A 57,671-nucleotide genomic window follows, 5' to 3' on the forward strand; every position below is an offset into this window, starting at 1 on the left:
TTGGGATACCGCAACGAGCCTGTTGTGCTGGTTGCGCTACGGTCAGCTGCCATGCTAACGGGATTGGGAATTTTATCCTCCAGCCCTATTCATGCTGTTCGTCTGGGGCCGGGCTCGGAGGCAGCCTTTAGAGGCCCGTGGCAACCGCCACGGTTTTTCCTCCCTTACTGGTCGCTTCTTGCTCTGGTAGTCATGGCAGCATCCATAGTCATTGACGGACACCGCTCTTCAGTGGTGTACGGATTCTCGGCCTTCGCTGGTGCAACTGCGCTTGTGGTAGTGCGCCAGCTGCTAACAATAAGAGAGAACTACAAACTGTTTACCAGACTCGCTGAAGCCGACGAGAGACGACAAACGTTCTTGCGCGAACTCCTCAAGGGAGTTGAAGAAGAGCGAATCAGGGTTGCTAACTCGATAGATAGCGGTCCTGTCCAACAGCTCACAGCACTCATGCTGCGAGCGCAGCGCGCCGCTACAAGGGAAACTACTCATCCCAAGCTCCTTATTGAAGCCTTGACAAAACAGCTTTCCGTCGCCTTGGAAGAGCTAAGAGAACTTACACGCTCGCTCAGACCAAGTTTGACAGAAGCCAGAGACTTAGCCGAAGCAATCGCTCTCGAAGTAAAAGAGGCCTTTTCAGGAGCTCCCGTGACAGTCGAACTCGATGTCGAAGAACCCCCAGGACTAGCACCTGAGCAACAGTTGCATTTATTCAGGATAGCTGAAGAAGCAATCGATAACGTCCGGATGCATGCTGGGGCATCCAAGGTGCAGGTTACGCTCAAATCGGAGAGAGGGCTGGAATCTAGCCAGAGAAGGGTCGTCCTCGAGGTAAAAGACGATGGTAAGGGTTTCGTCGAAAGGGTGCTCTACACACGGACCAGCATTGTGCGCACAGGTATATCCTCCATGCGGGAGCGGGCTGACATCTTGGGAGCTGACTTACAGCTAATCTCGACACCGGGGGCAGGCACAATCGTAAGGGTATTGCTGGATTTGCCACAACAAATCCACTCGGCACAGCGTCACACAAAGGAGCCAACGTGATCGACTACGAAACTCTAGACGGTGCTATTGGAGTCAACTGGTACGAGGTCGACCCAAACTTACAGCAACTCGTCGACAGAGTCGTTGCACCTGGAGACAGAGAATGGGCCCATGCGAAGCTGAGGGAGTTTGGAGCACTGTGTGGCGGGCCAATAGCGCAGAGAGCCGAGGTCACCGACCGGAACCCCCCACGCCTCGTCAAGTACGACCGCTGGGGGGAACGGATCGACCATATCATCCACCACCCTGGGGCGATAGAAACCAAACGCGACCTCCATGCAAAGTACTTGTCGCTTAGCTTTTCCGAAGCCGCGAGAGAACGTGAAGCTCCCGTGACATCAACAGTGGGAACTGCGTTCTCCTACTTGTTATCTCAAGCTGAGACTGGAATGCTGTGCGCTGTGGGAATGACTGGCGGCGCGGCAGCTCTCGTGGAGGCCTGGGGAGGGCCCCAGGCAAAAGCCGAGATTCTACCCCACATGACCTCCGAGGAGTTTGAACACTACTGGGACGGGGCCATGTTCATGACTGAACGCGCTGGAGGATCCGATGTGGGGGCCACCGAAACCGTTGCCCGACACCTCGAGGGAGAGAAGTGGATTTTGAACGGCTTCAAGTGGTTCTGCTCGAACGTAGATGCAAAGGTCATCGTAACCTTAGCCCGCCCCGAAGGGGCACCTCCAGGGGTGCGAGGGCTGGCCCTTTTTGCTGTTCCCAAAACAAAGAGCGACGGAACTCCGAACGGAATCGACATTCATCGACTAAAAGACAAGCTTGGCACTAAAGCCGTCCCGACTGGCGAGGTCGAGTTCGTGAATGCAGAGGCCTATTTACTAGCTGGCGGGAATCGGGTCTCTGAAGATCCCGAAGCCGCCGCAAGAGACGGCCAGGGATTGGTGCGCATGATGTCTATGGTGAATGGGTCTCGTCACGGGGTCGCACTGATGGGCCTGGGGATAGCGCGTCGTTGCTTTCTCGAGTCCGCCGTGTACGCCTCCAAACGCCGGGCATTCGGAACCAGAATCGACAACTTTCCCTTGGTACGGGAGACACTGATGCGAATGCTCATGGAGATCGAAAGCTGTGCAGCGATGGTATTCGAGGCAGCCCGTGCTCTGGAGCAGGGCAACAGAGGATTGTGGCGGATCCTCGTACCACTTGGGAAGTACCGCGCCACGCGGCGGGGTCTCCAAATAGCTACTGCCTCCCTCGAGCTGCTCGGAGGCAACGGTTACATAGAAGACTGGCCGACTGCTCGCCAACTGCGAGACGCACAGTGTCACACGATCTGGGAGGGCACCGAGAACATAATATGTCTTGATGTGAGGCGAGCTGCGAGCAGAGAAGGTTCACACCAAGAACTCTTCAAGCGCCTAGAAGAGGCAGTCTCTATAGACGCATCGAAACATGACATCTTGCGCGAGCCCCGTGATGCAATAGTCACAGCTCTCGAGGAAGCAAAGCAGGCTGTAGATATCGTACTCGGGGCTCCCAAGGACATTGCTCAGTTGCACACACGGAGACTGGCTCGGGCCCTAGCAGATGTCGCCCAAGCATCACTCCTTTTAGAAGAGGCGGCATGGGAACTCGAACATCGTTCTTCAGCCAGGAAGGCTGCCCTCACGCGGCTGTTCGTAAATACCCGGCTCGTGCGCCGGAAGCTCTGGGGGATAGGATCGCATGATCGCACCTGCATCGATTTATTCGAGCCGGTCATTAGGTACGAACCTATTGAGGATAAAGCCGTACTAGAGGCAGCGAGCGGTTAGATCTGGGGAAACGTCGAATCAGGGATTTCTAGGAATAGCTAGGTTTTCTAATGGATCAGGACGGTTGAGGAAGGGTCAGGGAGGAAACTTTGAGACTACAAGTCCCGTTCATCGTCGCCCTAGTTTTGATGGGGCTAATAATGATGGTCTTTTTGGCATGGACAATAGGTCCCGCCGGACGATCGCACCGGTGGCAAAACAGGGGTAAGCAAGGACTTCGATAACAAATGGTGGGTCAAGACCGGGAGAAATCAGAGAGGGAGGTCAAGGGAGTAGATCCTCTTGAATTTCGCAAAGTCATGAGTCGATTTGCCACCGGCGTGACAGTGGTGACAACTCGCACCCCCGACGGCAAGCCCCATGGCCTCACCGCCAATGCCTTCATGTCCGTGTCACTGCATCCACCACTCGTGCTCGTATCCATCGACAAAAAGACCGACACCCACGGATACCTTGACAAAGCTAGAGCGTTTTGCGTCAACGTCCTAAAAGAAGGGCATAGAGAGATATCAGATCGGTTTGCGTCCAAGCACCCCAACAAATTCGAGGGAGTGTCCCATAGCACCAAACATACCGGAGCGCCTGTGCTGGAGGATGCCCTCGCATGGATCGACTGCCGTGTCGTGGATCGATTCGAAGGTGGAGACCATACCTTGTTTCTCGGTGAAGTAGTGGGTCTTGAATACCGCGGCGGCAGGCCTCTGTTGTTTTACGGCGGTAAATACGGCAAACTCTCCCACGAGAACGGGTCGGAGAGTGGCGAAAGCGGTGCCTCCTAGGTCGGCGAAAAGCAGTGCCATGCAGCGACGCAGGAGCCGCTGATGAAAAAAGGCAACCTGTCGCCCCTGGAAAACTCCTTGTAAAGTCCGTATCAAGTATCTGGCCGAGACAACTTGACTTTATTTGCAGCGCAGTCTTGTCCGGGATACCCTTGAGCAGCACCCAGATGCTTAGCTGATAAGAGCCACACGAAGCAAGGCGGCGGTGCAGTGGTGAAGAAACGTCGGCTAGCGAAACATGTTCAGTGTTTGTAGATGAACAAGTGCATCGGCAGCAATTGGTCGGCAGTTCGTACTGAGGAGTGTAGATGAAGGGCGCAATTCTTCCCGCAATAGGCAAGGATTTAGAAGTAGTGGACGACCTAGAGGTTTCATCGCCAAGAGAGCGAGAGGTCAAAGTCAAGATTCACGCCACTGGTGTCTGCCACTCGGACCTATCAGTGCAGAACGGCACAATAATGGTTCCACTCCCAGCTGTACTTGGACACGAAGCTGCGGGAGTGATCGAAGAGGTTGGATCGGCGGTAACGAGTGTCCAACCAGGAGACCATGTCGTGCTTTCTTTCGTACCCGAGTGCGGAAAGTGCTGGTTTTGCGTTCGCGGAATGCCCAACTTGTGCGAGGTTGCAACTACTGGAATCGTACGCGGCGGCCTTTACGACGGCCAAAGCCCCTTTTCGAGAAAGGGAGAGCGAATCAACCAAATGACTGAGTGCGGTACCTTCGCCGAGTACACCGTCGTTCCTGAGGGAGGGGTCATCAAAATTCCCGAGGACGTTGCTCTTGAAGACGCTGCACTTTTGGGATGTGGCGTTACGACTGGGGTCGGTGCAGTTCTGAACACAGCTCAAGTCGAAGAGGGCTCCTCGGTAGCCGTCATCGGGACTGGTGGGGTCGGACTCAATGTCATCCAGGGCGCAGTAATCGCTGGGGCTGCCAAGATTATCGCAGTCGATCTTTTGGACAACAAGTTGGAGATGGCTAAAGCGTTTGGAGCTACTGATCTAATCAATTCCTCCTCTCAGGATCCCGTATCGGTTGTCAAACAGCTCACTGAGGGCCGCGGTGCAGACTATACATTCGAGGTAATTGGATTACCTTCCACTCAGGAACAGGCCTACAGGATGGCAAGGCGCGGTGGCACAGCGGTCTTTGTGGGAGTGCCCAAAATGACCGACATGCTCCAAATCCAGGCATTCTTGCCTGTATTCGAAGAAAAAACGATCAAGGGATGCTGGTACGGTTCGGCGCGTCCTCATATTGACATCCCAAGGTTGATAGATCTTTACAAGGCAGGGCGCCTCAAGCTTCAAGAGCTGATTTCCCGAAAGTTCAAGATCGATCAAGTGAACGAGGCTTTCGCGGCCCTGGCTAAAGGAGAGGTCGCCCGGGGTGTAATCACGATGGCAGCGTCGTAGCTACTTCTTTCGTATTCGACTCACCCTCGCCGTCGAAGCCAGAAAGCCACAGTGCCTCGACGCGGGACAACTCCTCATCAGTAAGAGGCTTCGATGCCGCCTGGACGAACTCCTCGAGGTCAGCATTGTTCGTAACCGTCAGCAGCACCGAGGAAAAGGCGGGTTGGGCGATGATGAAGGCCACGGCTGCCTGGCCCATTGTTCGTCCTGATTCTTTCAAGAACTCCAGTTTTCTCTTGTTCTCCACGAGTTTTGCCAGCTCGTCTCTTTTCCTATGACTCCTGTGGTCATTAGGAGAAAAAACGGTGTTCTCATCGACTTTTTCTGTTAGGACATCGGATGCGTGAGGCACTCTGGCAAGTAACGTAGTTGCGTATCCTTCTTGGCGAGCTGCCTCGGCAAATGTTCTCCCCGGCTGCTGCTCCAGAACATTGAAGACGGTCTGGACTGTGTCTACCCTTCGATGGCGAATCGACGCAAGCCCCTCTTCTTCCCACCCGATGGCAGGTCCTAAAGCGACTCCAATAGCCCGTATTTTCCCGGAATCCCGAAGGGCTTCGAGCTCAGCGAAGAGATCGTCTCGGTCGATGGCTATGAGCCGGGGGTTGTGCAGCTGGTATAGGTCGATGTAGTCCGTGCCAAGTCGTCTCAGAGAGCTATCTACAGCCCTGCGGCAAAAGCTAGGCTCCCAACACTGAGGCCGCTCGCCCTGAGAATGCTCCCGTTCTCCGTCAAGCACATAGCCAAATTTCGTTCCTATGACAACTTGATCTCTTATTCCCTTGAGAGCCTGTCCAAGTAGATGCTCCGACTTTCCCAATCCATAAACGTCCCCTGTATCGAAGAAAGTAACTCCCAAGTCGACAGCCGTTCTTACAAGACGCTGCCCCTCCGAATCGTCGATACTTCCCCACCAGTCGAGGCCCAGAGTCCAGGCTCCAAAGCCTATTACCGAAACTTCGATCTCCGAATCGCCCAAACGCTTCTTTTGCACGTGATTCCTCCTTGAAGCAACGCCAACGTCGAACGGCGCGCCGCTATAGAGTTATGGTTCGAACCAATGAGAGGTCGTCGGCAAGTATCACCGAAACAGTAGATCCCCTTCCACTTGACTCTCCACCTCCCAATCCCGAAACGAACGAAGACGGCAATGGGTAGTTGCCCTCGGAGCTAGACCATCCCGCAATCCATTGTGACCAAGCGTTAGACAACTCTGCAGCTTCTAGGGAGCCGGTAGCTTGAATCACGGCACGAAATAATTTTTTTCCTCCGCACTCCTCGAATCGGTACCTGTCGGCCGCCCAACCATCCGCTGCTCGCTCAGCCACAGAAACCTCCACAAACTCTTGGAGCATAAGGGAGAGGTCAAGCTCGCCAATAACGCCTTCTTCGATCGTCTTACAGCCGGGAGTGGGCGGTGGTGGAGCCACTCCCGCCCTTGTATCGTTGCCCCTAGCAGAATTGCTTACCCTGTCTATATAGACCTCGGGATGCATTATCTCCTTAGTAGAGATCGGTAGCCTCGAGTAAGCAGCGTCTAGACCCTTCCAGCCTTGCGCTTCTTGCAGCGCACGCGCGAACTCAACGCCTTGGGTATAGGGGAACTCGAGCCAGGCACGCACTATTCTGGGAGCAGAATCAATAGCGTCCGTGGCCATCTTCTGGGATTCATCTACAAAGCGCCTAACATCATCGGAACTCAAAAAACGGCTCGCCCAGTGAATCATGACCAGTGACGCATCTCCTTCTACAAAAGCGTGAAAGGCGGCTGACCTCTCCGAGTCGCCAGCCCGCTCCACTTCTTGCTGCAACTTTTTCAGGTCGAAGTGCTGGTTTACTAGAGCATGTGCTAACTCGTGTGCAAGAGCTACTCTGTCTAAAAGAGACAAGCCTTTAGGTGAGGTACGAACGAAAAGCTCGTCGGTGTCGGGGTCGAAAAACCCCACCGTCCCTTCCTCTACGAGACTCATATAAAGCTCTGCGATATCAGTTTGAGGTGGGAACAGGCGGAGGTACTTCAATAGCTCACCTAGTGCTGCTAGATCTGCGCGCTCCTCGTCGGTGATGTTTTCGGCCTTCTCTCGAAGCAGCGATTTCATCTCTTCTGGAGAAACAGCTCTCCAGGTCACCTTTGCCTTCCAGGGGAGCTGTCTTACAGCCGAAACCTGGTCGGCCACGGTGTCCACCAGGGTCTGATCGATGGGCTGAGACTGGCCTGAGCGAAGGGCCGCACGGGCTGCAAAAATCAGCCCTCCCAAAAGCGAAATCGTCAAAAAAATAGCGAGTCCTACTAGCCACGCATTGGCACGAGGCGGACGAGGCTCCGGCTCTCCAGACCAAGGTCGCGTCTGGTATGGGGCTGAATATGGTGGCCAATACGTCGGGGATTGGGGATGTAGAAAGACGTCCGCTCGCGGGTAAGGAGGGATCCAAGACTGCGTCACTCCGGGTGGATAACCGTACGGCAAGCCGCCTCCCGGGTTAGCCTGGCCAATCCAACTAGTTGGGTATGGAAAATCCGCTCGATAGCTCATTCATCCAGCCATTCGACGCCTGGCTCGCTAGTACTTTTAGGACTATGGGCTGGGATCCCCGAAGGCGGATATTCACCGCAGGCCCGATCACAGCTCGCATGGGCAACGGGTAGTCATGTTTTACCAAAGTACTAAAGCTGAAAACATTTTCGGCCTTCCCTACTCGATTGTAGAGAGGGCATGCGACATTTGGCTTCGACATGCCTACAGCAGGGCCGTCTTGGCGCGTTCGCTCCCACTGGATTAGATTTACCCTCATGAAATCAGTCCTGATAGCTGACGATCATCCCGAAGTTCGGGCTGCCCTTGTCCAGCTTGTGTCGAACGTAGCTAAGGTCGTAGGCGAAGCTGAAAACGGGGAAATCGCAGTCGAGCTCGTCTCAAAACTCAAGCCCGACCTCGTGATTATGGATCTATCCATGCCAGTAATGGACGGCATTGCAGCTACGTTGCTGATAAAAGAGCAAGTGCCGGATGTCACTGTGATCGCCCATGGAGGTCCGCAGGACAAGGAGCTAATCAGCCAAGCTCTAGCTGCCGGGGCAGTGACCTTTGTGCCCAAGGGAGGCGACATCTTAGGGGTAATCGTCAGCCTGCTTGGCTCAACCCAAGGGGGGAGCCCTTCGTAAAAAGATCTGCGACGAATCTCACACCGCATAGCCCCGGAGCGGTAGCATTTTAGTAGCTGTGTTGAACCGTCTGCCGCCTGTGAGTAATGTGAGACAAGATGGAAGAGCACGCGCGGATTTTAGTCGTCGATGACAGTGCCGAGGTTCGGCGGCTTCTCCGAAAAATTCTCGAAATGGAGGGGTACTCTGTGTCAGAGGCGGCGGACGGCAGGGAGGCTCTCCAGCACCTATACGACGAAGAGGTGCACCTCGTTCTACTCGACGCGATGATGCCTAATGTCAACGGTTGGCAGGTGCTAAAAGCAATTAGAGAGGACGAAAGAATCGCCAATATTCCAGTCATTATTTGTACTGCTCGGGAAATCGTTCCAGGAGAAAGCCCTGGATGGGAAAAAGCGGACGGAGCTATTCACAAGCCCTTTCGAAGGTCCGAGGTTATAGGAGTAGTTCAGGAAGCTTTATCAGCTGGCAAGGCTAGATCAACGAGCACGTAAGTTTTGTCTCACTTTGGCTTTGACATAACCGCTCATCTCTGAAGCTGAATGCGAGAAGCGCAAAAGCCGTTTCGCCTCTCGTGAACCTCAATGCCTTGGCTCCATTGCGATAATCAACCTGGAGTCGAGGGAAGTTCGTAAATTTCTCCTCCTCCCGCTGGCCCAGGTGCGTTCTGAAGCGCCTTCCATGTAACCACAAAGCCGATGACGAACAGGAGAGCCAAAGATGCAGCAAAGATAAGCAGTGGCCTTTTACCAGTGAGAAACGATTCTCCCTCACCGCTTGCCGACCGTCTTGCATCCAGGGCCGAGCCAGCCCATACGGCGGCTCCCATGAGAGCAAAGGCGACCTTGAAAAACAATAGACCGCCCGGAGACAAGACCATTAGGACGACCATAAGAAGTAGCAGCCATGTCACAAGAGCCGCATGCCCAAAGAATCTTGCCTTTTTTCCTAGCGCCAGAAATCCTCCACCGGGAATCAAGCCCCAAATCATGGCGTTGGCTGGTGAAATTTCTTTGGTCTTTTCGGCTGGACGGAGGCCTGCCAAAAAGTCTGTCCCGCAAACAGAACAGAGATTCGCTTCTATAGGATTTGCGGTATCGCACAAGGAACAACGCTGTACGAGCCGGCCAAGTGGATCACGCTCAATCTTTGCCAAAAAACCTGCTCCGGCAGGTACTCTGCGTTCTGGGCCAGCTAGCGGGGCCGGATGCTGCATAGCCGAAGGCACCGCACCAGAAAGACCACTGGGCCGAGCCAGCGGGGTAGGCGTGCCGGCACCACTTGCAAACTCTAGCGATTGGATTGAACCCTGTACGCGGACTGGAAGTGTCCCAGCGGACCACTGACTCTTATCGAGCACTGGAGGGACTGATAATGCCTGTGTTCCCGAAGACCCACTCTCCTTAGGATCGCCCAACTTCGTCGTAACCTCGCCGGTACTCTCAAACCCGCTCTGGTGACCCGGGGTTGGAATAGCGATGCCCGACGCCCTAGCTTCGGCCGTCACTTCTGAGGCGCTCGGCGCTTCTGGGCGGATAACAGGCTGAGCGTCCAATACAGTTCCCGGTTGTGAACTGTCAAGCCCTTGCGACATCGGTTGCGGTGCGGTCGTCTCAACGAAACGCTGCAGGCAGAGGCTACACCACTTCGCCGTCTCAGCGTTTGAAGCACCACAGGAGGGGCATCGCTTCACAAGTTCACCCCTCTTTTATGTAACAGGACCCAGAAGATACCGGGCCTTGTGAAGACTGTGCGACGCTAATGGCGGCTGCAACCCGCTCGTAAGGGATCGCTACACCCACATTTCTGCGCTCCTGACTGATCGCAGTAGCCACTCCTATCACATATCCAGTCTGATCCACAACCGGACTGCCACTGTTGCCAGGCTCCAGAGTGGAGTCCATCAAGAAGAAACGTCGAGCAGAAAGCGGTTTTCCATAAATTGATTCGGTCGTGAAATTAGCCGTGCCAATGAATGTGGCTCTCTTGATTCGAAACTCACCTCCTCCAGGGAAACCTGGCGCGTACAACGGTTCACCGGGCCGTGGGTCTGAGTTGGTGAAAAAAAGAGGCGATCCTGCCACACCAGTCCTCAACACAGCCAGGTCGTTGTCCGGGTCGAAATGAACGACTGTAGTGTTTATCGTCACTTGGCGACCTCCAAATCCATATGAGATATGGGGAGTGTGGACCCCTGCCACCACATGAGCATTCGTGACTATCAATCCGGAGGACGCAAAGAACCCGGTGCCAAACTTTTGGAAGTTACACGCTTCGCCTGAAACTTTCACTACAGCATGCTCCAGGGTATTGGTAGAAACGACCGTAGATGGGTTATCTACCAGACCTGTGCCATAACTCTGGGAAAGCACAGAGCCTGTTACAGCGATTGCCGCTATCGTCAAGAGACTAATAGCGACGATCAAAACGATCGCTGTACGGGCCCCTGGAACATAACCTGCCCCAGGTGCGGGAGGAACTTTCCAAGAGTTCGGCTGGTAACCTTGCGGCCACTGAGCACTCCACCCCGGATAGTGTCCCCAAGCCCGAGTCGTCGATTCGCCATGTGCTGTAGGTCCGAGATCGTATGGCGGTGCTTGGCTCGGAGTTGGGTAGGATCGCTCACCCGAGGATGGCGAGGAAGAGTGTTGCTCGTGCCAGCTCACAACTCCACCTCTAATTCCGAACTTTCGTCAGACAGAACAGGTTCGGAATTCATACCTGGGGTACCTGACCTCTCGATCGGAAGAATTACGGTAAAAGTCGAACCTTCTCCCGGGCGCGACATGACTTCTATCTCGCCACCATGAAGTGCGACAAGTCGCTTAGCTATGTACAGACCCAGGCCTGTGCCGGGCAACTGTCTCACCCGCTCGTCCGAGGAACGCGTAAACATGGTGAAAAGCTTCGACAACGTATCTGGGTCTATCCCATAACCGCTATCCTTGACCTCAAGGTGAACCCATCCATCTTGCAGTCGTGATCTCACCTCCACAGGAGACCCAGGATCGGAGTACTTGAGCGCGTTTCCTATAAGGTTGGCCAAGACCTGGGTTATGCGGTCTGGATCTACGTATACATAGGCCTCTCGGATTCGTTTTACGACACGATCACGGGCTTCCGGGAGAAAGGAAGCGAGAGACTGCTCTACCAGAGAAGACAGCGCCACTGTTCTTCTGTTGAGGTCTAATGTTCCCCTCTCCAGCGCTGCTGTGGATAGCAACTCATCTACTAGTCCCGAAAGGCGGTTTGCGGCATCGAGAATTTCTGACGCGCACTCCTTGTACTGCCGCTCCTCGAACTCTCCTTCCAAGAGCAACTCAGAAAAGCCGACGATCATAGTGAGGGGCGTCCGCAGTTCGTGGCTGACCATCGAGACCAAAGAGTCTCGCATCTGCGATAGCTCCCTTTCGCGACTCACATCGACAACTAGAGCAACCAAGCCAGCAGGCTTGTCGCGCCTTATGAGGGGAGCAGCGGCAATCGTAACTGGCGTGCTTCGACCGTCTCTGGAGAGCAAACGCATTTCCCCTGGAGAACCTCCTAGTACACTTCCCCGAAAAACTGGACCGCCCAAAGCTTTCTTGCAGGGATGCTCGTCATCTAGAATGTGGCCCTCAGCTCCCTCCAACTGAAGTACTTCCCAGACAAACCGCCCAGCCGCTTCGAACTCAGGGATGCCGGTAAGCGTTTCTAGCTTTCTGTTCCACAACTCGACCCTTCCCTCTCCATCGCAGCTCACCAAGCCCTCGGTCATCGACTGGATCACTGCGGTAAGCGTCAGGTTAAACAGCTCCAGCTGAGAAACCTGCTGTCTCAAGCGGCGTCGTGCCTCCAATACAATTACGTCCCTGAAAAGAGAGGATGTAGGCGAGCAAAGAGCAGTCACAGCGGATCCCAAAATCAGAGTCCCAATATAGTTCCGCTCGAACTGGGAGTGAACAGCTGCAATGCCAACCAGCACAACCCCGCCGAATAACCCGTTGGCAACGGAGAGCCTCATGGGCAAAAGAATGCCTCCCACGCTCGATAAGACCACGAGACTGAGCCACAGTCCGCCTTCGATCCCCTTGGAATTCCACGCATTTATTCCGACCAACAAGTGGAGGGTAAGCAACACCGAGAGAATTAGCCACGACGGGGCCGTCCGACCAATTTTGGACAGCGAAACCCTTATAGCCTCCGCAGCAAAAATAACCGCGGCGCCAGAAACGACTGTCACTGGCCCCAGCCACGAGAGCCGAGAGTCACGCCACAGAACTGCCGTAGCTACCGAGACAGCGATCAAGTACGGAAGGGCTACATAGCGCGTTGCGACCTGGAGGACCTCAGTGGTGTCAAAATCCTCCGATGCAGGGAAGATACGCAGCCTGCCCGAGAAACGCCGCGCTCGCTTGACAGTAAGTGTTGCTTGCGCCACCATCTCCACACCCAGAATTCAATTCTTCGATAAATAGCTTCGCGCACGGAGCCTGGAGGGGGTCCCACTTACTTCCGCTCGTCCCTCACCATCGTTTCACTCGGATGGGGACTCTGGTAGATCTGTCGGTGATTTCCCCATATATGCGCAACTGCCCCCTCACGGAAAGACGGGAGGCGCCTTCATAACAAAACTCGAATAGTAGCCATGATGGACCAGTAAATGGATCGAGTAGTCAAGTGGCAATTCTGCGACTGCTGGCTGCTATAGGTATCCCATAGGATCGACAGGAGAACCGTTTACCCGTACTTCAAAATGGAGATGCGGTCCCGTTGAGAAGCCGGTTGAACCTACGGCGCCTATATTTTCACCCCTATCGACAAACTGACCCACTGTTACGCCGATAGCGGATAGATGCGCGTAAGCCGTCACGATGCCCCCTCCGTGTGCGATAAGCACAAGGTTCCCGTACCCACCCTGGGTACCAGCAAATATCACTTGACCAGATTGGGCGGCTCGGACTGGGGTTCCTATTGGTGCAGCGATGTCGATTCCGGCATGGAGCCGCCCCCAACGCATTCCAAACCCAGATGTGACGACCCCGTTTACTGGCCACACAAAACCGCTAACGGATGGTTTCGCGGCCGGTGGCGTTGGAGCGCCGGACTGGGCAACAGGATCCGAACGCCGCTTAGCTAAAGCAGCTTCGGCCGCCGCTTGTCTCGCTCTAATCACGGCTTGGATTCGCGCCTCTTCCCGAGCGAGCGCTTCTATTTCCTTTGCGAGTTCGTCGATCCGATCGTTTAGAGCAGCTTGAGTCGCTTCAGTCTGGGCCCGCACCTCAGCCAGGCGCGCTGCCTGCTCTTCGGCTTCTCTGCGGGCAGCTTCGGCTCTGGCCTTCTCTTCTTCGAAAGCACGCCTGTCTTCATCTAGATCCTTGCGCAAATTAGCGAGCCTATAAATCACTTCATTGTTGTGCTCTGCGACCTTGGTTAAGCCGTAAAGCCTGAGGCCAGCTTCAGATATGGACGTAGACCCCACTAAAGCATCAATGATCCCGGTGTCCGAAGATTTGTAGACCGCACGCACTCTTGCCGCATACATGTTCTTTTGGGAGTCCAGCTCCGACGATGTTCTTTCGATCCTCTCCTGGGCCAGTTTCATTGCCACTTCAGCCTGAGAAGCAGCTTGTTTTGCCTCGTCCGCTCTGTGGGACTGCGTAGCAATCTCTGCTTTTAGCGCATCAAGGCGCGCTGCCAGTTGTTCATCAGTGGCTTTCGCTGCATCCAGTTCGGCTTGCTTACGAGCTCTCTCTGCACGCGCTTGGACAAGCCCCGCTTCTTCACTAGCGCCCGCTTTCGCCCCACCCAGGAAAGCGAGGACCATCAGTACCGCCGTCGACACTATCGCCGACCGGCGAGCTCTCTGCGGCCTCGTATTCAAGTGAAACATGTAAAATTACAGGTTATGCGGAATAGACTCGAGATTCAAGAATTCTCACCCGTAACGCCTCAAGCCGGAGTAGCTCAGTAGGTAGAGCGGTTCACTCGTAATGAACAGGTCCGGGGTTCGATTCCCCGCTCCGGCTCCGAACAGTCCGCCACACCACCACAGCTCAACGCCAAACACGCTAGAATGAAGGCCGCTTTATTCAAGTGTGAGTAGTCGGACACAGTTCTTAGTAGGTGCCCATATGGGGCGACGGAGGACAATCCTGCGATGGCCGGACCTCGACAGTTGAAATCCAAGATGCTCTGCACTTTCGTAATGGCGGTTGTACTGTTACCCACCGCAGCGTTCGTGCTTGCTAGAGCACAGACTGCTCAGGGCCTGGCCACCCTTGCTTCGGTCAATGTAGGGGAGTCGCCCGTCGCCGTAACAGTCGATGAAGCTCGAAACAAGATATACGTAGCAAATGCTCAATCAGGTACTGTCTCGGAGATAGACGGTAGCACTTTGTCACGCAGAGATATCCAGGTTGGGATTTGGCCAAGGGCAGTGGCTGCTATTGACTCCCCAGCGCGGATATTAGTAGCGAACTACATCTCGAACTCAATAACGATAATCACACCGAACCCGACTCCGCTTACTACAGAGATTCCTGTAGCCGAGGGTCCGGTGGATATTGCTGTAAACAAAACGACCAAGAAAGCCTACGTGGCAAGCATTCAGACTGGAGCCGTGACCGTAATCGACATTCCGACGGCTTTGGTTGATGCGGTAATTGATTTCCCGTTTCAGGGGCCTTGGGACATCGAGGTTAACGAAGTCACGAACAAGGTTTTGGTTACGCTACAGCAAGCGTCCGCCTTCGCTGTCATAGATGGAGCGACCAACGGGGTCGACAATGTCTTGACCTCTGGTGGACAGTGGCCATACAAGATCGCCGTCAACAAAACCACCAACACCGCCTACGTAGTCAACCACAACTTTGGTCCACAACCCTCGTTGCCTGACAACATTATGGCCACAGACTTGAACACCTCCACGCAAACGCTAATCGAGCTCGATCCCTCTGGCACCCAGTCGATGCTTCTTCGAGACGTCGCGGTCGACGAGGTAGCAAACAAGGCCTACGTGATCGGATACCTAAAGATCGAGCTGGTAGTGATAGACGGGACAACGATGTCGGTGTCATTGATCCCCTTCGGGCTCACCCACGCCAGCGTCTTAATACACCAGGGAGCCAGAAGGCTGTACTCGACCAATGTAGGCGTGGGAACGCTTGACGAGATGAGCCTCGTCGACGGCCACAGAGAAAGCTCGCTCGTAGGCGATCAGCCGTGGTACGCAGCATTGGACGAGACGCGAAATGCAATTTACGTAGCAAACCGCACATCGAACAACGTGTCTGTTGTCGTAGGAGAATGCGGTCCAACCCTACCTGGATCTGTTCATAGCTCGTACTTGGCCGAGGGGTCGACCATAAACTTCGATGAATGGATCGTTCTAGCCAACCCAGCATCGACTGAGACTCGCGCATGCGTAAGCTACTTCACCGACAACGGTTATAAGACTGGGGTCTGGCTCACTCTCGCTCCGAATACCAGGATGTCACTGAGGGCGAACGACAGCGTCTTGTCTTATCAGGTCTCTGCCAGAGTCGACTCTGGACCAAATCCAGTTTTCGTCGAAAGAGCTATGTACTCGACTATGCCGGGTCTCTACGGTGCTCATCTAGGAAAGGAAGCGGAAATTACTTCTACCTCATGGCTGCTTCCAGAAGGAGTCAGCGCTGGAGGGACGGAGACGTGGGTCTTGGTCAGCAATCCCAACACGGCTCTCACGCCCACCGTAACAGTACAATTCCTTACAGCCTTTGGCCCGGTAACCGTTCCGGCCTTCTCTCTTCCTCCACTCACGCGCCGCTCATTGAAGATCAGCAGTTATGTCTCGACGTTTGAGGTATCGACCAAAGTAGAGTCAACGGGAGGTGGTGTAGTAGCCGAACGGGCCACTTACCTGGCGCACAGTGGCTACGCGGGTTCAACAGAGTCTCCCGGTATCTCTTCGTACTCAACAACTTGGTACGCCGCCGAGGGATCAACTGCAGGAGGATTCGATACCTGGATCCTGCTGGCTAACCCCAGCCCCTCAAGCACCGCTAATGCCAACATTACCTTTTTCACGTCCACTGGACCAGTTAGCGGTCCTAGCATCGTTATACCGCCGTTAAGCAGAAGGACCGTGAAGGCAAACTATTACGTGACGGATTTCAACGTCGCCACCCGCGTAGTCGCGAACATTCCGATAGCCGCCGAGCGAGCAATGTATGCAAATCACCCCGTCCACGGAAAGGGGTCCTCGACTGGCGAGGCAGTACCGTCCCCATCTAACTCGGTCCTCTTAGTGGAGGGAGCCACCGCAGGAGGCTTCGAAACCTGGACACTCGTGGCAAATCCCGACACGAACGCTTCTCAAACCGTCAACGTGAAGTACCTTACGTCCTCGGGCCTCGTCGCGCCTAGCGCACTTCAGGGGATTGTGATCGCGCCAGGACAGCGCATTTCAATCAGAGCCAACGATTTCGTCCCCAACAACTTCACTGTGTCAGCAAAGGTCGAGGTGACCTCCGGCAGTGGAATAGTAGCCGAGCACACGATATTCGCTCCAGCTTCCCTAGCTCGAGACATGACCAGTGGACCAGGGCTCTAGCCCTTGGGGCAAAGGTACGGGGAGAGAGGCCGGGAACGAATCGGCTAGGGAACAAAGCGCCGCCTCAGACTATCTTTCAAGACTTTACCCGCTGCAGAACGCGGCAAGGAATCCACAAACTCTATGCTTTTGGGCGTCTTGTAGCTGGCTATGCGACTCCTGCAGTAAGCCTGCAGTTGAGCCACGTCTAGCCTTCCTCCTGGCTTCGGAACTACAACCGCGTGTACTCTCTCTCCCCACAACTCATCCGGAACGCCGATGACAGCTACCTCAGCCACCTCGGGATGGCTGCATAACACGTTTTCTACCTCAAGCGAGTAGACATTCTCTCCGCCTGTTATGATCATGTCCTTGAGTCGGTCCACTACGTATAGGTGCCCCTCCTCATCTAGGTATCCTAAGTCTCCTGTATGTAACCATCCGTCTTCGAGTACTTGCCCTGTAAGATCTGGCCGTTTCCAGTAGCCTTTCATGACAACAGTACCCGACACTACGATCTCGCCAATCTCTTTGGGGCCAGCGATACCACCGTCGTCACGCATTATTTTTACTTCGAGACCAGGTACTTCCTTTCCTGCGGAGGCGAGAAGGTGTCGCCTAGGGTCGTATCCCTCGATCACTGCCCTGTAAATCTCAGGAGGCATCACTGTGATCCGGGACGAAGCCTCGGTCATCCCATAACCCTGGCCGATGCCACACGGAAATACATCGAATATCTCCCGAAGCATCGCCTCCGGCATGGGAGCAGCGCTGTAGAAGATCCTTCTCAAGCTCGACATAGAAGGGATATCCAAAGACGCCGAGTCGAGAAGCATGCGATACATAGTGGGGACCATCGTGACAGTCGTAACACCAAAGCGGTTTACCGCATCTATAAATCCTTCTGGATTGAAATTCGGCAAGAAGACATGAGTAGCACCTAAAAGGGTGCAACTGAGCGAACCAGCAGCATCGGCCAGATGGAACATAGGACCGGCGTGAAGGTAGATATCATTCTCGTTATACCCCATGGCAAGGCAGATCTGGAGCGTGGCGTCATACAGATTGCGATGGGTGAGCATCACACCTTTGGCCCTTCCGCTTGCCCCGCCCGTATAAAAGATCCCCACCAATTCGTCCTCGGAGAAAGAAAAGCCGAAGCCGCCTTTGTCTCCTAAAAGATCTAGTTCGTTGTGCGAGTTCATCCGTATCGCGCAATCTACCTCTCTAGTGGAAACTTCTTTCTCCCACTCCTCCGACTCCGTAGAAAGCACCCGACCGATGGATGGGACCTTTTCTTGCAAGGAACGCGCCCGCTCAAAGAAACGCTGATCGGAGACCAAAATGGACAGCTCTGCCTCGGCGACCTGTACTTTCAACTCCTCGTCCCCTAGCCTATAGTTGAGCGGGACGATCCGTGCTCCTGCTGTGGGGACAGCGAAAAACAGTTCGAAGTAATGGTGAGAGTTGTATGCAAGAACTCCGACCGTATCGGATCGGTCAAGGCCTTGCTTCAACAGAAAACGGGCGGTAGCCGTTACCCGTTGCGACACTTCGGACCACGAATAGGAATGGGGCTTCTTACAATAAGGATGATCCGAGACATCGATCAACGCGACCTTGGAGGGCACAAGCCGAGCAGGTCGCATCAAAATACTCATTAGGCTGCGTTGCGGCCTCATAGCCGCAGGCCCTTTCGATGCAAAGCAGACCTAGTCTCGTCGAATCGAGTAACTCCCTCGGGCGGTAGAACCTTTCTCTCCTGCTCCAGCCTTACCTTCCTTAGGGTTATACCCCACCGTCAGACAGGCGAGATCGTTGCCCAAACCTCGGTCACGAGTCTGTCGAGCCACACTTCCAAGCGAGGGTTGGACGCCAGAGAAACTCTAGCCAGGCGAGCAATTTTTACTAGGCAATCGGTAGAGTTCGACCCGGCAGAAGCAGCCAACGGAGCGCTCTTTAGCCGTTCCAGCTGGCGAGTCGCGTCTTGGCCCAAGGTCTCGAGGCGGAATCGAGCTTGGTCTTCCAAACCAGCTTTTAGCAGCGCGCACACCAGTGTTACATATTCGAGCACCGTCACGATTTGAAGGCAGAGTGTTTGCTCTATGCGGCGCAGTCTTCTGTGTTTGGAAGCTCTAGCCGTCCCATGGGAAGACGCCGGTGATGCAAGGCCCAACTCTGTCTCCAACTTCATCTCGGCAGCCATTTCGTCGTCGATTGCAGACCCAACTTCTCCTCGAAGAGCTTCTATGCGCTCTCGAAGCATGCCGGACACTTCTAGGGGATTGGTTGATAGATCGTAAAAAAGGGGAAGCAGAAGAGAGGCAACGTACGCTGTGAACTCCCCATAAGAGCCTGTTTGAACGGCTTGCGCAGCCCACTGGAGACTCCCCTCGGACGCTCCGGCGGCAGCCATTGCCGTTTGCTGGTCGACACCAGCATCGACCAAGAGTTTTTCGATCCGAGCTGCAGGTATGGGATAGAAAGCGACTTCCCTGCACCTGGATGCCAATGTATCGAGAACTGCTTGCCTGTCCGGAGCAGCTCCGAACACAAAGGTCAGGCGAGCATTTGGCTCTTCGACGGTGCGTAGCAATGCGTTCGAAGCAGCTCTTGAAAGGCGTTCAGCTTCTCTCAGTAAAACGAAGCGATGACCTCCTCGAAGTGCTGAGAACTTCGCCTCCGCCACTACTCTGTCCCTCACGAACTCCACGAGGTATGTATTGCCCTCGGGCTCGAAGACAAGCACGTCTGGATGTGATCCATGTAGCACCATGCGACATTCGCTGCACATCCAGCAAGGATGAGAAACTCCGTGTTGCAACCTCGGCTGGATGCAACGATTCGAGGCCGCGAGAAGCAAAAATGCCTCTTCTTGTCCACACCCCGCGGGCCCTGTAAAAAGGTAGGCGTTCGGCAGCGAACTTTCGCCCATGCCGAAAGAGTCCGCAGCCTTTTTCAGATCCGAGGAGAGGATAGTAGCGGCTCGCGGCTGAAAATCGAGCGCATCCCACCCTCTGCGCACGAGCAGCTCGATAATTGGCGACAGATACGATCCAACCGAACCGAAAGCGATTCGCGGTTCGGTTCCAGTTCGCGATTTCATCTCACTGCCACCGGCCTGTATCTCCTCTAAGATTGCATCTCGTTTCTATTGTCGAGACTCGGGCGAAAAGGACTGCCACCCTTTCAAAAACAAGAGCCTCTTTTCTACAGCCTCCAGGATGGCTCTCTCCACCTTGTCTACCGAGAGAAGCCCATCGACGACCACGAAACGCCCGGGTTCACGGGAGGCCTGGCGCAGGTACTCATTTCTCACTCGGGAGTGAAACTCGAGGGGCTCCCGCTCCATCCTGTCGACACTCGTCCCTTTTCTGCGCAGACCCGCTTGTGGGGGCACATCCACAACCACTACTAAGTCCGGCTCGATGCCTCCCGAAGCTTGTGCACACAACCTCTCCACAAGATCCAAATCTAGACCTCTACCCGCACTCTGGTAGGCGACAGTTGAAGGCGTGTATCTGTCACACACGACAACGGCTCCCCGCTCCAGAGCAGGCTTGATGACCTCTGCTACGTGCTGCGCTCGGTCAGCTAGATACAAAAAAAGCTCGGCCAAGGCCGCGGCAGAAACCTCCGAGTCTAAAAGTACTGCCCGAATGCGAGATCCAAGCGGTGTCCCTCCTGGCTCGTGCGTGAGCACTACCTCCAATCCGAGAGAAGCGATATTTTGGGCGAGCCTCTGAGCCTGCGTTGACTTGCCAGATCCTTCCACGCCTTCGATAACGACGAAGGCGCTTCCTTTGGTGCTCATCGCCTTCGGTCTGGAGGGTGAAAGCTTTGGGCGGACCCCTCTAGATCCTGCTGGCCAGCACCCTCGATTGCCTCGGAGTTTTCGTAATCCAACCGAGCATCGACATGAAACGGATCAACGTCAGAGACTGACACCTTGGGACGATCAAGCTCCGGCCTAACCCTCTCTTCTTCCACTTGTATTTGGGTGGATGCGGCGGAAACTACTGACTCTTCTCTTTGGGCTGGACCCCCATGGAAAACTCCTGCTGTGACAATTCCAGAAAGAACTATAACTACTCCTCCTAGAAGGAGCGTAAGACGGGTCCCCGAAAGAACCAGGCTAAAAGCACCGAATCCTATCCTTTGCCCTGGGAATAAAGAAGCAGTGACCGATCCCAGCCCTCCTGCAACCACAGGTGCCGCGCCCAGTGCGATCATCATCGCCAAGCGAGTCAGAGACAATAGAGCTGCGAAGCTTCGGCCTCTATAGATCGCGTCGGTCTCCTGATGAACTACGGTAAGTCCGGCGATGTAAGCGGGCGCAGCAGCTACACCAGTGACAAAAAGTAGAGCGGCTGCTGCAGGAACCGTGGTCACTGCTGCCCCTAGGACTAATGCAGCACCAGCACACACCAAAGAAAAGGGGTATACCGCCGCCCTCGAGAGTTTCCCTCCAACTGTCTCCATGGTGAGCACTCCGACAGCTGCCCCCATGCCCAAAGCCGTCACTAGCACTCCGAACCCAGAGGCTCCTCCCGCCAGATCCTGTTTCACGTGTAGAGGCCCCAACGATATGACTGAACCGGCTCCGAAGATAGCTGCCGACATTCCTGCGATCACCGTTCGTACCCGCACGTTGCGTGCTATAGCCCGATACCCGTCTCTGGTCTCTCTAAGAGCTAGGGTGAGATCTAGTGGGCGTTTAGGTTTGTAGTGGCGTTTCAGTTGCAGGCTGCCTAACAAATAGGCCGACACAAAGAACGTCACCGAGTCCAAGAACAGGGCCAGTGACTCTTGGTTTAACTCGAAGATCCTGAAGAAGGGCAGCCCTCCAAGGAGCTGAGCGAGGTGAGCGAGTCCAGAGAAAGCCAGTGCCCCAACTGGGAACATCCCGTATGCGGCTATCTGTGACACCGAATTCATGCGCGAAATGCCATCTTTCGGCACCACGTCCGGTACCGACGCCTCTTTTGCGGGCTGCCACAGCATCGTTACTATTTCGAAGACTAACTGGTTGATGATGAGAAGCCCTAGGTTTGGCACGAATGGGAGACTCGCTATAAGCAGCCCTCTGGTTATGTCACAGGCAGCTAGTAGATTCCTTCGGTTCCACCGATCTACCAGAGGGCCTGCTAGCTGCCCGAACAGAAAACCTGGAACTGTCCTGGTGAGGAGCACCATTCCAGGCCCATACACTTCCAGCCTGGTGCCGCTGGTGAGACGAAACGAGAGTGCGAGAATAGCTATGAGCCCGATCCAGTCACCGAGACTGGAAATGACTTGAGCGGCAGCGAACTTGCGCGCCTGAGGCGTCCAAAAAGGAGCTCCTTCTGGGGGACGCTGATCTAAAGAGTTCACGGCTCACACTCGCGCAGTGCTAGAAGCTGCCTCTACCTCCCCCGCAATCTCCCCGTTCCTACCAGAATCCGATTCATTGTCGGACGCTTCGGTCAGCTCGAACTCTGCCGAGCACGATGAACATCTCGCTCTATTGCGCTCCACAAACTGCGTCCCTCCGCACTTTGGGCACAAATCCGCCAGAGGTCTTTTCCAGCTTGCGAATTCGCAGTCAGGATATCTGCTGCAGCTAAAGAAAAGCTTGCCTCTCCGCGTGCGACGCTCGACTAGCTCTCCGTCCTTGCACTTGGGACACCGAGCTCCGGTCGGCTTATCCTCCCTTTTTATATACCTGCACTCTGGGTAGCCGGAACAACCGACGAAGTCTCCATAACGGCCGTGTCGCTTCACCAAAGGTTTTTTGCACTCGGGACACGTTTCCCCGGTTGGCTGAGGCTGCTCTGGCTTGTTCAGCGGCTTTGAGAATTTACACTCTGGATACCTAGAGCAGGACAAGAAACGTCCATAGCGTCCTAACCGAACGACCATCTTTGAGCCGCAAACTTGGCACGTCTCGTCGGCTTCTTCAAGATGAGGCTGTACCTCGTGGTCCTTTTTTTCGAGATGCCGCGCGAACTCCTCGTAGAAGTCACGAATAACAGGTACCCACTGTCGCTTGCGCGAGGCAATTTCGTCAAGGTCCTCCTCCATTCGGGCCGTGAACCCAACATCCACTATGTCGGGAAAGTGCTCGACCAGAAAGTCAACAACAACAAACCCGGTCTCTTCGGGCACCAGTTTCTTGTTTTCTCTCCTTACATACCCTCGCTCTAAGAGAGTGGAGATGGTAGGAGCGTAGGTTGAGGGTCTACCTATGCCGTTCTCCTCCAACGCCTTGATGAGCGAAGCGTCGGTATAGCGGGGAGGAGGCTGTGTAAAGTGCTGCTCGGGAACGACCTCAACAAGCAAGAGATTCTCTCCCTCTTGTAGGTCGGGGAGCGCTCCGGTCCCCTCTTCTCCTTCTCCCTCGTCTGTCCCCTCCGTGTACACCCGCATGAAGCCATCGAAGACCCGGACCTGTCCTGTCGCCCGAAGCAGGTATCCCCCAGTCGCAGAGATGTCAACCGATGTCTGATCGAAAAGTGCCTCTTTCATTTGGGAGGCAATCGTCCGCTGCCAAATTAGGCGGTACAGTTTGAACTGGTCGTCGGTTAAGTATGCCCTTACGGAGTCTGGGTATTTATCAGCGTATGTCGGGCGGATTGCCTCGTGCGCCTCTTGAGCTCCCCTTGATTTGGTCTTGTATGTGTGAGGCTTTTGAGGGAGATACTCCTTTCCGAATCTGGACTCGACCGTCGAAACGATGCTATCGACCGCCTCTTTGGAGAGCTGCACAGAGTCCGTACGCATGTAGGTGATTAGGCCTACCTGGCCTTCTGAGCCCAGTTCTACTCCCTCGTAGAGTTGCTGGGCCACCAACATTGTCTTAGAACCGGTGAAACCTAATTTTCTGGAAGCTTCTTGTTGCAGTGTCGAAGTAGTAAACGGTGGCGGTGGATTGCGCCTAACCTGCTTCTTGCGAACTTCTTCCACACGGTAGGAGGCATTTCGCAAAGCTTCAGCGTGTTTGGTAGCCTGCTCCTCGGTTTCGAGTGCTGGCTTCTTTCCTCTAACCTTATGGAGCTGGGCCGAGAACACCCCACCCTGGGGATCATCTACTCGGCTCAGCCTTGCCTCGACCGTCCAATACTCACGGGGCTGAAAATTCTGGATCTCCCGCTCTCGGTCCACTATCAGACGTAATGCCACCGATTGGACTCGGCCAGCAGAGAGATTTCTTCTGATCTTTGTCCACAAGAACGGAGAAAGCTTGTAGCCGACGAGCCGGTCAAGAACTCTTCGCGCTTGCTGCGCGTCGACGAGAGCAGAGTCGATATCACGAGGGTGTTTGAATGCTTCTTCGATTGCCGAGCGAGTGATCTCCGTGAACGTGACTCGTTTTGCTTTGGCGGGTTCGATGTTCGCGGCCTGGAGGACGTGCCACGCAATTGCCTCGCCCTCGCGGTCGTAGTCAGTCGCTAGATACACAGCCTCTGCCGTAGATGCAGCCTTTTTCAGCTGCCCTACCACCTTTTTAGATTTGGGGATCACCTCGTATTTGGGCTCGAAATTTTTGTCGACGTCTACTCCGAGATCTTTTTTGGGTAGATCCCTTACGTGCCCCAGTGATGCGATCACCTTGAATCCGGTACCCAAATACCTTTCTATCGTTTTTGCTTTGGTGGGAGACTCGACGACGACGAGGTTGTAGCCCGACCGCGAAGATGACTTTAGGGTACCCTCGCTAACATCGCTCATTGAGCGTGAACTCTGCGAGCTGCTGGTCCTGCCGCCACCTCTTTTCCCTGATCGCTTCGACGCAGCAGAGCCAGCAGTTGGTACAACTCCACACTTTTTTGCTGAAACTCGATTACTACTCATGCGGACTGCCAGTCTAGCTTTTGAGATCGAAACCCAATGATTCCGTCATTGTTTACTTTGAGCTATAAAACGCAAAGGTTTGCAGTGTCAGTGATTTCAAGCTCGCTCGCTCCTAACCCGTACCGGATTTCGCAGCATAGGCCGTCGCTCCGGTCGAACTGGTCGAACTCTAGCGTGCACCCTACATTGCGCTACCGGGGTGTCAATGTAGCGTAATGCTGATCGGTCGGTAGCACAGCTCTCCAAAAAGTCTTTACCTTCCAAGCCATGCTAGACGTCACGTTGAACTCCAAGAATAGTTGCTCGCTTGCCAGCCCTGTGTGCTTTAGATCGCACGAAAACCGGCTATTTCCGTGATAAAAAACTGATATTCGCCGACTCCGAGTCGGTGTCGGCTACGATTATTCGCCGGATTCGCAAAAAGATGACGATCGATAAGACCAGCAGGCCCTTGGCGAAAATAACAGATACCTTCCAAACTGGATCAGAATCGCATAAACAAAGACCTTATTCCAAGCTAGCCCTGGGTCTGTTCGCTGCACTGCTGATCCTCTCCGCCTGCTCCAAGCGAGCCCCAACCGCACCTACACCCCTTGGCCTAGAGCTACATGCGACAAAGACAGAAGTAGTGGGTGCCGGCGCGTCATCTATTGCGAAAGCAGACGAAATCGCTGTGCAGGTGCTTGAGCCTGTACATCGCTACTACAACGGAACACTATTTGGCGTAGTGTTTCCCACCGAAAACTTCGAAGGCGCTGTTTCCGAGTTTACTCCCACGATCGCAGCGAAGGCGCTCGGCGAGCATGCAGCTTTGATGACGCCGGCAGAAGCTGCGTCGCGTATTTCCGGAGTGCTCGAGCCTCACGACGTTACAGCCACAGTCACTTTGTTTTCCCCAGCGAAAGCGAGCGTATCACACGCCGGCGTCTCAGTAGCACTGGGGGCTCGTGGCTACCTGGAGGACGGCACACCTTTAGACATCTCCCGACAGGATTTCTTCGTCGTCGAACAGTCCTCGTCGGGATGGAAAGTCATATCTTACGAGTGCCGCCAAAAGATAGACGCCCCCGCAAGCATGCAAGAAGTCGTTGATGGAGGCTCGAGTGGTCGTTAGGGTGCGAATTTGCCGATGGCTGGTAGCGAGCTTTTTAGTGTACACGCTCGTCTATCCCGCCCCAGCCTCCGGCCAGAAGAATGCTGCGGTCACAGTTCACAAAGTCGAGTACAACAAAGCCATCGACCTACAGGGGGGGATCGTAAGGATCCTTCTCATCGGATCGGATCGGCGGCGGGACGGCTCGGTAGAAGGGCAAAGGGCAGACGCGCTTCACCTGGTGAGTTACAACACCAAACTCAACAAAGCGTCCGTCATAAACATACCTAGGGACACTTATGTGGAAATTCCGTCTCGCAGAGCCAGAGATCGGATCAACGCAGCTCTGGAATATGGAGGGCCAGAAGAACAGGTCAGGACCGTAGAAAAGTTTGTCGGTTTCGACATTGATTACTACGCCATGGTCGACTTCGACAGCTTTGTTGCACTCATAAACCGTATCGGCGGCGTAACGGTGGTGGTGCCTGAGTCAATGAACGATTCTCACTCCGGAGCTCACTTTGCGCCGGGCCCCGTACATATGGACGGTGACGAGGCTTTAGCGTTCGTTCGCAATCGGGCGTTCGTGCGGGGCGACTTCGAGCGAACCGAAAACCAGGCGAGGCTTCTGTTGTATGCGTTTAGGCAGATCCGCTCAGAAGTGCCGAGCGATCCATCGAAGATAGTCAAATACATAGGTTTAGCGAGTGAGTTTGTCGAGTTGGACATACCCTACTCTGAAGCTTTCCGCCTCGCGATGAGCGCAATTTCGTTAGATCCTGCGACGGTGCAGAGCTACACCGTCGCGGGTTCTATAGCCGACGTCGGGGGCGCCTCCGTAGTAATGCCCTCCGGTAACGAAGATGCCTTCAAGGACATACGCGATGATGGGCTTCTGTCCAAACCGGGCCCGCCGTTGATTCAGTAGTGACAGAGCGGCGAAGAAGTGCGCCGTTTCCTTGCTCAACTTTGTGGAACCTTGACCTCGAGTATCTCTGCCCGCATCCTGCCCGATGGCGTCTCGTACTCGACCGTATCGCCGGCCTTGCGACCCAAACACGCGCTTCCCAGAGGTGCGTTGGGAGACACGAGGGATACTCGAGTATCTCGAGACAGAACGGATTTTTCTTCCCGTGCAGCGATAAGAAACTCTCTCGTACCCCCGGAATCTAGCCGAAGCACCACTATCTTTCCCTCGCTCACAATTCCATCGTCGACGATCTCGGCGGGCGCTGCAGATTTGAGCCTCTGCTCTAGTTCTCGGATGCGGCCTTCGATTTTTGCCAGCTCTTCCCTCGCGGCGTGGTAGTCAGCGTTCTCGGAAAGGTCTCCGTGGGCACGAGCCTGGCCCACACGCTCGATAAGCACAGGCTTGATCTCGTGCACCAGCCGATCGAGCTCAGCGCGCAAGCTTTCTATTGCAGCCTGGGAAAGACGGATTTTCTGTTCCATTCGGGTACGCTACCTGCCAAATGGAAAATGCCTAGAGAACGCCTATCGTACCGTCGGCATACCATCTCTCTCACTCCCTATTAATCATTGAGCGATCCGTTTGCCCCGGGCCATTGCGATCTCAGCCTCATAGACTCGGTCTCATAGGTCTCATGGCCTAATAGGTCGCATAGATATAGATAAAGATACGAATAGGAGGGGAACTCGCGACCTTTCTTTGGTGCGGGTTATTATCCGGCCTGGTAGCGAAAGTCGGGGTATCAATGCGTTCCAATGCGGAGATGCGACCAGTGATAGCGGTCTGCGGGGCTCAGAGCCCGCCGCCGCCCGTATACGAGCTGGCTTATTTCGTAGGGCAACATCTCGCAGACGCCGGCGCCCTCTTGGTATGCGGAGGCCTGGAGGGCGTGATGGAGGCTGCATGTAAAGGAGCTATGGAGAAGGGAGGTCTCACGATTGGTATCCTCCCTGGCTTGGATCCCAAGGAGGCAAACCCCTGGGTACAAATCCCAGTGGCTACCGGCATTGGCCACGCCCGGAACCTTGCAGTCGTAGCGTCGGCTCATGCCGTGATTGCGGTGGATGGAGAGTTCGGAACTTTGAGCGAGATCGCCTATGCGCTGCGAATCGGACGCCCGGTAGTAGGGCTCGCCACCTGGGATCTCCAGCCAGGAGAACACAACTACGAACTGAAATCAAAACGCCTTGTACACGCCGCATCGACGCCAAAGGAGGCGGTCGAAGTAGCCGTCGCTCTCTCACTCAGCCACCTCCGCAGGTAACATGAGCCTGGCTGTTATCTCTTCTTCGTCACCGAGCACCCACCCGAAGCCTCTACGGAGAGGGCGTTTGTACCGGACAACGACACCTAAGAGAGATCCGGGCTTTCGTTCGCCTACTACTTCGAAGGTGAGCCTTTCCGGAGCTAGCTGAGGCGCAGCGCTTCGCCCGGCAGCCTCGATTAAAGATCTATCGTCGGTTGACGCGGCAACGCGCGCCGCTGCCCTGGCGGCATGGGTTACAAGTATCCTGTCCCTCACCTCTAAAAGTGCTAGAAGCGAAGCAAGGACAACAACCACCGCTAAGGGAAAAACAAGAGCAAACTCTACCGTAGACTGCCCCCCATCGGGCCCTCGATAATTCACTTGTCCGCTGCTTCTTTGACTTTCCCGATGACAAACTCGAAAAGCTCTGCAATAGCTCCGCTCTTTTTCGCCCACACAATAAGCGTCGCAGCAAGAGCAACAGCAGCAAGGATCACCAGAGCGTACTCGGGAGTAGCCTGTCCTTCATCGCCTTGTTGGCTATGCTGCGAGGCAGTAGCTCGCCACCTGACAAAAGCAAGATCCGCCAGAATCACAACGTACTGGACAGCGTCGTATAGCATTTCCCCCTCCTTTTAGCTAAATTGACGGCTTTATAAACAGATGGCTCGGTTCTGATGCGAAGCGGTGCTACCTCTTCCCAATTCAAAAGCTGCGAAAAATGCCTTCAACTTTGCTTTCTGCTTCATGCACGAATAACCGCAAATGTGTCTGCTAAGACAGGAACCACTGTCAATAAGACAAACGCGGGCAAGATACAAAAGACCAGCGGAAAAAGAACCTTTATAGGCGCCTTTCGAGCAGAAGCCTGAGCCGCTCGAATCTCACGCTCCCGGAGGTCGCGGGCTAGGCGCATTAGAGCGGGTCCCAGGGGATGCCCCAATCGCTCCGACCCTGCAATGGCCCTTGACAACGCTGCAAGCTCAGCCCACCCTCGTTGCCTAGCGGTGAAGGCGAGTACTTCAGAAGTCGTCCGACCCGTAGTCAACTCCGCTGCTAGGTACTCGAATACGCTCTCGCACCCTTTCGGCCTAACGGCAGCGACTGCCTGAAATGCTCTGTAGGGATTCATTCCAGCCATGCAGGCAATCGCCAGAAGATCTAGGGCGTCAGGAAAGCTTCTTCGAAACCGGCTTCGCTCAGCTGACACGGCTCGTCTCAGGGAAGCCTCAAATGTCCAGGTGACACAGACAACCCCCAAGAGCGCCCCTGCGATGCCGGAGAGCGCAAACCCGAGCAGGAGCGCAGCGGGTATGCCGGAAATCGTGGCACCTCTCAATATGCGCAGACTGTTTTCGGAAACTCCTGCGGCTCGTGCCTCTTCCAGGCGATCATTCAACAAATCACCAACTCTGCGTGTCAAGCTCCGCCACCAGAAGAGTAGCTGCCAGTACCACTCACGGCGCCCCAATTCAGACTCCTCGGCTGTAGTAGGTCGCTGGTTTCCGCACACTACCAGGGCTTGCGCCGCCACTCTTGTAGAGGACTGATTGGCCATATTCTTATGCGAACTACCACTTAGTCGCACAAACCCTCCTTACCCACCAATATCCGAGTAGCTCTAGGGCCAAGCCGCCTGCGAGTACCACATTTCCTGCGGAAGAAGAGATTAGAAAGCGCCCGCCTAGGCCCAGCGCGTAGGAGAGTAACGCAAATCCTGCGGGAGCAGTGGCCAAGACCAGGCTCGATAGGCGCGCCTGAGCTGTGAGGGCCTCAAGCTCACGACGCACCGAAATCCGCTGACGCAACGAGCCTGCGAGGATCTCGAGTGCAGCCGATAGGTTCCCACCTGCCCTTATGTGGGTTCGCAGCGCCATTTCCAGAGCCGTAGCCCCGGGCAGGTCTTGTAAAGAGAACAATCCTGCCAGGGCTCGATCGAGCGAGAATCCATGCGCCAACAAATACGATGCTCGCTCAAATGCCGGGGCAATAGACCGCGGCCCAGTGCGCGCAACTTCTTCGATTCCGAGCCGCAAGGAACCCTTGGCCCTGACAGCTTCAGCCAGTTCCTCGAGCGCTTCGGCAAACTCCTCCTCTGCTATTATCTTTGCCCTTCTAAGAGCTGCACGTGTTCGTACCTCGAAAACAACGAGGCCTGCCGCGGCTCCTAGGACGACGCTCAGTGGTCCAAATCCGAACACCGTGATCGCTGCGGCTATGGCGCAAATCAAGTGCAGTGCTACACCGGCAGGGTTGGATTTTCTGAGGCCCAAAATCATCGAAGCGTTACCGACCCGGTATTGACATCTCCGTTTGCAAAGGCAATGTTTTACCTGTGCTAGCAGGGTCTGAGACAACACCTGCGCGTCTTTGCTTGGAAGCTCTGCGCTCCAACCTTCGAAAGAACACTTCGATGTCGTCGACTTTTACCAGGCCCGGCTTTGTTTCGGACGTCACATTTACTTGGGAAGGCACACAAAAAAGCGGAAGCAAATGCGGCCAGGGTTTAGACCGATCTACGCACGAGATCTCCGTAACAAGACGGGTTCCTCCTTCCCCACGAGACATCTGCACCACTAAGTCGATAGCCGATCCAATCTGTAAGCGCACCGCCTCTACCGACAATCCGACATTGGCCATGAGCGTCATGGTTTCTATGCGAAAAAAGGCGTCGTCAGGAGTGTTGGCGTGAACCGTGGTCAAGCTCCCCTCGTGTCCAGTGTTCATCGCTTGAAGCATAAACAGGGCTTCCGCCCCTCGGGCTTCGCCGAGAATGATGCGGTCAGGTCTCATCCGCAAGGCAGCTCTCACTAAATCGCCCAGCGTAACTTCACCTGCGCCGTCGGAGTTAGGAGGCCGTGCCTCCAAAGACACGACGTGTTCTTGCTGAAGCTGAAGCTCAGCAGCGTCTTCTATCGTGATGATCCGCTCCCGCGGCGGAATCAGCGAGGAAAGGACATTCAGTAGTGTGGTCTTACCTGTAGAAGTTCCTCCCGACACTACGATGTTGGCGCGTCCTTTTACAGCCTCGACCAGAAGCTGAGCCGCTTCGCCAGAAAGCGTTCCTGAAGCGACTAACTCATTGAGGCTAAAGGTTGCCTTGCGAAACTTTCGGATGGTTACAACAGGTCCACCTCGAGCAACAGGCTCCAAAACCGCGTGAAAACGAGATCCATCGGGAAGACGGGCATCGACTATCGGGCTCGAATCATCGATTCGTAGACCGAGCGGGCCAATTACGCGCTCAATAAAGGACCGCAGTTGCTCGGAGCTTTTGAACGCGGTACCCGTAGCCTCTATCCTACCGCCGCGCTCAACCCACACCTCCGAAGGGCCATTGATCATTACCTCACTAACGGATGGGTCATCGAGGAATGGTTCTACTGGTCCCAGGCCCAGCATTTCGTCAACGATGTTCGCTGCGGCCTCGGCTGCATGAGACGAGCTGACGCTTCCGAAGCGATTTCGTAGCGCCGCACCCGCCAGCGCCCTAGCCCGGGCTTTGGACAGCGCGATGTTCCATCTACTATCGCTTGCCGCTGCTAAGGCTTCGCTCCTACATCGAGCATGCTCTTCTAGGAGGCGCCGGCGGAGATCGTCCTCGAGATCGCTAATGCTACTCGGGTTAAAATCGGCTGCTAAAGACACGTTTAGGCTCGAGACCACTCTAGCCGTCCCTTCCTTTCGGGTTCAGCAAGCTCTTTGAGGTGACAGCCAAAACGCGTGTTACGCCCTCCGGCAAACCCCACTATCCACTCGGCCAGCTCTACCATTGCTCGCCCATATGCAGTCCTGTCGGAAGGAGCAAGAAGACATCCCTCATCGATTGCAGCTCCGGCTTCTTCAGGAACCCATGGAAGCTCAAAAGTGGGCCGGTCCCCTAGGAGCGAGATGATCTCGTCTGGACGAGGGCCACTGCCTCGAAACGACAACATGACTGCGGCGCTTTTGTTTTCCTGTAGAAGCGCGTCGATTTTGTGCAGAACTGTATGCGCTTGACGGACCCCGAAGTAGTCGAGCGAAAGTACTACGAAAAACGCGTCGGGCGCAGCCAGTTCTCTTTTTTCGATCTGCCTCAGTAGCGGGTCAAGGCGGCGCCCGGGCACGTCAAGGAGGAGAACATCGGACGCCTCCGCATCAGCAAGACTTCGCATTGATGCCCAGCCCTCGGCGTCCACTACTTCTTCGGCGATGTAGAGCCAGTGTGCCCCGGTCGGCACTGAATTTGTGCCGCTCACCTCTCCAACGGTGGTTTTTAGCCGAGGCGAGGAGGCGTCGTTTCCTCCTACAAGCTCCGTTAACTCCTTGTATGAATCATCGAGATCCACAAGAAAGACTCTCCTACCCATCGACGTCAGCTGCGCCGCCAGATTGGCGGTGAGGAGAGTGGCGCCACTGGATTTAATAGAAGTCACTCCGACGCAAAAGAGAGAGTTGCCGAGATCTGATTCAGCTTCGAAAACACTCGCTTCGGCCTTCACCACCGCTGCCAGAAGCTCTTTCTCTTTAGGCCATACGACAGCGTAGTCGGCCTCAGAAGTTGCGCAAGCAGCAACGACATCTCTTTTGGAAAAACCCACTACCACTACGCTGCAAGAGCCGGTCGAGCCGACACACTCAGCCACAACACCTACCACCGACTCCCAGGCCACGACCACCGACAACCGACCGCTCGCCATGGAGAATGCTTTGACATAGTCGGTGTCCCTACTCAAATCGTCACCAATGCCAGCTTCTGCGGGAGCTTCATTCGTAAAATCTCGCACGCTCCTACTCTCTATCGCTGAAATTTGGCGCAGACTTGCCTCAGTGCTGCGTTCGGCAGCACGATCCGCCCACGCTTCACCGAAAGAGCGGCCTTCGATTACAGATTTACCCCTCACATAAACATGGACCGCCGCCACCCCCACCTCCCGCAAATACCGGGCTAGCTCGGAGACGGGACTCTCAGGAGGACCTACCACCACTACCGGCGCCAACTGCCACCCTCTCTTTCGACTTGATCTTGTCGCCTGCGTCGTCTGTTTGCGACAAGCTCCCGCTTTCTCGCAAACATCGAATCTCGTCCTGCAAATTACAACGTCATGAGTACATGGATATCTTTGGGTAGCATTGCATATTGTTACGTCACGATGCCGTGACTTAGCTTACACAGCAACCGGTGACATCAAAACTAGAAGCCTTACCGCATGTCTCAAGATCCCGCCTCTCGTCAGGAGGAACCGGCGACCCAACAGAGCAGCGATGCAACTGAGGCCTATGAGGCCTATGGAGGGCCCGTATCCCACCGAGAAAGACTTTGGCTACGATGCACCCAACAAACGGAACGATCGCATCGAAGAGCGCGACAATCTAAAGCAATGGAAGCTGCGTTTTTCGATCTCGACAAAACCGTGATAGCGAGGTCTTCGGTGCTCGCCCTCGGAAAATCCTTTTATAGAGAGGGGATGGTGAGTCTGCCGACGCTTTTGAGAAGCATTTATGCTCAGCTTCTCTTCGTCGCGCTTGGAGCTGACGAAGAGAAGATGGAAAAGGCAAGGCGGGCGGCAACGGAACTCACCAAAGGTTGGAGCGAGGCTACAGTGCGGCGTCTGATCAACCAGACAATAGAAGATGCCATTCGCCCGCTCATTTACCGAGAAGCACTAGAGCTGTTCGACCTGCACCGCCGAGCAGGCCGCCGAATCTACATTGTCTCTTCCGCCCCCGAAGAGGTTGTCGAGCCGCTCGCCCGGATGTTGAAAGCTGATGACTTTGTCGCTACTAGAGCACAAACGGTCAATGGAAAGTATACCGGAGAGATTGAGTTCTATTGCTACGGGCCCAACAAAGCCAAAGCCATGCAAGAGATCGCCCAAGCTAGGGGGATCGATCTCTCCCTAAGCTATGCCTACTCCGACTCAATAACAGACCTTCCGATGCTCGATGTCGTGGGATATCCCCACGCAGTGAACCCAGATCGCGAGCTCGCAAAGATCGCATTTGAGCGAAACTGGCCAGTGTTGTATTTCGAAAAAACGGTCGCCTTGGGGAGTCCTCCCCAGGGGATCTCGCAAAGGAAACTATGGCTCGCCGTAGTGGCGGCCGCCTCCTTAGCAATCGCTTATAGGCTATTGCTCAAGCGCACTGTTCAATATCTTCGCGAAAGCGAAGACAACAACCTTTTCTAGCTGGTACGTCCCCAGCCGACACGTCAGCATTTAGGGACAGCTAGAAGGGCTACAAGAGCACCAGCGGGAACTACGATACTAGTAGTTTTCCCGCCCGCTAATAGCACGCGCTACCAGAACGCCCAAGGCGACCAGTACTAACAGCACGATTATCTTCTTCATGTCTACCTCCAATTTGCCCTTTCGTGGCACAAAGTCTCGCCGTTAGGCAAAGCGACTCGTCTTCGTAAAAGCTCACGTCTCTTTAGCGGAATGCTTTGAGAAGACGATCTTACTCCGAGCATATCAGCATTTTTTCCAGGGTGCCCGCGAAGCGCTGGACGACCTCCGCAAACCGTGATAACTTGCACAAGTCGGGCTCCGGATCTATGCCTCTGCGGGTCTAATAGCCAAACCAAAAGACAAATGTGAGACACTGCTCAAGTCGTGGCAGCTCGAGGGAGTCTTATCCGTGAAGACAGCGCAAGGAGTACGCGATGCGGCGTGTAGTGTGCGCCTTCAAACCTGTTGAGTTCGTTGGTCGATATCGCGTTCTTGGCAGGACAACCAAACAGCGTCTCGCACTTGTAGTTGGACTACTTCTGGTCGTTACCCCTGCAGCTACCCTTTTGAAGAGCGAAAAATTAGAGGCGCTCTCTATTTCGCAAGGTGAATTCAAGCTTGACGTCGAGATAGCCATGACAAGCACCGCGGCTTCAGGGTGGCGACCGGAGCCCGGTTCTTCCCCTGCTCTCAAGTTGTTCGTGCACAACTTTGGGATTCCCGGAAGAGTACAACAGTGTGCCACCGACCCGGACCCATTCACGTGCGAGCGCGATTACATGCGCTCTTCTGCAGCCAAGTCCAACACCATCACCTTCGTGATCGAGCCTGGATACTCTCGAACGACCGACTTTGAAATAGCTTCAGGCACCGCTCTGCCCGATGGATTCGTCTTTGCTGGTCGAGGAGGAAAACCTGGGGATCCCTCACGAAATCCGATCAACCTTTCCGGAAACCCCGATGCAGGCACTGCAACCGTGAGAGTGTGCATAGACTCTTGGAACGGTGGCATCCCTGAGTACACCTGGAATGCGCAGTGCACATGGGCGAGGGAGCAGAAGACCACTGACCAGTTTCCGCTTGGCGGGGAAGGAGCCTGCCCAGGATGGGTCCCGGGTGAAGGAGGAATCACTGGTACCGAGCCAGGCGAAGGGCCTGCCCACATCGTCACCATAACCAACGATGCAGGTCCTTATGAAGTGCCTGGTCTAGGAGTCCATCCAAAAGGCCGGCTTTATGACCGACGGAGGGAGCGGTGGGCGTATGCCCGCTGGTCGGTTCTCGCATGTGCCGGCGTCAACATCACCAACATCCTCGGCCAGCAGCTAGGTCTGGGAGCCTCCGTGTATCTGGAGGCGTTCGTCTATCGTGACGACCCATACCCAGGCGCTTACTCGCTCATCCTTTATCAAGGCCAAGACGACAGACTTGGAGTTCCAGGCGACATGGACGGTGATGGCCAGCCTGACACTTACAAGACATGCGGAATCCTTTTGAATCCATGCATTTCAATCTATGGTGTGGCGCTTAGCATCGACACATTTGCATCAAGTAAACGGGTTGCCACGGTCCCCAAAGTATGCGGAAACTACGCATACACCGTAAGAGCGGCAGACGACGTAACCAGTCCAGGACACTCTTACATTGAAGGAAGTGATCGGCTGGCTACCGCGGGTTTTCCTGGATGCCCTGCTGGCATGCGAGGGGTGGTGGCAGGATCGAACGGGCGACCCCTCGGGGGAGCAATAGTCAGAGCTTTTGACGCCTCCACAGGAAACTACGTCAACTCCGGTTTTGGATGGGATGCTGTGCCGTGCAGGGGCGGTCAGCTCCCTTATGACGGCCCGGCGGGGGTTCCGGCCGGTCCTGAACCGGGTTCATACCCTTCAAGCTGGGGCTGTGACACAACGATCGGAAACACAGGTTTTGGGTTGCAGCAGACTCCGGGGTGGGGCGACGGAAGGTGGTACATACGCACCAACACAGGCTCGGGCAACTATAAAGTCCTTATAACTAGTCCGCCTCTGGACGGCAATGCCACTCGATGGGCTGCTCTAGCACCTCCTGCAAGTGGGACCAATGACTGGAACACGGCTTCGGTGTGGACAACATCTCCTGGACCTGTCCCTGCGGTCGTCGGAGATGGGGGTGACTTGACATCCACGCTTACCGCAGCCACCCCAGTGCAGGGCCAGGTACTAAAAGATGGCGCGTGGGTTACTGGGGTTGACCAAGCGAGCGTCGCGCTGTGGGACTGCTCGGGTCAACAGTTCGAGGCAACGCCGACCTATGTTTTCTCGGACGGAACCTTTGTAGTTGACACTCCAACGCCGAACGGGCCCTCAGCAAAAGGGGTCAAGGCCAAGTTTGAAGTCCGCTCCGCCCCAGGCGCACCCAACTTGGTCGGCTGGTATAGCGGTACTGCTGCGCCTGCCGACAACTTCGCTAGCGCAGCCTGCATAACTCCCGGAACACCCTTGTCCACCACCAACTTCACGGGCCAAGGTTTCATCACGGGAATGGTGCACAATCCGGACGGCAGCGGGCTGGCAAATGCCGAGGTCAGCCTGTATAGGACTAGTACAGGTACCCTCGCCTACGTCACCCTCACCTCTAGCGATGGCAGCTGGGCAGCGAGCGTTCCCGCCACTGTATCTAGCGGAGAAACTTACAAGATTCTAGTTAGGCCGCCTGCAGGGTCAGGGCTATTCAACGCCTGGTACAACCTCAAACTGAGTTATACCCAGGCAGACACGTACACATCGCCATCGGGAGTGCACCATATGTTCTTTGCGAACTCAGACGCTATAACCGGTTACGTAAAGGCACAAGGCACAGGTCCGGACATGTCAGAAGCTGCCGATATCAACAAGGCAGTTGTTTATGCGTACGATGCAAATACCTCTGCTTTTGCGGGATGGGCAAAAACCGGCGTCCAAGATACAGGTCGGTATACGCTGCCTCTTCCGCCCGGCACGTACAAGCTTCTTGTGCACGCTCCGACTGTCACGAGGGAGAACGCCTTTTGGAGCGGAGCCTGGTCCTTCTCGGAAGCCACCGCTGTTGCTCCGCCTGCCACGGCAAACTTCAGTCTCAGGCCAGCAGGCCTCATAGTAGGATCTTCTCCCCTAGGTGGGACCCTCGTATACGCTTATACCCACGACGGATCGCACTTCGCAGGTTGGACCCAGGTGAGCGGCGGTACGTACTCGCTCAAGGTTCCCAAGACCTCGGACAGCGGATACCAGTATAAAGTGCGGTTTCTGTGGCCAAGTGGGCAGGGAAGTTGCTGGTTTTCCAATACTGCGTCATTTGGATCGGCACTGGCAGTTAACTCACCCGCGTCTGGGGTCGATGACCTGGGTCCACCGTGTGGACCGTAGATCCTTCCTCGGTACCAGAAACACTCGAAAAGCGATTATCCTCGGTAGCGGTTGGTAATTGGTAGCCGCCGATCTTTGCCGAAAGCCTTGGCGGTGATCTTCACCCCTGGCGCTGCCTGCCGGCGCTTGTACTCGGCCGCATCTATCATTGCCGTAACCCGCCTCGCAGTCTCCTCGTCGATTCCCGAATCCACAACGTCTTGCAGGCTGCCATCTTCTTCGACATAGATCTCGATGATGCGGTCGAGGACCTCGTATGGAGGAAGTGTATCTTGGTCTGTCTGTCCTTCTCTAAGTTCGGCAGTTGGAGGCTTATACAGAACGCTATGAGGAATCGGTCCCTCATCTTTTGACACCGCCATTTGCAGATCGGCTTCTTCCAGTCCCTCCATCGCGTCTATTCGCTCCTGCCGCGAAGGGAGATCGCCGACTCCGAAAAAGTTTCTGTAGCGGGCAAGGCTGTATACGAGTGTCTTGGGAACGTCTTTTAGAACGCTGAATCCTCCGACCATATCACCATAAAGAGTCGAGTATCCCGTCGCCAGCTCGCTCTTGTTTCCCGTAGCCAAAACTAGCCAGCCGAACTTGTTGGAAAGTGCCATGAGGTAGTTGCCCCGAATCCTCGCTTGGATGTTTTCCTCGGTTATGTCGTAGGATCGCCCCTCGAAGACTGGCTCGAGTACCTCCAAATAAGCACGAAACGGTTTCTCAATGGAGAGCTCTATGAAGCGGATTCCTAGCCTGCTAGCCAGATCAGCTGCGTCGCGGCGCGATTGGTCGCTGGTGAACCTAGAAGGCATGCTCACCCCAACGACACCATCTGGTCCTAGCGCATCTGCAGCTATCGTGGCGGTGAGCGACGAGTCTATCCCGCCTGAGAGTCCGACGACCACACCCGAAAACCCGTTCTTTTCAACGTAATCCTTGGTTCCCAAAAGTAAGGCGGCGTAGACCTCTCCCAAAGGGTCGTATTCCGGCTCGATAGGACCCGACACTGTGCCTTGCGGATCGACCTCAATTTCGAACAAAGCTTCTTCGAACTGAGCGGCCCTTGCACGCACCACTCCCGCCGCATCGACTACGAAAGACCCGCCATCGAAGACAAGCTCGTCCTGACCCCCCACTAGGTTTAAGTACATCACGGCAGCGTTAGCCTCCGTTGCCCGTTCAGCAACTACCCCAGAGCGCTCCTTTGACTTTCGCATGTGATAGGGGGACCCGTTGATGTTGAGAACCGCACCGACTCCCATCGACCGGTACTCTATGAAAGGACCCGAGGCAGACCATGCGTCTTCACATATAGATATCCCCACGTCTATCGAGGGATTCCCAACGGTTACTACAACCAAATCATCACCTGGAACGAAGTAGCGCTTTTCGTCGAACACCCCGTAGTTTGGCAAAAGTCGCTTGGCGTAAGTCGACACGACCTTGCCATCTCTTAGCACCGAGGCGGCGTTCGTTAACCCTGCCGGGAGGCGTCCGACATGGCCTACCACTGCGACGATCCCTTCGCATCGAGCCGCTATGTCTCGGAGGGCAATCAAATTGGCCTCTACAAAGGAGGGCTTCAAAAGTAGATCTTCCGGTGGATATCCAGTAAGGGCTAGCTCTGGAAAGGCGACCAGGTCGATGCCGCTTTTTCGAGCCTCTGCAATAACGTCCGATATGCGGCGCGAGTTTCCCTCGACGTCGCCAACGACAAAATCGAGCTGGGCTAGAAGTGCACGCACAGATGTTTCTCCACTGCCTCGTTCAAACCGTGACTGACCAGCACGAGCAGGCGTTATTCGCGCGATGCTGAGAAGAAACCGAATACAGAGAGCATTGCGAACAGCATAATTTGCTAGGCCCCTCTATGATCGATCCAATGCGAATTCCTCGCCACATCGCAACTTTCGTTCGTTTAAGCCCAGACCCTGATAGAGCCGGGGCGGCCTTGGAACGCCTTCTTGAGCTAGTTCCAGCCAACGTTGAACCCTTTTTTAGCCCCGATGCCGAGCGTGCTGCAGCCCGGCTGGTCAAGCTCTTGGCTACATCGCAGGCAGCTTTACGCTATATCTTGGACGACCCTGAGGCCCTAGAAGCGGTGGCAGAAGGGCTGGATTCCCCGACGATCCCAGATGTAGCTCAAGCGTGGCACCTTCTGGGGGATAGAGAACTCTCGGCGGGAGAGCGAGCTGCGGAGGATCACGTTCACTTTCGCAGACTTCTCCTGCGCTTCCGCAGGAGGGAGTGGATGCGTATTGTTGCAGCCGACCTCGCTGACGAAGGATCCTTTGAAACCTACACCGCTCGCTACTCCGCTGTAGCCGATCTGTGCATCCGTAATGCCTGGAGCCGAGTCGGCGGTGCGGAGATTGTGGGAGTCATTGCCCTGGGAAAACTCGGGGGACAGGAACTCAACTACTCTTCCGACGTCGACTTGGTGTTCGCCTCAGCCGATCTTAGTGCGTCCCAGGAGAGCCGTGTCGAGACGAATCTTGGCGAGTCAATGGTTTGTGGTGCAAGGTCCGCGCAGTCGGGGACAGACAGCGCTGATGTGCCCGGCACAACGACTGAGCGAGTGTCTTTAGATGAAATGGCCTTTACGTCTTCGTCTTCAGCCGCCCTAGTCAAAGAGTTCATGACGCTTTTGGCAGGAGAGGTGCCTGCAGACAGAATCTTGCTCGTAGATCCAGATTTGCGACCCGAGGGTCAGTCTGGACCGCTCGTACGCTCTGTCTCCTCCTATGAGAAGTACTGGAGCACGTGGGCCGAGCCATGGGAGATCCAATCGTTAATAAAAGCTCGCCCTGTAGCTGGTCCCCAAAGCATTCTCCGAGCATTTATGGAAAAAGCCTCTACCTACCTCTGGCCCGACACTTTGGATGCAGAGGCCATCAAGTCCATACGCCATATAAAAAGAAGATCGGAAGCTCATGCGGCCCGCACTACTAAAACTTTCGACATCAAGCGCTCGTCGGGGGGAATTAGAGACGTTGAAATGGCTGTGCAGCTTCTACAGCTCATACATGGTAGGCACGACGACTCCATTAGATGCCCAAACACTTTGGACGCTATCGACGCTCTAGAAGAGGGCGGATACATATCGGGGAACGACACGAGTCTACTGCGAGAGTCGTACGTATTTCTCCGGCGCGTCGAGCATCGACTTCAGCTGAGAAACGACACCGCTCGATATGACCTTCCCAAGGATCCACGCTCGTTTCGCGTGCTAGCCAAGTCCATGGGCTACTCCGACACTAAAGCTGCTTCGGCAGAAGAGCGCTTCGACAATGCGTTTACGGAGGTGACAGCAAAGGTGAGGGAACTCCATCGTCGCCTCTTCTTCAGGCCGTTACTAGAAGCATTCGCCGCTCTTCCCAAATCAAATACCTCTGAAACCGGGCGCTCCGATGTTTTGGACATAGCTGTGGCGGAAGAGCGTCTTAGGGCCTTGGGGTTTCGGGATACCCGACGAGCAAGGGCGGGCTTAGAGGAGCTGACGAAAGGAATTTCTCGCAAGAGTAGGCTAATGGCCCAACTTATGCCACTGATCTTGGAGTGGCTTTCCGAGTCTCCCGATCCCACAACCGGTTTAGTCAACCTACGAAATCTCGTAGGAGCAGTCGGCGACCAAGTGGTACTGGTCTCTACTTTCAGAGAGAATCCTGCGGCTGTCCAACGCTTGTGCAAAGTTCTCGGTACTTCGAAGGTAGTAGCGGACTTGCTTATTCGAACCCCTGAGCACATCCATGCCTTCTCCGATGATCAGGAGCTCTTGTCAAAAAAAGACGATACAACTCTGGTGGAGGAGGCCCGCAGAACAGCATCGTGGAGGAGCGGGTACCGAGAAATCCTCGAAGGAACACTTCGATTTTGCAATCGAGAGCTGGTGCGCATAGCAACCAGAGATCTTCTTTCCAATGATCGCTCCGAGGTTGAGGTTGTGGCCCAGGAGCTGTGTGGTGTCTCCCAGGGTGCGATCACTGTACTCCTCGATGCTGCGGTCTCCGATTTAGGAAAGCCTCAAATCCGATTCTGTGTAATAGGACTCGGAAGTTTCGGGGCTCGGGAGATGACTTACTCCAGTGACATCGATGTCATGTTCATTTACGACACGGACCCCTCAGCTACCGACTCCGAGAAAAGAGATGCGGCAGGGGCGGCGCACTCTATTGCCACCCGCCTTCTACAGGATCTCAAGGGGCTAGGCACCCCAGGACCCGGACTCAACCTAGATGCAGATCTCCGCCCCGAAGGCCGCGCCGGGGTTTTAGCTCGAAGTCTCGATGCCGCCGTCTCCTATTACAAAAACTGGGCCGACACCTGGGAGTTTCAAGCGCTCGCAAAAGCACGGCCTGTCGCTGGAGACGAGCAGCTGTTTCGCCGCCTTATGGCAGAGGTAACGGAGCAGATCTGGCCCGCTCCGTTCCCCGAATCCAGGGCGCGGGAGATCCGCCTCATGAAAGCACGAGTCGAGCGCGAGCGAGGCTCACCGCAAAAGGCGTCCCGTCGTTTCGATCTTAAACTGGGACCAGGGGGATTAACTGATGTCCAATTTTTGGTGGAGCTATTGTCGCTGCGGTACGGAGCTGAGCACAACGAACTTCGATCCGGAAGCACGCTAGAGCGCTTGAGGGTTTTGGCAAAGCTCGGAAAAATACCTGAAGAGGACGCGCGGCGCTTAGAGGAGTCATACTTGTTGTGCAGCCACATCAGAAACAGAATCTTTCTTATCAAAGGACGGCAGTCGGACACCATTCCTTCCCGCCCAGAAGAGACAGTAATACTCGCCGAAAGTTTGGGATACATGGGGCATCCCCGCTCCCGCCTCCTCGATGACTATCGACGCGTCACGAGGCGGGCACGCACAAGCTTCGAACGCCTCTTTTACTCCGACGATTAGGCGGGATTACCGTTTTTTAACTCTCCGCTTGGCAGCAATACCTATCTCAACGGCCATACTCGAGGGAAGTTACGCCCTCGAGATCGGCGATCCTCATCACTGCTTGCTCAGGCTGAATACCAGGCTGACATCGCAGTACCGCATAGATGGTCCGGTCTTTGTCACCTCCTTCCTCCTCGAAGTCCAAGTGATCGAGTTCTAAAGGCCTCTTGGACAGCTCACGAATTAGAACCCCAAGGTCCGCTTTGCGGTCGTACTCAATCGTTACACTGAATCTGCCCGCGGTAAGAAACCCTCTCAGAGGTCTACGAAGGATCCTGAAGACCATCAGAGTCAAAACGCTTCCGAGCGTGACCATGATGGCAGGGACGTACATTCCGAGGCCCGCTGCCAGCCCGATAGCAGCTACCACCCACAAGCTCGCAGCCGTAGTAAGCCCCCTGACTGTAGCTCCAAAACGCAGAATTGCTCCAGCTCCTAAGAAACCAATGCCCGAGGGAACTTGTGCAGCTACCCTAGATATATCTGTACGCGTGTTGTCACCGGCATAGGGAAGCATTCCGTACACAGATATAACTCCGAACAATGCCGCACCGACACTCACTAATGCGTGCGTTCTCAACCCCGCTGGTTGATCTCGAGCTTCTCTTTCTGCGCCGAGGATCAGCCCCAATACCAAGGCGGCCGCTAGCCGAGCAGCGATCTCTAGGTGGAGCCTCGTACCCGTCATAGCTTTAGCGTCCTTCTACAGATGGGTTGAACTCCGATGAACTGGAGTGAGCAGGCGGAACATTTTCTGTGAGCGAGAATCTCGTTTCGCTTTCTGCCGCTGAGAGCGAGCCCTGTTGTTCTCTTTGGTCTACTCTCTTCTTTCGGCGGCGTTCCCTGGCTACCGAGGCAAGCCAGACGACTATTGTCAACACGCCCGCTGATATTGCGGCAAATCCAGATGCGTACATAGCCCAAAACGTTGGCAATCCCAACCTGAGGTCCGGGAGTCGCCAGCTGTATTCGAGCCCGTAGTAGACGAGCATCCACGCCACCAGAAGGCCAGCTACACCTTGGGCTGCGGATGTAGTCGCGACTAGATGTTCCGAGAAGGGTCGGTTTGATAAAGCTATGATCCGTCCAGAAATTTTAGAGACAAGAGATCCTACAAAGACCCCAGCTGCTGAAGCTCCCAGAAGTGCAAGGGTCAGGCGAGTTTCGTCGGAGACAACGTTGAACTGGGATATCGTAAGCCTCCAGCCGGTCGCCCACATGAAAAAGGCAAAGACTCCTGCGGCAGTAATACCGCCGAGCAATGACTCTTTCCTCAATGCCCGGCAAAAAGCCAAACAAACGGACAAGGCGCCCAACAACACAATGGCGTAGGGCGTTCTTCTTAGGCCTTCCCGAACACCTCTTGTCCAGCCTGCTTCGGAGATCTGCATCTTCAGAACCTCGACGTCGCCGGGCGCAGCGGGTCTGTCGGAAAGCTTCGCCAAGTCGGCTCTAAGCTTGCGCTCTAGTGCCACTTCGTGAGCTTGACGGATCGACTCGGCCACCGACCCAGACACCTCGAGATCTTCCAGTAACGGCATGCCTTCTGCATGACGGGGGCGAGGGACCCCCAGCAAGGCAGCTATTGTCGGCGCAATCTGGCTTTGAGCAACATCTGCAGTGCTTCCCCCCTTTATCCCTCTACCCACTATCAGGAGAGGACTTCTGCGAGCTAGCCACTCATATCCTCCATGACCACCCTCGTCGCGGTGCCCGTGATCGGAGGTCACAATTAGGGTGTCACGGGAGAAGTCGAGAGTGGCTGCGATCTCTCCTACAAACCCGTCGACTATTTTCGCCGCGTCAAGTCCCTGACGTGAGAGAGCTCCGTATAGGTGACTCAATTCATCTACGTCTGGAAAGTAGAGGTACAGAAAGCTCGCTTTAGTCTGCAAGGCTTTCTTGGTAGCCTGAAAAGACTCGAAATCCTGCGGAACGTAGGATTCGATGTGACTAGGAGAACTCGGGCGCGCAAAGACTTCGGTGTTGGGTAGGTAAAAGCGCGTATTGAATCCTTCACCCACACCAGCAACGGCAGACGAAAGGCCGGCAGCCGCAACCGTTTCAAAAAGACACTCTACGCTGACCTCGCCTTTACTTTCGTTGAGAGGAAAACCGGACTGCACAGGGCCAACTCCGCACAAAAGATTTATCGCTCCCGGTGTCGACAATGATGGCACTCCGGTGACAGAGCGTAGGAATGCCGCATCGGGACGACGTCCGAGTGAAGACATATTCGGCAACTGTCTAGCAACATCGTCCCTCAAGCCATCGCTCACAACGAGTACGACTCGAGAAGACACAGCGGGGCTTGACTGTGCTGCGGGAAGGTCGTGTACGTAAAAACGCTTCGGATTCGCATAGTTTGCGCGAGTCCATCCGGCAGCTAAAATGCCGGCTATTCCGACGGCCAGCACTACCAGTAAAGCCAAGGCAGTGCGGAGTCGTGGTCTAAAGCGAGTATTTCCTATCGAGATCGATCGGTCTCGATCGCTCATTGGAGTCCTTTCTTTTCGAAAATTTATCTAGTCTCTTCTGCAACCCTCAGCAGTCTTCGACCTCAAATGAAATCCCCGTGGACTGCCCTGCTGTTGTGGTATCAGCCTTCGGTTTATGCAAGGTCCCGGTACTAGGAGCGTTCCCCAGTAGCTCCTAAGATTCTTTGTAGTACCTCCAAAAGAGCACGGAACAAATCCGGATGACCAACCACCAAAGCAGGAAAGGCAGTTTCTGAGACAACCTAGGGTTACGAGGTTGTGGTAACTCCACAAGCTTAGCAAAGACTGCGAATCGAGAATCGCTCGCTTCGAAAGAGAGTGCACATGGAACGAGCCCGCGAATTACTGGCCGCAGTGGACACAGGAGGAACCTACACCGACGTAGTCTCAGTCACCGGTCGAGTCGAAAAAGTACTCACCCAAAAAACATCTCTCGTGACCTCTGTAGAAGAGGGACTACTCAGAGCTGTAGGGTCCGTGCCTATAGATATTCTGGCTCACGGAACCACAGTGGCAACCAATGCGCTACTCGAGCGAAAAGGAGCTTGCATTGCACTCGTTACCAACAAAGGGTTCGCGGATGTAATTGAAATCGGTCGCCAAACCAGACCCGATCTATACGACAACTTCGCGGACCGACCACCTCCTCTCGTCCCACCCCAGCTCCGGTTCGAAATCGCGTGTCGCATGGGTCCCAATGGCGAAGAGCTAGTACCAATTTCCGAGAGCGAACTGGATCGGGTGTGTGGCCTGCTGCTGTCGGCACCCGAGCGAATCAGCTCGGTGGCTGTAAGCTTACTTCACTCCTACATCGACCCCTCTCACGAGAAAGCCGTCGCGCAAGTCCTACGCGACGCAGGATTCGACGTCGTCATTTCTTCAGAAATATCTCCCGAGTACAGGGAGTACGAGCGGACTTCCACCGTCGTTGCTACTGCCTATCTAAAACCAGTTTTGAAAAAATATCTTGGGGAACTGACGCGCCTTGCAGCCTCTGCCTACGTTATGACCTCAGCCGGCGGACTAGTTCCAGCCGACCACGCTGCCGAAAACGCAGCAGCCCTTTTGCTTTCAGGCCCTGCCGCGGGAGCAATAGCAGGCTCTCTCGCCGCCCTGGAATGTGGCTTCGAGGCTGCGGTCACCTTCGACATGGGCGGAACATCTGCGGATATTTGCATGATCCAAGGCGGGATCCCCGAGCCAACCCCTCAGATTAGGGTAGGAGAGCTGCCTATCCGCCTTCCTTCGATAGAGATCGTGACAATTGGTGCTGGAGGAGGATCGATAGCACGAATCGATCCAGGGGGAGCTCTTCAGGTCGGCCCTCAAAGTGCAGGGGCCGATCCGGGGCCCGCTTGCTATGGACGGGGCGGTCGTGAATTCACCGTCACCGATGCCAATCTCCTCACCGGTCGAATTCCTCCAGGACATTCCTTTCCCGAACTCGGACTCCTGGATATTGATGCGGCCAAAGATGCAATGCGACGCTGCGGCACAACACCTGAGGAGACACTCGCGGTCGTCAATGCCAATATGGAGCGAGCTCTAAGAAAAGTTACGGCTGAGCGAGGACACGACCCCTCTCAACTCGCCCTTGTCGCGTTCGGCGGAGCTGGCCCGCTTCACGCATGTGAGCTAGCAGAAGCTTTGGGGATGCCCGCCGTTGTCGTACCTCCTCGCGCTGGGGTCTTGTCTGCGCTGGGGCTATTGGTATCCCCTGCTGTCAAAGAGCTCGTGAAGAGTCGCCCAGATCCTCTAAAGCATGACACGCTACAAGAAGAAATGGAAGCTTTAGCTCTAGAAGCAGCAAAAATCCTTGAAAAATGGGGATTTTCGGTAACAGAAACTGTCGCCAGGATTGATTGCCGGTATAAAGGACAGAGCTTCGAGTTGCCCGCTGCGAGTATCGCGGACTTCCATGAAGTACACCGGAGGCGCAACGGCTATACCAGACCTGAGCTTCTTGTGGAGGTAACCGCTGTGCGCGCCAAAGCCTTTGGTCGCCCGCTCGGGCGCTATCAAGACCTCGTTTCCTCGGTAGTGCGAAAAGGGGTAGTTAGGGGACCGGACTCCATCGTGGAAGACGACTGCACTGTCTTCGTCCCCAAGGGATGGATTGCTCACGCGCATCAGAGTGGAGCATGGCTGCTGAGGAGGAGTGCGTGAGTTTGTCGCCAGGTGAACTACAGATCCTCAATGCACGACTAGCCGCTGTAGCCGAGGAAATGGGAGCGGTCTTGAGGCGAGCAGCCTACAGCCCCAACATCAAAGAGAGAGCGGACTGTTCCGCCGCGATTTTTACAGCAGATGGCGAGCTTCTGGCCCAAGCAGAACACATCCCGGTCCACCTTGGATCTATGCCAGCCTCGGTAAGAGCAGCAATCCAAGCCGACTTTGCAGATCTACCGCCCGGTTCACACGTTATTGTCAATGATCCCTACCAGGGCGGAACACATTTGAACGACATTACCCTCTGTACGCCAGTCCACAAAAAAGGTGAACTCGTGGCCTGGGTGGCGAACAGGGCACATCACTCCGATGTGGGAGGAATGACTCCCGGCTCGATACCAGCTGCTGCAAAAGAAATTTTCCAGGAAGGGCTGAGGATCGCCCCTCTCATCTACAGCGAAGAGATCCGGACCCTCATAGCGGTGAACTCCCGCACCCCGCACGAGCGGCTAGGGGATCTCGACGCGCAGCTAGGGGCAAACATTTATGGCGCATCTCGCCTAAGTGACTTCGACCATCGAATCTTCGGGGAGATACTCAACTACGGTGAGAGAAGAATGCGGGCAGCTCTGGGCCGCTTAGCACGCGGAATCTACGAGTTCGAAGACTTCCTTGACAGCTTCGGCCCCTACCCCGATCAGCGTCGTCCTGTCAGGATCAAAGTAGTTGTGGAGATCGGCCCCGGCGTGTGTCGGTTTGACTTTTCCGGCTGCGACGACCAGGTCGCAGGAAACACGAATGCACCCAAAGCCGTAACCGATAGCGCCGTCTCTTTCTCGCTTAGAAGCGTTGTCGATCCTACGCTTCCTCGCAATGGCGGTGTCATGAGGCCCGTCGAGATCGTGACCCGGCCAGGCAGCGTTGTCGACGCCCGGCCCCCTGCTGCGGCGGGAGCTGGCAACGTAGAGGTTAGTCAGCGTATCGCCGATGTATGCCTCGGAGCGCTGGCAAAGGCAGCTCCCGACAGAGTAGGTGCTGCCTCCCAAGGGACCATGAACAACGTGCTCATTGGTGGGGCCGGTTGGGTCTACTACGAAACTATTGCGGGCGGACAAGGCGCGAGGCCAAACAAGGATGGAGCATCGGCTACCCACACCGGCATGACGAACACAGAAAACACCCCCATAGAAGCCTTGGAGAGGACATATCCGATGAGAATTAGAAGATACGAAATCCGCAAGGGAAGCGGAGGAGCCGGGCAATACCGCGGGGGCGATGGAATAGTGCGCGAGATCGAGTTCTTAGAACCAGCAGTAGTGTCCGTCATATCGGAACGTAGGATCTCTGCACCGTGGGGGGTAGCGGGAGGTAGCTCTGGAGCACCCGGCAAGAACTGGCTTGTTCGAGCCCGGAACAAATCCGTCTCTGACGGCAAGCTACATTCACATGTGCCAGTCGCTGAGCACGAAGGCGCCGAAGAGCTGCCCGACAAAGTCACAGTCGAAGTCGAAGCTGGCGACATCTTGAGAATCGAGACCCCGGGCGGAGGCGGCTACGGTCCGCCACCGAGCGATCCCGAAGTTAGATAACTCAACCGACAAATCCCCCGATTCGACTAGTCCGAATCGACTATTACGCTCCGACATGAGGCCTAGCAATCGCGAACATGTTCCGCCGACATTCGGTAAGGACAAAGCCACCAGGCAGCGGGGGCAGACGGACGATTGAGTCCTTCGAACAGCCTCACACCGACGCTGTCTCTTACTCGCAGACAGGACTACTCTTAGGAGGGTTTGGCATTGGGAGCTATTGGACACATCTCACGAATAGCCCCGGCCGCTGCCCGGGAAACCGTCACGGCACTGGCTCCGACTCTTGCATCAAATGCTGAGCTTCGGCTGGCTGAGGTCGTATCCAGAATCTCTATAGCCTCCTGTGTCGACGAGTTGGGAGTTGAGCTCCAACGAAGTCTGCAAGACATTCTCGACACTTGCAATGCCGACGCTTCGGTAACAGTAGGATTGGTAGAAGACAACAAACTCAAGAGCTGGTCCCCGATCCCGCCAGGAGCTTCCCTCGAGGACTTCGATCCGAAAGCCCTCTCTTGTGTGGCTGATCAACTAATACGTATTTACCATCTGGGCTCGAGATCATCCCTGGCCAAGTTTTCGATAGGGCACGATATTTGCAAACTAGGCGCTATTGTCGTGACTTCGGAAACTCCCATTCAGCCACAGACCGCCCGATTGGTGGAAGCTCTGTCTCGAGTATGTGCCATCACTTTGGACAGGATCCAGCTACGCAAGCAGCTTGATAAATCTGATGCTGTGCGCTTGGAGTTAATCAATCAGCTTGCAAGAGCCTCCGACGAAGAGCGGGCGATTCTCGCTGGTGACCTTCACGACGGTCCGCTTCAGACATTGGCCACGCTCGGATATCAGCTTCAAATAGCCAAGTGGAAAGCTGCCAGGAGGCAGAGCCAAGAAGTGGCCGAGGCTATTGACAAAGCAGAACGGACGCTGAGAAAGGAGATGACCCGGATTCGATCGATGATGATCGATCTCGTTCCGTCTGAACTGGCCTCTACAGGTATAGCTGCTGCACTTCGGGAGTATGTCTGTCGCTTGCTTCCCGATTATCCACACGTCTCGGTGGAAATTGAGATCCCCGAGAACGGTCTCGAGTTGACAGAGGAGGTCTCCCGGATCTTGTACAGGGTGGCCCAAGAAGCAATTATCAACGCTCTCAAACACGCCAGGGCCAAAAAGATTGACGTTGCTTTGTATAGAAGGTCAGAGCCGCATTGCTTGGTCTTGGTAGTGCAAGACGACGGTCTAGGATTCGACCCCTCTGAATTAGAGCGAAAGTTTGCCCGAGGTCACCTTGGGCTCCGCTACATGACCCGGCGGATCGCATCGCTCGGAGGAGAGCTCAAGATTCGGTCGGCTCCGGGCTGCGGAACAAGGATAGAGGCTGTCGTCGCCATGCCGTAGAGCTAGTGAGCAAAAGCGGCCCCACTCTTCGCCACTCTCGCACCGTGCCACCCCCCGAGACCTCGACGCCAGCCTCTATCCGCCCGCTTTTAACCGTAACTGCTTGAAACGACGAACCTTCTCTCTTGCCTCTGAATCTCCTATGACTTCAAGTACATCGGCAGCGGCCCAAGCTACGTGTTTGTTGTCGTCTCCTAGAAGCCGAACCAGTTCGGACACAACTCTCGAGTGCCAACTGCCAAGAGAGCCAAAAGATGCGAGTTCTCCTAGTGCTTTTGCGGCGCGCCACCTAATGTGGCCGTTTTCATCATCCAAAGCAACGGTCAATGCCATAGCACACTCCTCTTGAGGAGGGTGATAGAACAATTCGCTGGTACCGTCGATCCGTCGTTCAGCGCCCAACGACTCCAGGGACTCTACTGCGGCGAGGCGGACATCTACGTCTTCGTCCCGGAGAAACGACGCCAAAAGCCCCACAGCATGGGGGTCTTTGCCACTACCGAGTTCTTGAGCGATCTTTCTGCGCAACTCTGGATCGTCTGGAAGAGATTCCGGTCGGGTGGACATCTAGGCATCCCATTGCACAACCAAAACTTGCCAGCTAGTCACCGCCTCTTGCAGCCTTCCTCTCACGGAAACTGCGAGTAGTCGGGAGTCCGTTTCTCCATAAAAGCTCGGACAGCCTCTAAAAACTCTGGTTTTCCAAACGAATCAGCATTTGCCGCGTCTTCCCGGGCTCTTGCCGCCCGCACCTGATCGGCCTCTGCCTCCTTGAGAATGCACTTGATCCGTTGCAGTACGCGCCCTGGGTAGGACGCAAGTGACGTAGCTAAGCCCAATGCCTCGTCGAGAGCTTTGCCAGGCTCAGAGAGCTTGTACGCAAAGCCGGCTTCGAGTAACCGCTGTGCCGAAATCCAATCACCCAGAAGTAGCATCTCGCGAGCCATCGTTCTACCCACCGCCAGTGGCAAGAGAACGCTGGATGCGGCCTCGGGGGCTATAGAGAGCGGAGCAAAAGGCATGCGCAGCCGAGCGTCGGAGGCCATGACCACAAAATCACAATGAAGCAGAAGCGTAGCTCCGATACCGACAGCGTATCCCTCGACTGCCGCAACTAGAGGCTTTGGGAAAGTCGAGATTGCATCTACGAACGGAACAAAGCCGTGTGGCTCGCCGTTGGAAGCCAGAGTAAAGCCCTCGGCCCACTCCCCGATGTCAGCACCTGCAGAAAAGTTATTCGAGGTGCTTCCGAGTACGGCAACCCTAACCGACTCAGAAGTTCGAGCGAGACTGAGGGCTTTCCGGACGTCGTCGTAGAGCCGAGTATTGAAAGCATTTTTCTTTTCCGGGCGGTCAAGAAGTATAAGCGCAACCCTCTCAGGTCGCTCCTCGTACTCGACAGTTTCGAGCGAAGACGTAGAGTTGTGGTCCCGGTCATTCATAAGCCAATCGATCCTCTAATTTGCTGACTTGAAGACGTTCTCCCTGTCGAATCGACCACTACAAGGGGCACCTTGTCACGCCCAATCGAATTGTTGAGACAACAGAGATCATCGAGTAAATATCCACCGAGGTGTCACCGGACATCAACTTGAACATCGTGGGTCGATATTGGAGAGGGGGCGAGAAGCGTTTTGGCCCCAGAGTCACGAAAGGCAAAGAGGCGCCTCGTAAGATGACCCTCAAAGATATGTGGAGGTGAGGGGACTTGAACCCCTGACCTCGGCCGTGCGAAGGCCGCGCTCTTCCAGCCTGAGCTACACCCCCGGGGACGTTGCCAAGCTTACGATCTATTTATGCACCCATCCGCTGGATTCCTCGTATCCGATTGGATCTCGCACGGCATTCGGCTTGGTTACAACGGCCCTCACTAGGCCCCTGCTATCTCGTAAGGGCCTTAGGATGGGTTATCTAACTTTTGGTGCAAGGCGGCCAGCGAGTGTGCAACCTCGTGTTGAATAGCGGTAATCGTCAACTCCGATCGGCTGCGCTCTATGGCACTGCGCGCCGCATCCGTTCTTGATCTCAGGCCCCGTGTGAGCGAGTCCGGGTAGTCCATCGTAGTTAGCAGTTGGTACAACTCATCCATAACCTGGAGCACTTCTTCTCCACGACCGATATCGCCTCTGCGAAGCGAGTCCAGCAAGTGCCGACGAAGCTCGCCGACCGTTTCGGCAACTCCACTGAGGTACTCAGCAATTCCTACTCCGACTTCGGCCGGGGTGGGAAGTCGACCATCTCTTATAAGACAGAAAGTCAGGTTCGCTTCGGCCAGTTCTTTTTCCGCATCCGCAATGAATCCTGCGTAACGCACCTGGGGCACTGGCTCACAACGCTCTATCGCTTCCTGGAGGAAAGCTCTGGCTTGTGCCATCAAACTCTCTGCTTCTTGCCAGTCGCGCCGGTGGGTTGCCCGTATCGAGTTGGCAGCGCATCGAGTAGCTTTACGACAAGCCTGAAGAGCAGCCTCCCTGGCCTCGTGCGCCATGTCTAGGTAAGCTCGGGCTTCGTCGGCGATTGGCGCAATGGGTTCCATTACCCTAAGGTACGGCTCAAGCTACTCACGCCCTGTCGGGAGGCATCTGAGAGGATCTTGGACTGCAGTTTGAGCTTCCTCAATACGGAGACATATGCAATAAGAAGAGCCCCGCACAACAAACTCAACAAAAGTACTGCCTTTAGGCCCGGTAGGAGGCCAATTACAAAGGTCACCGTAAACGCAGCGAGTAGGGTCTGGAAAACTGCCTTCCGTCGGCGACGAGCGCTGTACGAGCCCGCCGAGTTCCTAGCTACCTCACCGACATGCACTGCTGGTTGAAGATCAGGCCGACTAGGCACCATCGCGGCTGTGGAGGTAGGTCTTGACTTGTAGCCCGCATCATTTAGCGATCCTTCAGCGTATGCGCCCGTGTCTCCGCGATAGCGAGTTCTCGGCTCCCGGATGGAGCTAGTTCCGTATCCGTATCCCTTCGCCTCCGGGGGCGGCTCGATGGGGCGCCCATCAGGCCCGATTAGCCGAACCGTGGGTGGTGGGTGACCGACAATAGATGCCTCTTCCCACTGGTTGGCAGTCGAGATGCCCATCGCAAGAGGAGCAGTTCGGAGAAGCGCGATGTTTGCAAGCCTTCGATTGAAATCCAGAATGGACCCGTAAATAGCAAAGTCTCGCCGCTCGGAAAAAACCAATTGGGCGGCGACGACCGCAGCTACCACCAGTATCGAGATCAGCACAAGCACCACAATAACCGCCCAGATATCCCTACGCCTCTAGCGTACATGGAACGGAGGTAAAGTTGGTCAATAGGCACTAGATCTCAAGCGACTCCGTGGTGACAACGAGGTCTAAATCAGCTTTTTTTTCCGGGCAAGAGATGACAACACTTCGGCGACTTTCCCCGAAAGATCCTCTCTTTCGAGAGCGAGCTCAACAGTTGCTCTAATCCAATCTTCTTTTTTACCAATGTCGTAGCGAGTCCCTTCGTAAAGGTAGGCATAGACAGTCTGCTCCTCGAGGAGCTTCGCAATTCCATCCGTTAGCTGGATCTCTCCACCCTTTCCAGGCTCTATGCGTGACAAAGCGTCGAAGATCTCGGGAGTAAATATATAACGTCCTATAACAGCCAGATTGGATGGTGCCTCCTCTCTAGACGGTTTTTCTACAATGCTCTTGACCTCGAATAGTTGATCGTCGACTAGCTCAGGCTCGATTACACCGTAAGCTTCAATCTCCTCGATAGGAACTTCCATAACTGCTATCACACTTCTACCGTAGCGCTCGAACGCATCCATCATCTTCTTCAAAAGGGCGGCTCCGGCAGCGCAAATGTCATCTCCGAGAAGTACTGCAAAAGGGTTGCCCGCTACGTGGCTCTGGGCAACCAGCACCGCGTGACCCAACCCTAGTGGATCTTTTTGGCGAATATAGTGAATGTCGCCGATCTCCGATATAGCCCGAATCTCTTTTAACAAATCTTCTTTACCCGATCGCTCCAAGTAATGCTCAAGTTCGAATGATCGATCGAAGTGATCTTCAAGAGTTCTCTTTCCTCTTCCTGTGATGATAATGATGTCGTCGATCCCCGACTCGATTGCCTCTTCAACGACGTACTGAATCGCCGGTTTGTCCACAATCGGAAGCATCTCTTTTGGCTGAGCCTTGGTTGCCGGTAAAAAGCGTGTCCCCAAGCCCGCCGCCGGAATGACAGCTTTGCAGACCGAGTAGTGTTTGGAGACCTTCCCCATCCTCACCTCGCTAGCTTGATTTCGCTGGATCGGTTCCCTCGCCCAAAGAAAGCTCTTTCCCAGCCAGGAGTCTTTTAATATTTGGAGCGTGGCGCGCAGCTACTAAGGCAGCCATGGCGGCCACGACTCCCTTCTCGGGCCACGACCGTCCGAACAGCATCACCCCTCCGACGGCAACAGCCAACGCAGCCAAAGACGCAACCGATGCCTTCCTCGTGGCCTTTGCCAGAAATGCCCACACCGCTGCAGCCACTACTAACACGGGAGGGTAGGCCACTGCCAGCGCCCCGCCTCCTGTAGCAACACCTCTTCCGCCTTTGAATCTCATTGTGACTGGCCAGCTGTGGCCAACAACCGCCGCCAGCCCCGCAAGCGATGCGACAGCCCAGTGTTGGCCTAGTGCGAAACGGGACACCGCCACCGGGAGCGCTCCCTTTGCTGCATCGACAACAAAGACCAAAACCGCCCATCTCTTCCCAAGCGCCCTGGAAACATTGGATGCCCCTGGGTTACCCGATCCCACTGAGTAAATATCTACCCCCTTCGCCTTAGAAACCAGCACCGCGGTGGGAATAGATCCGACGAAATATGCGATACAAGCGGTGATTGCTATTGCGAGTGGAGTGTTCATCGGTGCTAGCCTAGATGCGTCATGGTCCCAATGGGGCTAAGTCTCCGAGTCCTGACTCAGAGCATGTTCCGGAGGTTGGATATGCCTACCTACGAGTACCGGTGTAGTTCCTGTGGTGAGCACGTAGAAGTCTTCCAATCGTTCTCGGACGATCCGCTTGAAGAGTGCGGGATCTGCGGAGGCAAACTAACGCGGGTATTTCACCCGGTGGGGATTGTATTCAAGGGATCCGGATTTTACTCGACCGATTCCCGTAGCAACTCTTCTGCAAATGCTTCCTCGGCCTCTAGCTCATCCTCTGAGGGGACTTCTCAAAAGAGTGGGGAGGTAGGAGCAGAGGGATCGAGCACCACAGCTTCTACCGAAACTTCGGATCGGGAATCGAAGATCGCATAAGTAAGGGATTCATCTCGCCTCCAAACCCACATAGAGCCGGGTTCGTTTGTCGTGCTCGATCAGATCGTTGATCGCACCAAGGAACGGCGAGACACCTATTTCGATGGGCCCGTCGCCACTCATATAACCCTACAAGAACCTTACTGCCCGGTGTTACGAGAGATGGCGATCGAGGCAGCCCGAGCCGAGGGACTCCCGCTACATGAGCGCGGAACAGTGGTGGTAATAGAGGGACCTCGCTTCTCCACGTTGGTCGAATCAAAGTGGTATGCCTCCAACGGTTGGGAGGTGGTAAACATGACTCAGTACCCCGAGGTCGCCTTGGCAAGGGAACGCCAGATTGCAGATCAATACAGCGACTTTCTAGTTTATGTACCCGAGCATGCTAGATCCACGGTAGTAGCCACCGAATGCTTGCGATGAAGAACACAGCGATAGTCGTCGACAACCTGACCAAAATCTACAAAGGGGCCAGCGGAGATGAGATTCGAGCCGTGGATGGCATCTCGTTCGAAGTCGAAGAAGCAGAAGTCTTCGGTTTGCTCGGACCCAACGGTGCCGGAAAAACCAGTACGTTAGAGATTCTCGAGGGACTTAGAGTCCCCACATCGGGCCATGCTCAGGTGCTCGGTATGGAGATCGGTCCAAACGGGGTTACAGATCGAGCGAGACTCACTGCTTCAATAGGTGTGCAGCTTCAAGAAAGTGCCTATTTTGAGGAGCTATCCCTAGTAGAAACTCTCAAGCTATTGGGATCTTTTTATCCTCGCTCTAAAGATGCGCGAGAACTACTCGCCACGGTGAATCTACTTGACAAAGCCTCTTCTCGGTACGGACAGCTCTCAGGAGGGCAGGCCCGCCGATTTTCTATAGCTGCGGCTTTGGTCAACGACCCCAAGGTGCTGTTCTTAGACGAACCAACTACCGGACTGGACCCTCAGGCCCGGCGCAACCTCTGGGAGCTCATCGAAGAAATTAAGTGCAGCCAGCGCGTAACCGTTGTTCTCACGACACATTACATGGAAGAAGCAGAAATCCTCTGTGACCGTGTCGGCATTATAGACGGCGGCAAGGTGGTAGCGCTTGACGCTCCCCGTACCCTAATCTCATCCCTCGGAGGATCATATGCGGCTTCGGTAGCAGCAACGGGCATAGACACGGAGTCGGTCGATGCGATACTGCAGGACTGCGGAGTGGAAGGAAGGATAAACGAAGACCTAGCCGAATCGGAGAGAGCAGTGGTCCACTTAGACTTCGTATCGCCCAGTCCCGCAAGTGTCTTCAAGGTCTTGGACAGACTTGCGGCTTTCGGAGCCGAGATATCCGATCTATCCGTGCGAAATGCATCTCTCGAAGACGTGTTCCTGACACTAACCGGAAAAGCTCTTCGTGACTGAGTCCTTATCTGCTGCACTCAAAATTGTCTTTAGAAATCGCCAAAACGTCTTTTGGGGATTCGCGTTTCCCCTCTTTTTTGTGCTGGCATTCTCTTTCTTCAAGGGGGGAGGTGAGCTCCTCGTGCGCACCGAAATTCTTGCGCCGGAGTCTGGACCCGCTGCCGACGTCGCCAATTTTTTGGAGACAACGTTGTCGGAGTCGCTTGCATTCCGGGTCTCTAGGATCGAGATAGCTGATACTCAGGCTGTATTGGAGTCGGACCTTCGATCAAAGGTCGAACATGGCACAGTGGATGCAGTCGTAGCCCTGAGGGACGCTCCCGGAGGGCCTTTGCCCAAGGTTTATCTGTCCGTAATCTACAACGAGGGGGATGTCCGTAAAAACGGAGTGATCCTCTCGACGATATCCTCCTTCGTCGACAAGACAAACCTTCGTGCCGCCGGAATAGCAGAGGGCTTTGCTCAGGCAAGCTTTTCTCCGGTTTCTACAAAGAAGGTGAACTTCTTCGACTTTACCTTAGCGGGATTTATCGCATACGGCGTCGCCACGATTTCGGTTATTGGCATTGCTTCTGCGATGGTCGGCTATCGCAAATCACAAATATTCAAAAGGTTAGCTTGCACACCTGTTAAACCGACTCGCTTCGTGTTAGCCCACGTTGCAGCGCGGCTACTGCTTTCGGTCATCCAAGTAATCGTAATTGTGGCTGTAGCGAAGCTATTAGGTGCTCACGTCTACGGCAATCCCGCATGGGCAGTAGCGTTGATCGTGTTTGGAAACGTAATCTTTCTAAACCTTGGGCTTGCCTTGTCAGGCGTTATTCGAGGAGGGCCCGAGGTGGCATCGGCAGCCGGAACGGCTATTACTTTTCCGATGTTCATCCTGTCTGGATCCTTTTTTTCCCTAGACAACCTGCCATGGGTAATACGTGCGATGGCAGAAGT

47 protein-coding genes, 2 tRNA genes and 1 pseudogene (2 of these 50 running past the window's edge) are annotated in these 57,671 nt (G+C 55.0%); 22 read left to right on the forward strand and 28 right to left on the reverse strand.

The window, feature by feature from the left end:
- From C4318_03225 to C4318_03245, 5 genes and pseudogenes are all read left to right on the forward strand, one after another.
- Positions 1-131 (forward strand): annotated as a pseudogene (locus tag C4318_03225) (hypothetical protein); it begins 850 nt to the left of the window's first position.
- Positions 52-1,047 carry a hypothetical protein gene (locus tag C4318_03230; GenBank protein ID MER3454155.1) on the forward strand — a complete coding sequence of 332 codons (996 nt, stop codon included), beginning with the start codon at positions 52-54 and terminating at the stop codon, positions 1,045-1,047. Before C4318_03225 ends, C4318_03230 begins: the two are co-directional and overlap by 80 nt.
- Positions 1,044-2,816 (forward strand): DNA alkylation response protein, encoded by a 1,773-nt coding sequence (locus C4318_03235; protein MER3454156.1) that lies wholly within the window; start codon positions 1,044-1,046, stop codon positions 2,814-2,816. The genes C4318_03230 and C4318_03235 overlap by 4 nt, the downstream gene beginning before the upstream one ends.
- Before the next feature lie 227 nt (positions 2,817-3,043).
- Positions 3,044-3,595 carry a flavin reductase gene (locus tag C4318_03240; protein MER3454157.1) on the forward strand — a complete coding sequence of 184 codons (552 nt, stop codon included), beginning with the start codon at positions 3,044-3,046 and terminating at the stop codon, positions 3,593-3,595.
- A gap of 308 nt (positions 3,596-3,903) precedes the next feature.
- Positions 3,904-5,013 (forward strand): alcohol dehydrogenase, encoded by a 1,110-nt coding sequence (locus tag C4318_03245; GenBank protein ID MER3454158.1) that lies wholly within the window; start codon positions 3,904-3,906, stop codon positions 5,011-5,013.
- Here the strand turns inward: C4318_03245 and C4318_03250 are convergent.
- Together C4318_03250 and C4318_03255 are read right to left on the reverse strand one after the other, a co-directional pair.
- Positions 4,994-6,007, reverse strand: a complete 1,014-nt coding sequence (locus tag C4318_03250) for an aldo/keto reductase (GenBank protein ID MER3454159.1) — start codon at positions 6,005-6,007, stop codon at positions 4,994-4,996. The two genes, C4318_03245 and C4318_03250, sit on opposite strands and share 20 nt — an antisense overlap.
- 43 nt (positions 6,008-6,050) lie before the next feature.
- Positions 6,051-7,286, reverse strand: a complete 1,236-nt coding sequence (locus tag C4318_03255; GenBank protein MER3454160.1) for a hypothetical protein — start codon at positions 7,284-7,286, stop codon at positions 6,051-6,053.
- A 461-nt stretch (positions 7,287-7,747) separates the two neighbouring features.
- Here C4318_03255 and C4318_03260 point away from each other — a divergent pair, with 461 nt between their 5' ends.
- Positions 7,748-8,176, forward strand: a complete 429-nt coding sequence (locus C4318_03260; GenBank protein MER3454161.1) for a hypothetical protein — start codon at positions 7,748-7,750, stop codon at positions 8,174-8,176.
- A 98-nt stretch (positions 8,177-8,274) separates the two neighbouring features.
- Entirely contained in the window at positions 8,275-8,670 is a 396-nt protein-coding gene (locus C4318_03265) for a two-component system response regulator (protein ID MER3454162.1), read from the forward strand.
- Between the two features lie 113 nt (positions 8,671-8,783).
- On the opposite strand, the gene C4318_03270 is transcribed toward C4318_03265, so the two are convergent.
- The 4 genes from C4318_03270 to C4318_03285 form a co-directional block, all read right to left on the reverse strand.
- Positions 8,784-9,731: a hypothetical protein gene (locus C4318_03270; protein MER3454163.1), complete on the reverse strand. Its 948-nt coding sequence runs from the start codon at positions 9,729-9,731 to the stop codon at positions 8,784-8,786.
- A gap of 142 nt (positions 9,732-9,873) precedes the next feature.
- Positions 9,874-10,857, reverse strand: coding sequence for a hypothetical protein (locus tag C4318_03275; protein ID MER3454164.1), 984 nt, complete (start codon positions 10,855-10,857; stop codon positions 9,874-9,876).
- On the reverse strand, positions 10,839-12,605 hold the full coding sequence (locus tag C4318_03280) for a hypothetical protein (protein ID MER3454165.1): 1,767 nt from the start codon (positions 12,603-12,605) through the stop codon (positions 10,839-10,841). Before C4318_03280 ends, C4318_03275 begins: the two co-directional genes overlap by 19 nt.
- A 255-nt stretch (positions 12,606-12,860) precedes the next feature.
- Positions 12,861-14,048, reverse strand: coding sequence for a hypothetical protein (locus tag C4318_03285; GenBank protein ID MER3454166.1), 1,188 nt, complete (start codon positions 14,046-14,048; stop codon positions 12,861-12,863).
- A 63-nt stretch (positions 14,049-14,111) separates the two neighbouring features.
- On the opposite strand from C4318_03285, the gene C4318_03290 reads away from it, so the two are divergent.
- Positions 14,112-14,187 (forward strand) — tRNA-Thr (locus C4318_03290).
- A gap of 128 nt (positions 14,188-14,315) precedes the next feature.
- Positions 14,316-16,751, forward strand: coding sequence for a hypothetical protein (locus C4318_03295; GenBank protein ID MER3454167.1), 2,436 nt, complete (start codon positions 14,316-14,318; stop codon positions 16,749-16,751).
- 44 nt (positions 16,752-16,795) lie between these two features.
- On the opposite strand, the gene C4318_03300 is transcribed toward C4318_03295, so the two are convergent.
- The 5 genes from C4318_03300 to C4318_03320 form a co-directional block, all read right to left on the reverse strand.
- The gene (locus tag C4318_03300; protein ID MER3454168.1) at positions 16,796-18,412 is read right to left on the reverse strand and encodes a hypothetical protein; all 1,617 of its coding nucleotides are present in this window, start codon (positions 18,410-18,412) and stop codon (positions 16,796-16,798) included.
- Between the two features lie 119 nt (positions 18,413-18,531).
- Entirely contained in the window at positions 18,532-19,836 is a 1,305-nt protein-coding gene (locus tag C4318_03305; GenBank protein ID MER3454169.1) for a hypothetical protein, read from the reverse strand.
- A gap of 45 nt (positions 19,837-19,881) precedes the next feature.
- A complete protein-coding gene (gene tmk / locus C4318_03310; protein ID MER3454170.1) occupies positions 19,882-20,544 on the reverse strand; it encodes a dTMP kinase in 663 nt (220 codons plus the stop codon).
- A complete protein-coding gene (locus C4318_03315) occupies positions 20,541-22,103 on the reverse strand; it encodes a hypothetical protein (protein MER3454171.1) in 1,563 nt (520 codons plus the stop codon). Before C4318_03315 ends, tmk begins: the two co-directional genes overlap by 4 nt.
- Before the next feature lie 3 nt (positions 22,104-22,106).
- Positions 22,107-24,563 (reverse strand): type I DNA topoisomerase, encoded by a 2,457-nt coding sequence (locus C4318_03320; protein ID MER3454172.1) that lies wholly within the window; start codon positions 24,561-24,563, stop codon positions 22,107-22,109.
- 307 nt (positions 24,564-24,870) lie between these two features.
- Here C4318_03320 and C4318_03325 point away from each other — a divergent pair, with 307 nt between their 5' ends.
- Together C4318_03325 and C4318_03330 are read left to right on the forward strand one after the other, a co-directional pair.
- On the forward strand, positions 24,871-25,677 hold the full coding sequence (locus C4318_03325) for a hypothetical protein (GenBank protein MER3454173.1): 807 nt from the start codon (positions 24,871-24,873) through the stop codon (positions 25,675-25,677).
- Positions 25,655-26,584: a hypothetical protein gene (locus tag C4318_03330; protein ID MER3454174.1), complete on the forward strand. Its 930-nt coding sequence runs from the start codon at positions 25,655-25,657 to the stop codon at positions 26,582-26,584. The genes C4318_03325 and C4318_03330 overlap by 23 nt, the downstream gene beginning before the upstream one ends.
- Before the next feature lie 35 nt (positions 26,585-26,619).
- On the opposite strand, the gene C4318_03335 is transcribed toward C4318_03330, so the two are convergent.
- Positions 26,620-27,108 carry a transcription elongation factor GreA gene (locus C4318_03335; protein ID MER3454175.1) on the reverse strand — a complete coding sequence of 163 codons (489 nt, stop codon included), beginning with the start codon at positions 27,106-27,108 and terminating at the stop codon, positions 26,620-26,622.
- Positions 27,109-27,389: 281 nt separating this feature from the next.
- Between C4318_03335 and C4318_03340 the strand changes: the two genes are divergently transcribed.
- Complete coding sequence (locus C4318_03340) at positions 27,390-27,890, forward strand: TIGR00725 family protein (GenBank protein MER3454176.1); 501 nt, start codon at positions 27,390-27,392, stop codon at positions 27,888-27,890.
- Here C4318_03340 and C4318_03345 read toward each other — a convergent pair.
- The 6 genes from C4318_03345 to C4318_03370 form a co-directional block, all read right to left on the reverse strand.
- Positions 27,867-28,253 carry a hypothetical protein gene (locus tag C4318_03345; protein ID MER3454177.1) on the reverse strand — a complete coding sequence of 129 codons (387 nt, stop codon included), beginning with the start codon at positions 28,251-28,253 and terminating at the stop codon, positions 27,867-27,869. The two genes, C4318_03340 and C4318_03345, sit on opposite strands and share 24 nt — an antisense overlap.
- Positions 28,250-28,495: a hypothetical protein gene (locus C4318_03350; protein ID MER3454178.1), complete on the reverse strand. Its 246-nt coding sequence runs from the start codon at positions 28,493-28,495 to the stop codon at positions 28,250-28,252. Before C4318_03350 ends, C4318_03345 begins: the two co-directional genes overlap by 4 nt.
- Positions 28,496-28,617: 122 nt before the next feature.
- Positions 28,618-29,430, reverse strand: a complete 813-nt coding sequence (locus tag C4318_03355) for a hypothetical protein (GenBank protein ID MER3454179.1) — start codon at positions 29,428-29,430, stop codon at positions 28,618-28,620.
- A gap of 13 nt (positions 29,431-29,443) precedes the next feature.
- On the reverse strand, positions 29,444-30,151 hold the full coding sequence (locus C4318_03360) for a hypothetical protein (protein MER3454180.1): 708 nt from the start codon (positions 30,149-30,151) through the stop codon (positions 29,444-29,446).
- Positions 30,152-30,158: 7 nt separating this feature from the next.
- Positions 30,159-31,274: a hypothetical protein gene (locus C4318_03365; GenBank protein ID MER3454181.1), complete on the reverse strand. Its 1,116-nt coding sequence runs from the start codon at positions 31,272-31,274 to the stop codon at positions 30,159-30,161.
- 248 nt (positions 31,275-31,522) lie between these two features.
- A complete protein-coding gene (locus tag C4318_03370) occupies positions 31,523-32,851 on the reverse strand; it encodes a hypothetical protein (GenBank protein MER3454182.1) in 1,329 nt (442 codons plus the stop codon).
- A gap of 210 nt (positions 32,852-33,061) precedes the next feature.
- Between C4318_03370 and C4318_03375 the strand changes: the two genes are divergently transcribed.
- Positions 33,062-34,042: an HAD-IB family hydrolase gene (locus tag C4318_03375; GenBank protein ID MER3454183.1), complete on the forward strand. Its 981-nt coding sequence runs from the start codon at positions 33,062-33,064 to the stop codon at positions 34,040-34,042.
- Between the two features lie 476 nt (positions 34,043-34,518).
- Positions 34,519-37,467 (forward strand): hypothetical protein, encoded by a 2,949-nt coding sequence (locus C4318_03380; GenBank protein MER3454184.1) that lies wholly within the window; start codon positions 34,519-34,521, stop codon positions 37,465-37,467.
- A 35-nt stretch (positions 37,468-37,502) separates the two neighbouring features.
- On the opposite strand, the gene C4318_03385 is transcribed toward C4318_03380, so the two are convergent.
- Positions 37,503-39,200, reverse strand: a complete 1,698-nt coding sequence (locus tag C4318_03385; GenBank protein ID MER3454185.1) for an NAD+ synthase — start codon at positions 39,198-39,200, stop codon at positions 37,503-37,505.
- A 125-nt stretch (positions 39,201-39,325) separates the two neighbouring features.
- Between C4318_03385 and C4318_03390 the strand changes: the two genes are divergently transcribed.
- Positions 39,326-42,358, forward strand: a complete 3,033-nt coding sequence (locus tag C4318_03390; protein ID MER3454186.1) for a bifunctional glutamine-synthetase adenylyltransferase/deadenyltransferase — start codon at positions 39,326-39,328, stop codon at positions 42,356-42,358.
- Between the two features lie 46 nt (positions 42,359-42,404).
- Here C4318_03390 and C4318_03395 read toward each other — a convergent pair whose 3' ends face one another.
- The gene (locus C4318_03395) at positions 42,405-43,088 is read right to left on the reverse strand and encodes a hypothetical protein (protein MER3454187.1); all 684 of its coding nucleotides are present in this window, start codon (positions 43,086-43,088) and stop codon (positions 42,405-42,407) included.
- A gap of 4 nt (positions 43,089-43,092) precedes the next feature.
- On the reverse strand, positions 43,093-44,898 hold the full coding sequence (locus tag C4318_03400) for a hypothetical protein (protein MER3454188.1): 1,806 nt from the start codon (positions 44,896-44,898) through the stop codon (positions 43,093-43,095).
- Between the two features lie 324 nt (positions 44,899-45,222).
- Between C4318_03400 and C4318_03405 the strand changes: the two genes are divergently transcribed.
- The 3 genes from C4318_03405 (at position 45,223) to C4318_03415 (ending at position 50,060) form a co-directional block, all read left to right on the forward strand.
- The gene (locus C4318_03405) at positions 45,223-47,064 is read left to right on the forward strand and encodes a 5-oxoprolinase (protein ID MER3454189.1); all 1,842 of its coding nucleotides are present in this window, start codon (positions 45,223-45,225) and stop codon (positions 47,062-47,064) included.
- Positions 47,040-48,656, forward strand: a complete 1,617-nt coding sequence (locus C4318_03410) for a 5-oxoprolinase (GenBank protein ID MER3454190.1) — start codon at positions 47,040-47,042, stop codon at positions 48,654-48,656. Before C4318_03405 ends, C4318_03410 begins: the two co-directional genes overlap by 25 nt.
- A gap of 204 nt (positions 48,657-48,860) precedes the next feature.
- On the forward strand, positions 48,861-50,060 hold the full coding sequence (locus C4318_03415; protein ID MER3454191.1) for a hypothetical protein: 1,200 nt from the start codon (positions 48,861-48,863) through the stop codon (positions 50,058-50,060).
- A gap of 75 nt (positions 50,061-50,135) precedes the next feature.
- Here the strand turns inward: C4318_03415 and C4318_03420 are convergent, their stop codons facing one another.
- The 7 genes from C4318_03420 to plsY all read right to left on the reverse strand — a co-directional run bounded on the left by C4318_03420 (position 50,136) and on the right by plsY (position 54,933).
- Entirely contained in the window at positions 50,136-50,627 is a 492-nt protein-coding gene (locus C4318_03420; protein ID MER3454192.1) for a hypothetical protein, read from the reverse strand.
- 62 nt (positions 50,628-50,689) lie between these two features.
- Positions 50,690-51,502, reverse strand: a complete 813-nt coding sequence (locus tag C4318_03425; GenBank protein ID MER3454193.1) for a hypothetical protein — start codon at positions 51,500-51,502, stop codon at positions 50,690-50,692.
- Positions 51,503-51,753: 251 nt separating this feature from the next.
- A tRNA-Ala gene (locus C4318_03430) sits at positions 51,754-51,827 on the reverse strand.
- A gap of 130 nt (positions 51,828-51,957) precedes the next feature.
- Positions 51,958-52,596 (reverse strand): haloacid dehalogenase, encoded by a 639-nt coding sequence (locus C4318_03435; protein MER3454194.1) that lies wholly within the window; start codon positions 52,594-52,596, stop codon positions 51,958-51,960.
- Positions 52,596-53,300, reverse strand: a complete 705-nt coding sequence (locus tag C4318_03440; GenBank protein ID MER3454195.1) for a hypothetical protein — start codon at positions 53,298-53,300, stop codon at positions 52,596-52,598. The genes C4318_03435 and C4318_03440 overlap by 1 nt, the downstream gene beginning before the upstream one ends.
- 102 nt (positions 53,301-53,402) lie before the next feature.
- Positions 53,403-54,302 (reverse strand): UTP--glucose-1-phosphate uridylyltransferase, encoded by a 900-nt coding sequence (gene galU, locus C4318_03445; GenBank protein ID MER3454196.1) that lies wholly within the window; start codon positions 54,300-54,302, stop codon positions 53,403-53,405.
- A 10-nt stretch (positions 54,303-54,312) separates the two neighbouring features.
- Entirely contained in the window at positions 54,313-54,933 is a 621-nt protein-coding gene (plsY, locus tag C4318_03450; GenBank protein ID MER3454197.1) for an acyl-phosphate glycerol 3-phosphate acyltransferase, read from the reverse strand.
- A gap of 81 nt (positions 54,934-55,014) precedes the next feature.
- Between plsY and C4318_03455 the strand changes: the two genes are divergently transcribed.
- The 4 genes in view from C4318_03455 to C4318_03470 are tightly spaced (at most 30 nt apart) and all read left to right on the forward strand, a layout consistent with a single transcriptional unit that may run on beyond the window.
- Complete coding sequence (locus C4318_03455) at positions 55,015-55,329, forward strand: FmdB family transcriptional regulator (GenBank protein ID MER3454198.1); 315 nt, start codon at positions 55,015-55,017, stop codon at positions 55,327-55,329.
- Positions 55,330-55,359: 30 nt separating this feature from the next.
- Positions 55,360-55,752: a hypothetical protein gene (locus C4318_03460; GenBank protein MER3454199.1), complete on the forward strand. Its 393-nt coding sequence runs from the start codon at positions 55,360-55,362 to the stop codon at positions 55,750-55,752.
- A complete protein-coding gene (locus tag C4318_03465; protein MER3454200.1) occupies positions 55,740-56,726 on the forward strand; it encodes a hypothetical protein in 987 nt (328 codons plus the stop codon). Before C4318_03460 ends, C4318_03465 begins: the two co-directional genes overlap by 13 nt.
- Positions 56,719-57,671, forward strand: partial view of a hypothetical protein gene (locus tag C4318_03470; protein MER3454201.1) — the 5' portion only. The gene runs 160 nt beyond the window's last position; 953 of the gene's 1,113 nt are visible here — the first part of the coding sequence; it begins with the start codon at positions 56,719-56,721; its stop codon lies off the right edge, out of view. Before C4318_03465 ends, C4318_03470 begins: the two co-directional genes overlap by 8 nt.

This window comes from Acidimicrobiia bacterium, assembly GCA_040289475.1.
In the GTDB taxonomy this organism is placed as follows: Bacteria; Actinomycetota; Acidimicrobiia; order ATN3; family PSLF01; genus PSLF01.

Bases quoted from the DNA above. Each gene is read 5' to 3' on its own strand.
- C4318_03230 (MER3454155.1), top strand. From the start codon at position 52: ATGCTAACGGGATTGGGAATTTTATCCTCCAGCCCTATTCATGCTGTT.
- C4318_03240 (MER3454157.1), top strand. From the start codon at position 3,044: ATGGTGGGTCAAGACCGGGAGAAATCAGAGAGGGAGGTCAAGGGAGTA.
- C4318_03245 (MER3454158.1), top strand. From the start codon at position 3,904: ATGAAGGGCGCAATTCTTCCCGCAATAGGCAAGGATTTAGAAGTAGTG.
- C4318_03260 (MER3454161.1), top strand. From the start codon at position 7,748: ATGCCTACAGCAGGGCCGTCTTGGCGCGTTCGCTCCCACTGGATTAGA.
- C4318_03265 (MER3454162.1), top strand. From the start codon at position 8,275: ATGGAAGAGCACGCGCGGATTTTAGTCGTCGATGACAGTGCCGAGGTT.
- C4318_03285 (MER3454166.1), bottom strand. From the start codon at position 14,048: ATGTTTCACTTGAATACGAGGCCGCAGAGAGCTCGCCGGTCGGCGATA.
- C4318_03295 (MER3454167.1), top strand. From the start codon at position 14,316: ATGGCCGGACCTCGACAGTTGAAATCCAAGATGCTCTGCACTTTCGTA.
- C4318_03300 (MER3454168.1), bottom strand. From the start codon at position 18,412: ATGAGGCCGCAACGCAGCCTAATGAGTATTTTGATGCGACCTGCTCGG.
- C4318_03305 (MER3454169.1), bottom strand. From the start codon at position 19,836: ATGAAATCGCGAACTGGAACCGAACCGCGAATCGCTTTCGGTTCGGTT.
- tmk (MER3454170.1), bottom strand. From the start codon at position 20,544: ATGAGCACCAAAGGAAGCGCCTTCGTCGTTATCGAAGGCGTGGAAGGA.
- C4318_03320 (MER3454172.1), bottom strand. From the start codon at position 24,563: ATGAGTAGTAATCGAGTTTCAGCAAAAAAGTGTGGAGTTGTACCAACT.
- C4318_03330 (MER3454174.1), top strand. From the start codon at position 25,655: ATGGAGGCTCGAGTGGTCGTTAGGGTGCGAATTTGCCGATGGCTGGTA.
- C4318_03335 (MER3454175.1), bottom strand. From the start codon at position 27,108: ATGGAACAGAAAATCCGTCTTTCCCAGGCTGCAATAGAAAGCTTGCGC.
- C4318_03340 (MER3454176.1), top strand. From the start codon at position 27,390: ATGCGACCAGTGATAGCGGTCTGCGGGGCTCAGAGCCCGCCGCCGCCC.
- C4318_03350 (MER3454178.1), bottom strand. From the start codon at position 28,495: ATGCTATACGACGCTGTCCAGTACGTTGTGATTCTGGCGGATCTTGCT.
- C4318_03355 (MER3454179.1), bottom strand. From the start codon at position 29,430: ATGGCCAATCAGTCCTCTACAAGAGTGGCGGCGCAAGCCCTGGTAGTG.
- C4318_03360 (MER3454180.1), bottom strand. From the start codon at position 30,151: ATGATTTTGGGCCTCAGAAAATCCAACCCTGCCGGTGTAGCACTGCAC.
- C4318_03365 (MER3454181.1), bottom strand. From the start codon at position 31,274: ATGCTGGGCCTGGGACCAGTAGAACCATTCCTCGATGACCCATCCGTT.
- C4318_03375 (MER3454183.1), top strand. From the start codon at position 33,062: ATGTCTCAAGATCCCGCCTCTCGTCAGGAGGAACCGGCGACCCAACAG.
- C4318_03380 (MER3454184.1), top strand. From the start codon at position 34,519: ATGCGGCGTGTAGTGTGCGCCTTCAAACCTGTTGAGTTCGTTGGTCGA.
- C4318_03390 (MER3454186.1), top strand. From the start codon at position 39,326: ATGATCGATCCAATGCGAATTCCTCGCCACATCGCAACTTTCGTTCGT.
- C4318_03395 (MER3454187.1), bottom strand. From the start codon at position 43,088: ATGACGGGTACGAGGCTCCACCTAGAGATCGCTGCTCGGCTAGCGGCC.
- C4318_03400 (MER3454188.1), bottom strand. From the start codon at position 44,898: ATGAGCGATCGAGACCGATCGATCTCGATAGGAAATACTCGCTTTAGA.
- C4318_03405 (MER3454189.1), top strand. From the start codon at position 45,223: ATGGAACGAGCCCGCGAATTACTGGCCGCAGTGGACACAGGAGGAACC.
- C4318_03410 (MER3454190.1), top strand. From the start codon at position 47,040: ATGGCTGCTGAGGAGGAGTGCGTGAGTTTGTCGCCAGGTGAACTACAG.
- C4318_03420 (MER3454192.1), bottom strand. From the start codon at position 50,627: ATGTCCACCCGACCGGAATCTCTTCCAGACGATCCAGAGTTGCGCAGA.
- C4318_03425 (MER3454193.1), bottom strand. From the start codon at position 51,502: ATGAATGACCGGGACCACAACTCTACGTCTTCGCTCGAAACTGTCGAG.
- C4318_03435 (MER3454194.1), bottom strand. From the start codon at position 52,596: ATGGAACCCATTGCGCCAATCGCCGACGAAGCCCGAGCTTACCTAGAC.
- galU (MER3454196.1), bottom strand. From the start codon at position 54,302: ATGGGGAAGGTCTCCAAACACTACTCGGTCTGCAAAGCTGTCATTCCG.
- plsY (MER3454197.1), bottom strand. From the start codon at position 54,933: ATGAACACTCCACTCGCAATAGCAATCACCGCTTGTATCGCATATTTC.
- C4318_03455 (MER3454198.1), top strand. From the start codon at position 55,015: ATGCCTACCTACGAGTACCGGTGTAGTTCCTGTGGTGAGCACGTAGAA.
- C4318_03465 (MER3454200.1), top strand. From the start codon at position 55,740: ATGCTTGCGATGAAGAACACAGCGATAGTCGTCGACAACCTGACCAAA.